Origin of the sequence: Xanthomarina spongicola (assembly GCF_003148645.1) — a bacterium.
Classification (GTDB): domain Bacteria; phylum Bacteroidota; class Bacteroidia; order Flavobacteriales; family Flavobacteriaceae; genus Xanthomarina; species Xanthomarina spongicola.
Genome location: NZ_QGGP01000003.1, coordinates 288,358 through 346,028, shown reverse-complemented (window position 1 = coordinate 346,028; position 57,671 = coordinate 288,358). Strand labels below are relative to the sequence as shown.

The window sequence follows — 57,671 nt, the reverse complement described above, 5'->3', positions numbered from 1 at the left end:
ATAGAAAGGGTTGTGTAAATACATGCCAAGCAAGAAGCTATTTTAGCGTTTTGGATGTGGTGTTTTAATTTACAGCCATGTTTTTTAACTTATAAAATTTCGTTCTTTAAGAATTTTAAGTTCTTTTAAAACAGGAAGCAAGTGATTGATTTTATTTATGGTTAAAAATTTAGAACCTGAACTCTGCTTATACACCCGAAATAACCCCGAAGGAAACCTACAAAATATACGTAGATTATATGATTTTTCTTAGAATTAGTTAAATTGCTTGATAAATATATGTTGTACTGTATGTCGTGTATTTGAATAAAAATAGCGAAATCCTTTAATAACATATTTAAATCATTTATACGGATTTATATGATTAGATTAGCTACCGTTAAAAACATATAAACAAACATTCGGCACATGTCAAAAAAAGAGATCTTATTAATAGCCATACTCATTTTCTTAATATTTATTTTTCTTTTTTGGGTGCTGACCAGTGGTTATGCTAAAAAAGAATATGGCACCAAGGTTTGGAAACATTGGCCAACGAGATTATCATATTGGCAAGCTGCTATATTATATAGCATGGGGTTGACAGCTATAACAATGTTTCTTTTAAAATGGGGAAATCTTTTAAATTTTTAGAAGTCTAAAACATATTCCTGCATTCGCAGAAATAAATTTATTGGTTGGTATTTCGCATACCATGGAATGCTCAAGTGGTATAATATTGTTGGAGATATTGTAAACCAAATATAATAAGGATTATGAAAATACTTCTTTTGCATCTGTATATGGAGATAATTTCCAAATACTATTAGCCATTGTATAAGATAAATTACAGAATCCATTGTAAAAGTGATAAAATTTCCTATCCTATAATTCTGTCTATTCAGAAATTAAGAGTTAAGAAGGTTCCATTTTAATAGATCAAACAGCTTTGTTTAATATGATATATTTGCATATAAAATAACTTTATCTAACTTTTAATGAGATTTCTACTAATTATTTTACGAGGCATTGGTCAAGTCATGTTTCAAAATAATATTTATTCTGGCGTTTTATTTTTAGTTGGTATTTTTTTCAATTCCTGGTTATTAGGATTGGCTGCGCTATCTGGCACATTAATAAGCACCTGTTCTGCTCTTATTTTAAGGTATCCAAAAGAGGATGTTAAAAACGGGCTTTATGGTTTTAATGGAGCATTAACAGGCATAGCCATATTTTGCTTTTTCGAGGTTAGTTTAACCACAATCTTAGCACTAATAATAGGTGCCGTTCTGTCTTCAATAATCATGTATTATTTAAAGAAAATTACCTTGCCATTTACAGCTCCATTTGTTATAGCAACTTGGATTCTGGCTTATTTGTTATTATTTGTTTTTAAGGTTCCGTTATTATCTACATCTGTATCAACATCAAACACATTAGATATTTTAGCCTCATTTAGTAATAGTTTTGGTCAGGTGATGTTTCAAGAAAACATGATAACTGGATTGTTTTTTCTATTGGCCATTTTAGTAAACAACAGACTTATGGCTATTTATGCTGTTTATGCTGCTATTTTGGGTTCTTTAACTGGATGGCTTTTTTTAGAATCCGTTTCTGAAGTTAATGCTGGACTTATGGGCTACAATGCTATTCTTTGCGCTATTGCGCTTACTGGAAAGAGCTGGAAGGATTTTCTATGGATTAGCATAGCAATAATCCTATCAACATTGCTAAATATTGGAATGGGACTGACAGGATTAATAACACTAACTGCTCCTTTTGTTTTAGCAGCTTGGGGAATTTTAATGTTGAAAAAAGTAAAAAACTCACTTTAAGAAAAGGTGGTTTGATTATTAACTATCTATAATTCTCATTTTAAAGAACGCATTTTCTCTTTTGTTCTTTTTTATTAATAGATTCTTGCCTTCGCTGGAATGACAGCTATTACTTAATCAACCCCTTAACCTCATCAAAGTCCAAGCCTCCATAATTCCCAGAACTCATTAATAACAAGGCTTTGTTATTAAAATCTTGAGAGAAGAGAAAGTTCTTAAAATCGTCTGGGTTGGTGTAAATAATTAAATCATCTCGTTCAAAAGCATTAGCAATTTGCTCGTGCGTCACTTCTTCTAACTTTTTAATTTCAACAGCATGTGGTGAGTAAAAAACAACAGCAACATCTGCTGCATCTAAAGCGCCTTTGTATTCTTTTAAAAATTCAGCATTTAAACTACTATAAGTATGCAATTCCAAACAAGCAAGCAAGGTTCTATTTTGATATTGTTCTTTTACTGCATTTGTAGTGGCTTCCACTTTAGAAGGTGAATGTGCGAAATCTTTATAAGCCACAGCATTCTTAGTTTCAGCTATTTTTTCCAGACGTTTGCTGGCTCCTTTAAAAGTTGCAATGGCTTCGTAGAAATCGTCTTCATCAATTCCCATATGCTGGCAAATCCATTTTGCACCTGCTAGATTGTTAAGATTGTGTTTTCCAAATACTTCAATTGGCAAAGGCCCTTCTAGAGTTACCAAAAGGGTTTGTCCGTTTTCAACGGTATATTCAGGAGTTTGGTAAGGGAGTTTTCTGATAGTGTTTAAGCTTGCTTCCACCACTTTTACAACTTCTGGGTCTTCTTCGTTATAGGAGATACTTCCTCCTCTTACAATGCTATCTACAAAGATGCTAAACTGCTCTAAATAGTTTTCATAAGTTGGAAACACGTTAATATGATCCCAAGCAATACCACTTAGCAACGCAATATTTGGTTTGTAGAGATGAAATTTTGGTCGTCTGTCTATTGGTGAACTTAAATACTCGTCGCCTTCCAGAACAATAAAGTCGTTGTCTTCAGTTAGTTTCACCATAACATCAAACCCTTCCAATTGTGCGCCAACCATATAATCGACATCGCGATTGTGATAATGCATGACGTGAAGAATCATAGACGTAATGGTTGTTTTACCATGACTTCCACCAATAACCACACGTGTTTTGTTTTTAGATTGTTCGTACAAAAACTCTGGATAACTATAAATCTTCAAGCCTAATTCTTGCGCTTTTAAAAGTTCCGGATTGTCTGCTTTGGCGTGCATTCCTAAAACTATAGCATCTAAATTGGTAGTGATTTTTTCAGGATACCAACCATAAGCTTCAGGTAATAGTCCTTTAGCTGCTAATCTGGATTTTGAAGGTTCGAAAATGGTGTCGTCGCTTCCTGTTACGTGAGATCCTTTATTATGTAAGGCTAAAGCCAGGTTGTGCATGGCAGAGCCTCCAATAGCTATAAAATGTACGTTCATTGTTGTTTTTTGTAGTGGCAACAAAGATACCTTTTTTGAGCTAAATTCACGAAATTAATTTGTTTGTTGCTTAGCTGTTTGTTGTGGAGTTATTGTGCTTTAAAATTAGTTTAAAGAGCCAATATGATTTTACGTTCTTCATTAAAAACTTCGATTTCTGGTAGTCCATCAATAGCGAGATTGATATAATGTAAGGCTTGTACTTTATTGTCTTTATGTCTATAAATTTGAGCCAGTCTATAATTAGCCCAAGCTACAGGAACACCATCTTCGGGAGAATAATTTTTAATATAACTTTTTAAGCAAGCTTCACCTTTAGAAAGTTGTACGTTGTATTCAGCAGACACCTTACCTAATTGATAATGCAATGCATTGCGTTGTAATTTTTCTTGAGCTTCTTCAATATTAGTAATAGCTTTTTCTGGCTGATCTTGTTTTTCGTAAAACTCGCTCAACTTGGTATAACAAGTTAAAGAACCTCCTACTAGAATGGCTTTCTTATAATATAATTCGGCAAGCTCTGGCTCGTTGTCATATTCGTAAATATAGCCTTTGGCTAGATATCCATCTACTTTAGAAAGCTGCTCTAATTCTTCAGCATATTTCAAGGATGTATTCATACTACCTCCAACAATAACAGGTAATTGCATATACAATTCCACTAAAGCCCAACGTGCTTCAATATGATTTGGATCCAGCCTTGCAGCTGTTAAAAAAGACTCTTTTAAATCGCTCAAATATACTAATGCAGAAAGTTTGTTTACAGAAAGTGCTTTCATACCTAAAGCGCCTCCATATTTATAATGGTAATTAGCGACATTGGGTTTTAGGCTCACTAACTTTTTATACTGCTCTATGGCTTCATCCCATTTTTCCTGATAACCATAAGTATCTCCTAATATTTCAATAGCTTTTAGGTCTGTTGGATTGTTAGCAACAAAAGGCGTAGCTAACTGCTCAGCTTTTACATAGTTTTTTTGTTCCAGAAATTGCTCAATTTCTTGATAGGACGTTTGCGAAAAACCCCAAATTGGAAACAATAGAAATATAAAATACTTATTCATAAAATAATCGTCGGAATAACAAAAGTAACCTTTCTAAGTCATTTAAAAAATGCCTATTTTCACACAACATAAAGTCATTTTTTATTCATTTGCTTTTTTTGGAACGTATTTTGAGTAAACATAATTACAAATTTATTTTAAATGAAGAATTACATAACCATTATAACTATCATTCTTTTCGCTCAGTTCTCTCAAGCTCAAAATAATTATTATGATAAGATGTGGAAACAAGTTGAAGCTTTTGAAAGTGAAGAATTACCAAAATCTGCTTTAGAAATTGTTGAACAAATTGAAATTTTTGCAAAAAAAGAGAACAACAAACCACAACTAATAAAAACGTTACTTTTTAAAAGCAAGTTTGCCTTAATTCTTGAAGATGAAGCGCAACTAAAAGTTGTAACTGATTTTAAATCTGAAATTTCTAAAAACAAAGCTCCAATTAAGAATGTGTTAGAAAATATGCTGGCAACTATTTACTGGCAATATTTTCAGCAGAACAGATACAAATTTTACAATAGAACTAAAGTAGATGACAAAACTATTGCAACAGACTTTAGAACCTGGGATTTAGAAACCCTTTTTAACGAAATTCAGCTACATTATAATAACTCTTTAAAAAATGGCTTGTTGCTTCAACAAGAAGATTTAAGTGCATATGCAAGCATTTTGCATGAACAAAAAGGTTCCAAAATCTACAGACCAACCTTATTCGATTTGTTAGCACATAATGCCTTAGAGTTTTATCAAACACCTGAAAACAGTATTACAAAACCTGCTTATAAATTTGAGATTGACAATGAAGCTTTTTTGAGCGATTCTAGAAGCTTTTCAAAGCTGAATATTAATTCTAAAGATTCTACTTCATTAGAACTACAAGCCCTAAAAGTGTATCAAGATCTAATTCAATTTCATTTAAATGATAACCAACCTGATGCTTTAGCAGATGTTAATATTTTACGTTACAATTTTGTAAAAGAACACGCCACCTTTAAAAACAAAGACAACTTATTAATTCAAGCATATACCACAGAAGCAGAACGTATAAAAACACATGAAGCTTCTGGTTTATATACTTTTGAGATTGCCAATATTTACTTTCAACAAGGACAAGATTATCTGCCAGTTACTAATGAAACCAATCGTTGGAAAATAAAAGATGCTGAGCTACTTTGTAATAGCTTAATTATAAAATTTCCTAAAAGTCGTGCTGCAGAAAAAAGCCAAATTCTTTTAAAGCAAATTCATCAAGAGTCTTTACATATTATTGCAGAAAACTATATACCTATTCAGCAAGATTCAAAGATTCTAGTTACTTATAAAAATTTGAAGCAACTTGATTTTAGCATCTATAAGTTATCAGAAAAACAATTCGAAACCTTTGGCAAAACTTATAAACAAGAAGAGCAACTTGATTTTATTAATAAACTAAAAGCAGAAAACACTTGGAAAAGCACCCTAAAAAACGAATTAGATTTTCAACAACACAACACAGAAATCTTGTTGCCAAAATTAGTTAATGGACGTTATTTAATTGTAGCAAAAACAAATAACAAAGACAATACATTTGCCTACAACACCTTTCAAGTCACCAACATTTCTGTTGTAGAAAAAACAGAACAAGACAAGCAAATCTATCCGTTTATTGATAGAAACAACGGAAAACCGTTAAGCAACCTACAGGTAAAAATCACCTATCGTAAAAATTACAGAGATAGCGAAAGCAGTAAAAATTACACCACCAATACTTTAGGAGAAATTGAACTACTTAAAGGAAACAAAACATGGTCTAACGTGATTATGGAAGCTACAAGCCATAACGACAAGGCCTTTTTTGGAGATTATTATCTAAATCGAAAATACGAACAGAGAGAATATAAAGAACAGTACAGAGGCTTTTTGTTTACAGATAGAAGCATATACAGACCTGGACAAACAGTCTATTTTAAAGGAATTGTTACACAAACTACTGATGATTTTACTGAAGTCCTTACAAAACACAAAGTTTCAGCAGTATTATTCAATGTGAATTATGAAGAGGTTAAAAAAATAGAATTAGTTACCAATGAGTTTGGTTCTGTTTCTGGAGAATTTATTCTTCCTAATTCAGGATTAAATGGACAATACCAAATTGAATTATCATCCAATTCTAATAATATTTCTTTAAATGCAAACACCTATTTTTCAGTTGAAGAATACAAACGCCCAAAGTTTGAAGCCCAATTCAAACCTGTTTCAGAAACTTACAAAGTCAACGATTCTATTACTGTAAAAGGAAACGCTCTGGCTTATGCAGGAAGCAATATAACCAATGCCAAAGTAGTTTATCGCGTGCATAGAAAAGTGCAATATCCTCGTTGGTATTATTGGTACAGACCAGCTTATATTAGTGAACCTCAGGAAATAACTCATGGCGAAAGTGCTACAAACGACAAAGGGGAATTTGAAATTACCTTCAAAGCCCTTCCAGATACTAGTGTCGACAAAAAAAACTTACCTGTTTTTAATTATGAAGTTACAGCAGATATTACAGATTTGAATGGTGAAACTCGTTCTACTACAACCATAGTAAATGTTGGATATCATGCTTTGCTTGCTACAGTTTCATTAAATGCTAATTTAAATAAAACAAACAAAGAACACCAACTTAACATTGACACTAAAAACCTTAATGGAGAGTTTGTTCCAGCACAAGGAACCGTTAAAATATATAAGCTTCAAGCACCAGATTTTGTATTACGTCCAAGACCTTGGAAGTATCCAGATTATCAAGTACTTTCTGAAATAGAATTTAAAAATAAGTTTCCTTATGAAGCTTATAAAGATGAAGACAACTCAAATAACTGGAAAAGAGGTGCGTTAGTTTTTGAAAAATCTTTCAATACTGAAAAATCTAAGGAGTTAGCATTAGGAAACATGAAGAAATGGGAATCTGGACAATACGTAATTGTGTTAGAAAGCAAAGACAAATTTGGTCAAGAAGTTAAAGATGAAGCAAGAACAACCTTGTTTAGTGCTTCAGATAAAACCATTGCAGACAAGCAACTTTTTAGTATTTCTACAAACAAAGAAACCTATAATGTTAATGATACTGTTGAACTGACTTTAGCTTCAGCTGCAGAAAACCTAACAGTTACTATAGAAGTTGAAAAGAACAAACAAACTGTAAATACCTATGTCATTCAATTAAACAATAACAAAAAAACCATATCTATTCCTGTTAATAATGAAGATTTGGGTGGTTTTGCTGTGCATTATAGTTTGGCGTATGCTAATAGTTTTGAGTCTGGCACGACATATATTTCTGTACCTTTTCCAAAAACCGATTTAGAGATTGAAACCACCACATTTAGAGATAAGCTTCAACCAGGACAAGACGAGACCTGGAGCTTTAAAATTAAAGGTCCAAAAGGAGAACAGGTATCTGCCGAAATATTAGCCAGCATGTACGATATGTCTTTAAACCAATTCAAGCCTCATGATTGGAGTTTTAATCCCATTCATCTTCCTACTTATCGTGCGTATAACCATAGAAATGCCAGAATTAGTTTTTCTACTGAAGGGTTTAGAGTTCAAAACATACAAAGATATCATGCTTATTATCCTCAGAATAACTACGACCAATTAGATTGGTTTGGGTTTAGTTTTACTAATATTTGGGTAAGACATCAATATCTAAGAAAAATAAGAAGCACAGCCTCTTATAATAGTGCTCTAGAAGAAGGAATTGTTGTAGGAACTATATATGATGAAAACGGATTGCCTTTACCAGGAGTCAATGTTATAATAAAAGGAAATAATTCTGGTACTCAAACTGATTTTGATGGAAATTTTTCAATAGCAGCAAAGACTGGTGATAAACTCCTTTTTAGTTTCGTTGGGTATAGTACTAAAGAGTATGTTATAAATGCAAATAACACTTTTAGTCTTTCAATGTCTCCTGATGTAAATTCTATTGATGAAGTAATTGTAACAGGTTTTGGAGTAAAAAAAGACAGAAAAGCCATAGGCTATTCAGTAGCTAAATCTGAAGGTGCAGAAATGGATGCCATGGAAAATGAAGATGAGCTAAACGAAGAAGTTTCAGAAGAAATACCTACAGATTCTAAAAAAGAAGATTTCTCTCAGGTTACAATTCGTAAAAACCTTCAGGAAACGGCTTTTTTCTTTCCACAGTTGCAAACAGACGACAAAGGCAATGTGAGTTTTAGCTTCACCACACCAGAAGCTTTAACCAAATGGAAATTACAATTAGTAGCACATACAAAAAATCTCGAATCTGCAACAACCAGTTTGGAAACAGTCACTCAAAAAGAACTAATGGTGCTTCCAAATGCACCACGTTTTTTACGTCAAGGAGACCAAATAACCATCAGTACTAAAATTGCAAACCTCACTAAGAAAGAATTGTCAGGACAAGCAATTTTGCAACTTTTTGATGCGACAAATGGTAAAGCCATTGATGCCGAACTTAATAATACATTAAACACAAAAGCTTTTACAGTAGATGAAAAAGGAAATACAGAAGTGTCCTGGAACTTGTCTATTCCAGATGATGCAGATGCTGTTCAATATAAAATAATTGCCAAAGCTGGAAACTATAGTGATGGTGAGCAAAATGCACTTCCTGTACTTTCTAACAGAATGTTAGTTACAGAAACGTTACCTATGTGGATACGCTCTAACGAAACAAGAACGTTTACTTTAGATAAACTAAAGACGAACACCTCAACGACCTTAAAACATCATAAGCTGACTTTAGAGATGACTTCTAATCCTGCTTGGTATGCTGTGCAAGCATTACCTTATTTAATGGAGTATCCGTATGAGTGTAATGAGCAAATTTTTAGTAGATATTATGCGAATTCATTGGCAAGCCATATAGCTAATTCAAATCCTAGAATTCAAGAAGTTTTTAATCAATGGCGAAATACAGATGCGCTACTTTCTAATTTAGAAAAGAACCAGGAACTGAAATCTATACTTATTGAAGAAACGCCTTGGTTACGTGATGCTGAAAGCGAAACGGAACAAAAGAAACGGATTGCTTTATTATTTGATTTAAATAAAATGACCAGCGAATTAGAAGCAAATATTCGAAAATTAAAACAAAACCAAAAGAGCAATGGTTCTTGGGCTTGGTTTCAAGGTGGCAGATCAAATAGGTATATCACACAACATATTATAACTGGTTTTGGTCATTTAGATAAGCTAGATGTCAATCAGAATGATAGTGAAGAATCTATGATCAAAAGAGCCATATCTTATCTAGACAAGGAGTTTATAGAAGAATACAAAGACATCACCAAATACAGCTCGAAAGTTGATTTAAGCTTAGACCATTTAAGTTATACCCAATTGCATTATTTATACATGCGAAGCTTTTTTCCTGAGATTAAAAAATCAAAAGAAGTTGAAAGTATTATAGAATATTATCAAACTCAAATTCAAAAATATTGGATAAGCCGTTCATTATATTCTAAAGGCTTAATGGCATTAGTGTCACATAGATTCGAAGATGAAGTAACCTCTACTAAAATCTTAAAATCATTAAAAGAAAACAGTATTACGAGTGATGAATTAGGCATGTACTGGAAAGCAAACACTAGCTCTTGGTATTGGTATCAAGCTCCAATAGAAACGCAAGCTTTGATGATTGAAGCTTTTTCTGAAATAGAAAATGATATTGAAACTATTGACAATCTAAAAATTTGGCTTCTAAAAAATAAGCAAACTAATCGTTGGAAAACCACTAAAGCTACAACCGAAGCTGTGTATGCTTTATTGCTTCAAGGTAGTGATTGGCTATCTGTAACTGAGATGGTTGATGTAGTTATTGGTGGCAAAACTATAGAACCTTCAAAACTGGAAGACGTTAAAGTAGAAGCTGGAACAGGTTATTATAAAACGTCTTGGACAGGTAGTGAGATCAAATCAGACATGGCAGAAGTGTCCTTAACTAAAAAAGGAGAAGGCATAGCTTGGGGAAGTTTATACTGGCAATATTTTGAAGATTTAGATAAGATTACTTCAGCAGAAACACCCTTAACTCTTAAGAAGAAACTCTTCTTAAAAACCAATACAGATTTTGGGGAAGAAATCTCTGAAATAACCTCTGAAACCCAATTAAAAATTGGTGATTTGGTTCGTGTACGAATTGAATTAACAAGTGATAGAGATATGGAATTCCTTCATATGAAAGATATGAGAGCAAGTGGCTTAGAACCCGTTAATGTGTTATCTCAATACAAATGGCAAGATGGTTTGGGTTATTATGAAAGTACTAAAGATGCTGCCACCAACTTCTTTTTCGATTATTTACCAAAAGGAGTTTATGTATTTGAATACGATTTACGTATAAGCAATGCTGGTAACATGAGTAATGGGATTACGACTATTCAAAGTATGTATGCTCCAGAGTTCAGTAGCCATAGTGAAGGTGTTAGGATTTCTGTTGATTAAGTTTATAATCTTCCAATAAATACTAATATTATAAAGATATGCTCCATTAATTAACGCATATTTATTAAATAAAAAAGAGGCTCTAGAGCCTCTTTTTTATTCTTCTGGAAATAGTTTTTGTCTGTTCTAGCCTTTCGACTACGCTCAAGATAAACTAAAGTTGAGAACTTCATGACTATTTATAAATGAGGTCTCAACTGTACTCGACCTGACAATTGGTTTTAATTTTCTGGAAGTCGTTTTTTAATTAATAATATCTGACCTAAATGACTAGATTGATGCTCCATAACATGAAACCAAGCCCAATGATTATTCATGCTATAACCTTTAGGAACACTAGCAAACCAAGCATCGTCTTTCTCCTTTAATAAAGCAATTGTTTTTTCTCGAACTGCTTTATAAATATCTAAATAATAATTAACATCTAACCCTTGATACTCTTCTCGAGCTTCATCACCAAGTCCCATAGCAACTTGCCATTGTTCTTTTTCTTCCTTATTAAATTCTCTGTTTTCAAACGTGTAAACCTGATAAAAAGCTTCAGTTGCTGCTAAGTGCATAATTAAAGAACCTATTCTATTGGCTTTATCGTCCATTAAAAAATCTAATTCTTCGGTATTTAAGTCTTTAACAGTGTATTCTACTCTGTTGCTCAAATCGTTTAGCATAGAAACCATAGTTCCAATTTGAGGTGTAAAGCCTTCTTGTGGACCAATCATATTTTGTGCATGAATAGTAATAGATACAATAAATAAGGCAAGTAATTTTCCTAGTGTTTTCATATTATTTGGTTTAGTTGGTACTAAAATAACACAAAACAAAGTGTATACTCTTTCTATTTAACAGAGAGTTAACGCAAAGATTAAGTTTAAAAGAGATATTTTATTTTTTTGGAGGAAATCCTTCTAAAACTTTAGCAACTACATTTTTGAACTTTTCTTCACGCTGTTCAGGATTGTCTGTTAGTACATCTGCTTCACTACTTATTGCTTGCCAAAATAGTTGATTGGTTTCTGCATCGACAAAATCGAATTTTATTTGTCTTGAAATACTACTTTGCCCTATTGGAATACCAACTGAAACTCCTCCACCTCCAGATCCTACACCAACTCCAACAGAAGAACTACTTTGTGTTTCCTGATAAATTGTACTTTCTATATTGATAATAAATTCTGAGTCTTCAGCAAGTGTAAATCCTTTTAATGCCATAGCATCATCTAATTCATTAAAAAAGCGTTTGGTATCCAATTCGCTCAAACCCGTATTCATATTAGCAAAATAACTATAGGATTTATATTTGGTGAAATCTGTACTTTTATCGTAATCGTAATTAACTGTTACACCACAGGAAATGAAGAATAACAAAAAAAATATTGAGGCTAATTTTTTCATTTTTATTTTAAAGATAAGAAATACACCTTAAAATAATGTCTAATTAATTGTCTGTTTCTTTATTATCAACAGATTTTGTTAGGGCCGAAGAGATAATTCCTGTGGGAATGGCAACAATACCTAACCCAATTAATAAGATAAAAAAAGTAAACACTTTTCCTCCAACAGTTATTGGATAAACATCACCATAACCTACAGTTGTAAGTGTTACAATTGCCCACCATAAGCTATCAAAAATGGATGAGAAATGTTCTGGTTGTGCCGCATTTTCGAAATAGTAAATTCCTACTGCAGCAAAATAAATTAAGATTAAAGTAATAAAAAGAAATAGGAGTATTTCTTCTTTAGCCGACTTAATAGCAGTTGTAAAATGATTCATCGCACGATTATAACGTACGAGCTTTAGAATTCTGAAAAGTCTTAAAAAGCGTAATGCTCTTAACGAGCGTAAATCCACTCCAAAACTTAGATAAAATGGTAAAATGGCTAGTAAATCTATAATGCCATAGAAACTAAATATAAATTTGAGCTTTCTTTCAGACACATAAATACGCAAAAGGTATTCTATAGTAAAAACAATCACGCTAAAAACTTCTATAACATATAAAATAGTTCTTGTTTGTGGCTTTAAATCAGGTATGGTTTCTAAAGTAAATGTTATTATAGAAACTAAAATCAATACTTGAATAAAAATAGCAAAAACTTTACTAGTCCTATTATCGTTAATTTCAACAATGTTTTTTATGCGTTGTTTCATAAGGAACTAATCGTTCAACATCTTCCAAAGTTTATCTTTTAACTCGGTAAGCCCTTGTTGAGCTACCGAAGAAACAAACATATAATCTACAGGAAGTGTTTTATCTAATTCTGCTTTCAGTTCTGCTTTTAATTCTTCGTCTAACATATCGCTTTTAGAGATAATAATAAAGCGTTCCTTATCAAGTATTTCAGGGTTGTAACGCTTTAGTTCATCTAAAAGAATATCGTACTGTTTTCTAATATCGTCGGCATCTGCAGGAATTAAAAACAACAAAACCGAATTACGCTCAATATGGCGTAAAAAGTAATGACCAAGACCTTTTCCTTCGGCAGCTCCTTCAATAATTCCAGGAATATCTGCCATGACAAAGGATTTAAAATCTCTATATTCTACAATTCCTAAATTAGGTTTTAAGGTTGTAAACTCGTAATCGGCTATTTTAGGCTTAGCCGAACTAACTACAGAAAGTAAAGTAGATTTCCCAGCATTTGGAAATCCAACCAGACCAACATCTGCTAGTACTTTCAGTTCTAAAATAATATCTATTTCTTCGCCAGGTGTTCCTGGTTGCGCATATCTAGGTGTTTGATTTGTTGGAGTTTTAAAGTGCCAGTTACCACGTCCTCCCATACCACCTTTAGCGATAATTCTTTCTTCACCATCCTCAGTAATTTCAAAGATAATTTCGTTAGTTTCTCTGTCTCTTACTATGGTTCCTAAAGGCACATCCATATACACATCTGCTCCATCTGCTCCAGTACTTCTACTTTTACTTCCATGTTCACCATGTCCAGCTCTAAAATGTCTTTTAAATTTATACGTATAGAGTGTCCATAAATTAGAGTTTCCTCTCATAATAACATGACCACCTCGTCCACCATCTCCTCCATCTGGACCTCCTTTTTCTATAAATTTCTCTCGATGTAAGTGCATAGAACCCTTACCTCCTTTTCCGGAAGACACATGCAATTTAACGTAATCAACAAAATTTCCTTCTGTCATGTTTGCTTCCCACGAAAGTGGGAATATTTTTAATTAAAATAATTTTTCGAAAACTTTTATAAGATTCCTGTTTACACAGAAATAATAAATTATAATTTATCTATTACTTCACTTAGTCTTTTAGTAATATCTTCGATGCTTCCAACACCATCCACTCCAAAATATTTATTCTGTGCAGAATAATAATCCTTTAATATAGCTGTTTTGTTGTAGTATTCTTTAATTCTATTTCTAATAATGTTTTCATCAGCATCATCAGCACGACCACTTGTCTTACCTCTCTCTAATAAACGTTGTACTAAAACTTCATCTGCAACTTCAAGGGCTACCATAGCATTAATTTGAGAATCTTTACTATCCATTAATTTATCTAAAGCATCAGCTTGTGCATTTGTTCTTGGAAAACCATCAAAGATAAAACCATTTGCATCCGAATTTTTTTCAACTTCAGCATTTAACATATCAATTGTAACCTGATCAGGAACTAGTTCACCTTTATCCATATAAGATTTAGCTAGCATACCAAGAGCTGTTTCATTTTTTATATTAAAACGAAATACATCTCCAGTTGAGATATGAATTAAATTGTATTTTTCTTTTAAAAAATTTGCCTGTGTTCCTTTACCTGCTCCAGGAGGTCCAAATAGCACTAAATTTGTCATGTGTTGTGTTGTTTTTAATTGATATACTGAAGGTAAATCTCTACCTAAACCATTGTAATCTAAACCATAGCCAACAATGAATTTATCTGGTATTTCTATACCTACATAATGTAATTTATAATCTTTTTTATAAGCTTCAGGTTTGTAAAATAACGTAGCAATAATGAGTTGTTTTACATTTGCATTTTTAAAAATTCTATGAACTTCCTCAAGAGTATTTCCAGAGTCTATAATATCTTCCAGTATAACTACTGTTCTTCCACTTAAATCTTGTGTCAATCCAATTAATCGCTGAATGTCTTCAGTAGATTTTACTCCTTCGTATGAAGCCAATTTTATAAAAGTTACTTCGCAAGGATTTGGATATTTTTTTACAAAATCGCTAACAAACATAAAAGACCCATTTAAGATTCCAATAAATACCGGAACTTCATCTTTTAGGTTGTTGGCAATCTCATTTGCCATTCGTTGAACAGTCTTCTGTATTTCTTCTTCAGAAATAAAAGGTTTGAATTGTAAATCGTGAAGCTTAACCACTTGTTTAATTTTTAGAAATGCAAAGATAATCATTTGATTAACGTTTTGCGAATTCTAATTTAGATTGTTTCGGTTTTAGTTTTTTTCAAAGGGTTTTGATTTGTACTTTTGTGGAAAATCGAATCAATGAATTTTTTCTCTTCAACTTTTAAACTTGGTATTCTTGGTGGTGGACAATTAGGTAAAATGTTACTTTACGATACCAGGAAATTTGATATTTATACGTCTGTTTTAGATGCTAGTATTGACGCTCCTTGTAAAGTTGCCTGCAACGAATTTCATTTAGGAGATTTAATGGATTATGATGCTGTTTATAATTTTGGGAAACATGTCGATGTCTTAACCTTTGAAATTGAAAATGTAAACACAGATGCTCTTGAAGCCTTAGAAAAGGAAGGTGTGAAAGTATATCCTTCTTCTAAAACCTTACGTGTAATTCAAAATAAAGCCAAGCAAAAATTGTTTTATAGAGATCACGACATTCCAACAGCCGATTTTTCAAGGTTTGCTTATTCTTCTGAAATTTTAGATGCTATACACAATGGAGGTTTAGAATTTCCTTTTGTATGGAAAAGTGCTCAATTTGGTTATGATGGAACAGGAGTGAAAATTATTAGAACGGAAGCCGATTTAGAAGGCTTACCAAATGTGGAATGTATTGCTGAAGATATGATTCCCTTTAAAAACGAATTAGCTGTTATAGTTGCAAGAAATAATCAAGGAGAAGTTTCAACTTATCCAGTTGTAGAGATGGAGTTTCATCCAGAAGCCAATCAAGTAGAATATGTAATTTGTCCTGCACGAATAGATGAAAAAGTAGCAAAAAAAGCTATAGATGTTGCTCTTAAAGTCTCCAAAGCGTTTAATCATGTAGGCTTGTTAGCTGTAGAAATGTTTCAAACTAAAGAAGATAATATTTTAGTTAATGAGGTAGCGCCAAGACCTCATAATTCTGGTCATCATACCATAGAATCAAGTTATACTTCACAATTTGAACAACACTTAAGAGCCATTTTAAATTTACCATTAGGAAAAACTGATAGTAAAGTTGGTGGAATTATGGTAAATTTGGTTGGTGCTGAAGGTTATACTGGAAATGTAATTTATCAAAATATTGAAGACATCATGAAAATGCCTGGTGTAACACCACACATTTATGGCAAAAAACAAACCAGACCATTTAGAAAAATGGGACATGTTACCATAGTGAATGAAGATTTAAATGAAGCAAGAAAGATTGCAGAAGAAGTAAAAAACACGATTAAAGTTATAAGTCAATAATGTCTCCTCGAGCGCAGTCGAGAGGTTATTATAAATAATTAAGTTGATAAAGGTTCGACTGCGCTCGACCTTACAAAAAGCATCTGTTTTATGAGCAAAGTAGGAATAATCATGGGAAGCAAAAGCGATCTTCCAGTAATGCAAGAAGCTATAGATATTTTAACTGGTTTTGATATCGAGATAGAAGTCGATATTGTTTCTGCACATAGAACACCAGAAAAGTTATTCGATTATGGTAAAAATGCACATACACGTGGATTTTCAGTCATTATTGCTGGAGCTGGTGGAGCAGCACATCTACCAGGAATGATAGCATCTTTATCTCCACTTCCTGTTATTGGAGTTCCTGTAAAAAGCAGTAATTCTATAGATGGCTGGGATTCTATCTTATCAATACTTCAAATGCCTGGTGGTGTTCCTGTAGCTACAGTAGCGCTAAATGGCGCAAAAAATGCAGGCATTTTAGCAGCACAAATAATTGGTAGTTCAGACACATGCGTTTTAGACAAAATTGTTCTTTATAAAGAAGGATTAAAAGCAAAAGTTATTGAATCTTCAAAAGATTTAAAATAAAAAACCTCGACCGAAGCCGAGGTTTTAAACGCTATTAATCAATTATTTAAAAGAGTCACTTATAAACTCTCATGAAAAATCTGATGCAAAAGTAGAATTTAAATTCAAATAAACTCTTAAAATAAAGTTAATAATCAGAAAATCAATCTCTTAGTAAGAAAAATAAGACATAGATTTATAGATACACTCATACAATAAATGAATATTCTTAACAAACCATTTGATACCCAGTTTCAAACTGCTCCTTTTTCAAAAATTAAAAACAATGACTTTCTACCAGCTTTTAAAAAAGCGATAGAAAAAGCAAAAAAAGAAATTGACACCATAACTTATAATTCTGAAAAACCAACTTTTAAAAATACAGTTGAAGCTCTTGACTTTTCAGGCGAAGAATTAGATAGAATTTCAAGTATTTTTTTCAATTTAAATTCGGCTGAAACTAACGAGGAAATTCAAAATATAGCACAAGAGGTCTCTCCATTATTAACTGAATTTAGTAACGACATCACTTTAAACGAATCTCTTTTTAAACGTATAAAAACGGTTTATGAAGAAAAAAACTCTTTAGACTTATCTACTGAACAAGAAACACTTTTAGATAAAAAATATAAAAGCTTCTCAAGAAATGGTGCCAATTTACAAGAAGATAAGAAACAACAGCTAAGAGAAATTGATAAAGAGTTAAGCAAATTAAAACTTAAGTTTGGCGAAAATGTTTTAGCAGAAACCAATAAGTTTGAGATGCTATTAACTAATAAAGACCATTTAGCTGGATTACCAGAAGGAGCTATAGAAGCTGCTAAACAATTAGCCGAAGCCAAAAATAAAGAAGGTTGGTTAATAACCTTAGATTATCCGAGTTATATTCCATTTATGACTTATGCTGACAATCGGGAATTACGAAAAAAACTAGCCATAGCTTCTGGAGCCAAAGCCTTTAAAAATGACACTTTAGACAATCAGGAAAATGTTCTACAAATTGCAAAATTACGTTACCAGAGAGCCAAATTATTAGGCTATAAAACGCATGCTCATTTTGTACTAGAAGAACGCATGGCAAAAACTCCTGAGAAAGTAGAGTCTTTTTTAAATGAGCTTTTAGAAAAAGCAAAACCAGCTGCTTTAAAAGAGTTTAAAGACCTTGAAACTTTTGCAAAAGAGCTTGACAATATAGATCAACTTCAAAAATGGGACGCGTCTTATTATGCCGAAAAATTAAAACAGAAGCTATTTAATTTAGACGATGAAAAACTAAAACCATATTTTAAACTAGAAAATGTAATTCAAGGTGTTTTTAATATTTCAGAAAAACTTTATGATTTACATTTTGAAGAAATTTCTACTATTGACAAATATCACGAAGATGTTTTAACTTATAAAGTTACTAACAATAAAGGCGAATTGGTTTCTGTTTTTTATGCAGATTTTTTTCCAAGACCTGGAAAACGAAATGGTGCCTGGATGACATCATACAAACCACAATACATTAAAAATGGTGAAAACTCACGTCCACATATTTCCATTGTTTGCAATTTTACTAAGCCTACAAAAAGCAAGCCTTCACTTTTAACTTTTAATGAAGTTACTACCTTATTTCATGAATTTGGCCATGCGCTTCATGGCATGCTAGCCAACACAACTTATCCAAGTATCTCAGGAACTAGTGTCTTTTGGGACTTTGTAGAATTACCAAGTCAAATACTAGAAAACTGGTGTTTCGAAAAAGAAGCCTTAGAGTTATTTGCCACACATTATGAAACTGGAGACGTGATTCCAATGGATTTAATCAAAAAAATCAAAGCGTCATCAACTTTCCATGAAGGCATGCAAACCTTACGTCAAATAAGTTTTGGTCTGTTAGATATGAGTTGGCATGCTGGCGAGTCGCCAGAGACCATAAAAGATGTAAAAAAACACGAAGAGAAAGCTTTTGAAAACACAAAACTATATCCAGATGTGGCTGAAAATTGTATGAGCACCTCATTTTCACATATATTTCAAGGTGGTTATAGTTCTGGCTATTACAGTTACAAATGGGCTGAAGTTTTAGATGCAGATGCTTTTGAATATTTTAAAGAAGAAGGCATCTTTAACAAAGAGGTTGCTACAAAATTCAAAGAACATGTATTATCTCAAGGTGGAACCGAAGATCCAATGATTCTCTACAAACGTTTTAGAGGTCAAGAACCAAAACCAGAAGCACTACTAAAACGTGCTGGTTTAATTAAAAAATAAAAGAATGAAATTAAACCACATACTACTTTCTCTCTTTTTTATACTTTTTACAAGCATCACTCATGCGCAAAATATTAAAATAAAAAAAGATGTAGTTTATGTCGATAGCAAAGAGTGCTTAACCATTGGAGGAGATGCAAACAATGTATCTTTTTACGATTTGAATGACAATGAAATTATTTTCCTAAAATATATTCACGATAGTAAATATGGTAGCCTTTATACTAAAATAACTTTCTTAGATAGCAAACTATCCTTCACGTCTAAATCTTACATTTTTACAAAAAAATTACTCATCAAAAAACTGATTCAAGATAAGACACTTAAAAACTGCCAACTTATTCCAGAGAAAGTGGAACGTTTTGTTCTAAAATATGATGAAAATGTGGAACAAGACAATATAAATGTGAATATTACTATTGACAGAAATTAATTAAACGTTCTTATTGCTTTATAAAAAATACCTTACTTTTGATAAAAAAGCTAGTTAAAGAATGTCCAAACACCAATTAGATCCGAATAAGTGGATTGACCGATATTCAGATTACTTATACAATTTCACCATTACGCGTGTAAACGATAGGGAAATTGCTAAGGATTTGGTTCAGGACACCTTTTTTGCTAGTTTAAAATCAATGAAAAATTTTAAAGGTGAAGCAAGCGAACGTACCTGGCTTATTTCAATTTTAAAACGAAAAATAATTGACCATTACAGAAAAATAAATTCAAAGAAAGGGAAAGCTGAAATTCGAATGGATTTTAAAACTGATGATGATTTAGATGGAAATTGGCTCGAAGAAAGAGTTTCTGACCCTAATTATAAAACAGCAGAAGATACTATTGTTAATGAAGAATTAGGTGAAGCTATATTTAATTGTTTGGCTAAATTATCTGAAAAACAAGCTACTGTTTTTAGAATGAAAACTATTGAAGGACTTGAAACTGAAACTATTTGTAATGATTTAAATATCACTGCGTCTAACCTTTGGGTAATTGTTCATAGAGCAAGAATAGCAATGGCAGAGTGTATGGAAAAAAACTGGTTTAAATAGTCATGAAAAATAAATCTTTTTTATTTATTTCATGTGATGAGGCAAAACATATTTGCGATAAAGCACAATATAATGAAGCCACAACTTGGGAGAAATTCAAACTGAATCTACGCTATCTCTGGTGTCATATTACCAGAGCTTATGTTAATAGAAATAAGAAGTTAACAAAAGCTGTAAAGTCTTCAAAAATTACCTGTTTAAAAAATTCTGAAAAACAGCAATTAAAAGAAGTTTTTCATGAAGAATTAGAAAAACAACATCATTAATATCAACCAAAATACTGGAATTCCTTCTACCCAAAAAGAACTATAATATCTTCCTTGGTTTTGTTTCGCAAACACTAAAAAAAGTAAACTTATAAAAGTTACTATTAGTAAAATTATTATATGGTAAGCATTTATTTCATCTTTAAAAAACTCTAAAAAGAAAAATACCATTAACAATAAAACGCTTATAATCTTTGTTCGTTTTACTCCAATCTGTTGTGGTATAGTTGCAAGTTTTAAACTGTCGTAATTTAAATCCCTAATTTCAAAAGGAATCATTAAAACAATTACAAAAACAAATCTTTGAATTACTGTAAGAATGACATCTGTATTAATTGGATGATTGTTGTTTAATAAAGGTAATAAAACGGTTACACCAGCCCAAACCAAAGCAATAATATACACTTTCAATCCACTAATATTTCTCAAGTTTTTATTGCTATCATATATCATTTTACTAGGTAAAAAGGGAATTGCATATAAAAAGGTTACAATTCCAAAAGCAACAATAAAAAGCAATGTTTTAGATTCTAATTGAAATGCATAATAACACATGAGAATAAAACAAATCAATGAAAATAGCTGAATAACCTTAAGCCAAGTGGCTAAACTTCTATAATGAAATTTAGTGAGTCCAAAATACTTCACAAAATTATAGCCAATAATGGAAGCATAAAAAATAAAATAAAGTATCACATTATCAAAAGGAACATTAAATTCAATTAGTGTAATCCAAGAAAAAGCAAACACAGCTAAAGCTACATGAATACTACTATCCAGATAAAAATCTAATATCTTCTTTAACAAACCCATAGAGCAAAAATACATAAAGTGTTAATAACCCTTTTAATTGGTTAAAAACTTTAGTTTTCATTAACAATTTAAAGTGAATTATTACGTAATTTTGCGCCTTAAAACACAACATACATTTAATGAACACAACTAATTTTGCACTTCGCCACATTGGTCCTAGAGAAGAAGACCAAAACCAAATGTTAAAAACTATTGGTGTTGACTCATTAGACCAACTAATCTATGAAACGCTTCCTGATGATATCAAGTTAAAAAAACCACTTGATTTGGACGAGCCAATGAGCGAACAAGAATATTTAACACATATTCATGAGCTTTCAAAGAAAAACAAAACTTTCAAAACATATATAGGTCTTGGGTATCATCCAACCATTTTACCTCCAGTTATTCAGCGTAATATATTAGAAAACCCAGGATGGTATACAGCTTACACACCTTATCAAGCTGAAATAGCTCAAGGACGTTTAGAGGCTTTATTAAACTTCCAAACTATGGTAACTGACTTAACAGGAATGGAGCTAGCAAATGCTTCTTTACTTGACGAAAGTACAGCTGCAGCAGAAGCTATGAGTTTATTATTTGCTGTTAGAGAACGTGACCAAAAGAAAGCAGATGTCAATAAGTTTTTTGTTTCAGAAAACATATTACCACAAACACTTTCTCTACTACAAACAAGATCAACTCCAATTGGAATAGAATTAGTTGTTGGAAAAGAAGAAGCATTCGATTTTTCTTCGGAATATTTTGGAGCAATCCTTCAATATCCAGGTAAAAACGGACAGGTTACAGATATTAAATCTTTTATTGAAAAAGCAAATAACGCTCAAATAAAAGTAGCAGTAGCTGCAGATATTTTAAGTCTTGTTATGCTTGAAGCTCCAGGTAAATTTGGTGCAGATGTTGTAGTTGGAACCACACAACGTTTTGGTGTACCAATGGGTTATGGTGGACCTCATGCTGCTTATTTTGCAACTAAAGAAGCTTATAAACGTGATATTCCTGGACGTATTATTGGAGTTACCAAAGACGTTAATGGAAACAGAGCTTTACGTATGGCTTTGCAAACACGAGAGCAACATATTAAACGTGACAAAGCTACTTCAAACATCTGTACAGCTCAAGTTTTATTAGCTGTTATGGCTGGAATGTATGCTGTATATCATGGTCCAAAAGGATTAGAGTTTATAGCTAACAAAGTTCACAATACTGCTTCAAATGTTTCAGATGCTTTATCTCAATTAGGATACAAACAAACAAACACGTCTTATTTTGACACTTTAAATATTCTAGCTGATGCTTCAAAAATAAAAACGATTGCTGAAAAACATGAAGTTAATTTCTTCTATCCAGATGCTAATACAGTAACCATTTCAATTAATGAAACAACTAATTTAAAAGATGCTAATGAAATTGTTTCCATTTTTGCTGAAGCAGCAGGAAAAGAAACTATTAAAATCACTTTGCTTTCTAAAGCAAATCATATCTCTGAAAGTCTTCAGAGAAAATCTGATTTCTTAAACTTAGACATCTTTAATTCTCATCATTCTGAAACTGAATTGATGCGATATATTAAAAAATTAGAACGTAAAGATTTATCCCTAAATCATTCCATGATTTCTTTAGGGTCTTGTACCATGAAATTAAATGCAGCTGCAGAAATGCTGCCATTAAGTTCACCTAATTGGGGAAGGATGCATCCTTTTGTCCCAATTGAGCAAGCTCAAGGTTATCAAACAGTTTTAAAAGAATTAGAAGATCAATTAACTGAAATTACTGGTTTTTCTGGCACGTCTCTACAGCCAAACTCTGGAGCCAATGGAGAATATGCTGGATTAATGGTAATTAAAGCTTATCACGAATCTCGTGGAGATCATCATAGAAATATTTGTTTAATTCCTTCTTCAGCTCATGGAACAAATCCTGCAAGTGCAGTTATGGCTGGGATGAAAGTGGTTGTTACAAAATCTACCGAAAAAGGAAATATAGACGTTGAAGATTTACGTGAAAAAGCCGAATTACATAAAGACAATTTGTCTTGTATAATGGTTACGTATCCTTCTACTCATGGTGTTTACGAATCTGCTATTAAAGAAATTACAAAGATAATTCATGATAATGGTGGACAAGTATATATGGATGGAGCAAACATGAATGCCCAAGTTGGCTTAACAAATCCTGGGAATATTGGTGCAGATGTTTGTCATTTAAACCTTCACAAAACCTTTGCTATTCCACATGGAGGTGGAGGACCAGGAGTTGGCCCAATTTGTGTTGCAAAACAATTAGTGCCTTTTTTACCAGGAAATCCTATTATAAAAACTGGTGGAGAAAAAGCGATTACTGCTATATCTGCTGCTCCTTATGGCTCAGCCTTAGTATGTTTAATTTCTTACGCATACATCAAAATGTTGGGCGCAGAAGGTTTAACACAATCAACTAAAATAGCTATTTTGAACGCCAACTATATCAAACATCGTTTACAAGGTCAGTTCGACACCTTATATTCTGGAGAATGTGGTCGTGCTGCTCACGAAATGATTGTTGATTGCAGACCTTTTAAAGCCAATGGTATTGAAGTTACAGATATAGCAAAACGTTTAATGGATTATGGTTTTCACGCACCAACAGTATCGTTTCCTGTTGCTGGAACTTTAATGATTGAACCAACTGAAAGTGAAAGTAAAGCAGAAATGGATCGTTTTTGTGACGCTATGATTTCTATTAAAAAAGAAATAGACAATTCATCTAAAGATGACGAAAATAATGTTTTGAAAAATGCGCCTCACACTCTAGAAATGCTAACATCTAGTGAATGGTTGATGCCTTATACTAGAGAAACAGCAGCATTTCCATTAGAATATGTGAAAGAGAATAAATTCTGGCCTAGTGTTAGACGTGTAGATGATGCCTTTGGAGATAGAAATTTAATTTGTACATGTGCTCCTATTGAAGAATATATGGATGCATAATTATATTTACACAAATTTTAAAACCCTCAAAATGAGGGTTTTTTTATTGCCAAATTATTAATATTTTAAATTTATAATACGAATTTGACAAATAATAGCTAATATTTTAAAAATGAATACGTAAACAATTTTATAATGATTAATTTAGCATAAGCCTAATATTTAATAGCAACCTAATGGCAATAAGAATTACAGGAACTGGCAGTTATATTCCAAGCAATATAGAAAAGAATGAAGATTTTAATCAACATGAATTTCTAAATGAAGATGGCTCAACAATAAATCATCATAATGAAGTTATTATTGAAAAATTTAAAGCTATTACAGGAATTGGCGAAAGACGTTACGTTGAAAATCACTTAAACACTTCAGATATTGCTTTTTTTGCAGCAAAAAACGCTATTGAAGATGCTCAAATTAATCAAGAAGAGATTGATTATATTATTGTTGGTCATAATTATGGCGATGTAAAACACAATACAGAACAAAGTGACACTGTTCCAAGTATTGGCTCTAGAGTCAAGCATCTTCTTGGGATTAAAAACCCTAAATGTGTTGCATACGATATACTTTTTGGTTGTCCAGGATGGATTGAAGGAGTCATTCAAGCAAACGCGTTTATTAAATCTGGTATTGCAAAAAAATGTTTGGTTATAGGAGCCGAAACCTTATCGCGTGTTGTTGATAAACATGATCGAGATTCCATGATATATAGTGATGGAGCTGGAGCAGTTATTGTTGAAGAAACTTCAAAAATAGGTGGCATCTTAACTCATGAAAGTGCTACGTATGCTTTAGACGAAGCTCACTTTATTTATTTTGGTAAAACAAACCATCCAGAGATTACAGATCAACGTCGATACATAAAAATGTATGGCAGAAAAATTTACGAATTTGCTTTAAACCATGTACCTGCTGCCATGAAGTCTTGTCTTGATAAAAGTGGTTACGAAATTGGTGATTTAAAGAAAATCCTAATCCATCAAGCCAACGAAAAAATGGACGAAGCCATTGTTCAACGTTTCTACAAACTGTATAAAATGGATATGCCAAAAGGCATCATGCCTATGACCATAAATAAATTAGGAAACTCTAGTGTAGCTACAGTTCCTACTTTATACGACTTGATTTTAAAAGGTAAGCTTGAAGGTCAAGAGATTAATGAAGGAGATCTAATAATGTTTGCAAGTGTTGGTGCAGGAATGAATATAAATGCTATTGTATACAAATTTTAGAATGACAAAAAAAATCACCATTATTGGAGGTGGAAATTTAGGCCAATCTATTGCTCATGGTCTTTTAAGTAAAAACTACAACCCTTCAAACATTACCATTACTCGTAATAAAATTGAACTGCTTTCTAATTTAAAATTAAAAGGACTAACTGTTACCAACAATAATGTAGAAGCTGTAAAAAACACACACATTATTATAATAGCAGTAAAACCATATAAAATTGAAAATGTACTACAACAAATAGATTCACATCTTAAAAAAAACGCCATTATAGTTTCTGTAGTTAGTGACTATTCTATTGAAAGCATTTCTAAAAACCTTAAAACAAAAGTTTCAATTATTAGAGCAATGCCTAATACTGCTGCTTCGGTAAATGAGTCTATTACTTGTTTGGCAACTCAAAATGCATCAAAAGAAGAACTAGAAGATGTAACTAAAATTTTTGACACGTTAGGAGACACTTTACTGATTAATGAACAACTTATGGATGCTGCAACAGTACTTGGTGCTTGTGGTATAGCTTATGTACTACGCTTTATTAGAGGAATGATTCAAGGTGGAATTGAAATTGGTTTTGATGCTCAAACTGCAACAAATATTGCTACACAAACAGTTAGAGGTGCAACCGAATTATTAATTAAAAACGGAAATCATCCTGAAGCAGAAATTGACAAAGTAACTACACCAAAAGGGTGTACAATTGCTGGGTTAAACCAAATGGAACATAGTGGATTTAGTTCTGCACTTATAAAAGGAATTAAAACATCTTTTGATAATATTTCTAAATAATGTACGAAAAAAGCTTTCCTAATAAACGCTTTAAATTAACTACTCTATTTTTAGAAAAGCATATTTCTACAGATTCTAACATTTTAGATTTAGGTGTTGAAAACCCATTTACCAACATAATGAAACAGCAAGGCTTTACTGTTGAAAACACACAAGGAGAAGATTTAGATATAGACACAACATCAATAGAAAATTCAGATGCTGATGTCGTAACTGCCTTCGAAATTTTTGAACACCTTCTCTCTCCTTTTACTGTTTTACAATCTATAAAAGCAGACAAACTCGTTGCAAGTGTACCATTAAAATTATGGTTTTCTTCTGCTTATAGAAGTAAAACAGATATGCGAGACAGACATTTTCATGAATTTGAAGATTGGCAATTTGATTGGCTTCTAGAAAAAGCTGGATGGAAAATTATAGACAGACAAAAATGGACTAATCCTACTAAAAAAATTGGAATCAGACCAATTTTACGTTGGTTTACACCAAGATATTACATTGTTTATGCTGAAAGGGTTTAAACAAATTCCAAAAAGCAAATTTCCAAATTCCAAAAAGACACAAATTAAGTTTAACTTTGAATTTCAAACTTTAAATCTTGAATTTCCAAATTATCATTCCAGCCCATAACGAAGAAGTTTTCATCAAGCAAACTTTAGACTCTCTGGTAAAACAAACGCTTTTACCAAAACATGTGGTTGTGGTTAATGACAATTCTACTGATGATACAAAACAGATTGTTGAAGAATTTACTTCAAAATACAACTGGATGTCTTTAGTAAATATAACATCTTCTAATAAACACTTGCCTGGAACTAAAATCATTCATGCGTTTTATAAAGGTTATGAATTACTTGATGACGATTACGATGTGATTTGTAAATTTGATGCAGATTTAATTTTTCCGAAGAATTATTTAGAGCAATTAGCCTTTCATTTTAATGAAAATAACAAACTTGGGATGGTTTCTGGATTTTGCTACATAGAAAAAAACAACCAATGGATTTTAGAAAACCTAACCCGAAAAGACCATATTAGAGGTGCTCTAAAAGCCTATAGAAAAGCTTGTTTCGAGCAAATAGGAAAACTAAAGCCATCTATGGGTTGGGACACCATTGATGAGTTATTAGCTAAATATTATGGTTGGGAATTACTAACGGATGAATCACTACAAGTAAAACATTTAAAACCTACAGGAATTAGTTATAATAAAGCGTCTAAGCACTTGCAAGGTGAAGCAATGTATAAAATGCGCTATGGATTTGTTATTACGCTTATTTCAGCATTAAAATTGGCTTATAAAAAAGGAAGCTTCAAGTTGTTTAAAGATTATATGACTGGGTTTTTTAAAGCTAGAAAAGAAAAACTTCCGTTTTTGGTTTCTGAAGATCAAGGAAAATTTATTAGAGATTTACGATGGAAGGGAATATTCGGTAAGTTTAAGTAATGTCATTCAAGATGAAATGAAGAATCTAATATCAATGAGATCCTGAAACTTGTTCAGGATTACAAAATGCTTTAATTAAAACTCCAATCTTTATAACTCGAAGAGGCTTCTAATTCATTTTCAAGAGAGTCTTCTAATTCTGGAAAGAAATCTATACCTGTTAATTCTTCAATAGAATCTACAGACACTACAAATTTATATAAAGGAAGGATTGAATTTTCATGAGGTATTAAAAAAGCAATCATTTTTGTTTCACCAGTATTATTATCTATCAATATTTTATAGAACTGGTTTGGAACTGCAACTTGCTCTTCGCCTATAGTTTCCATATTATCATTCAAAACGCCTCCAGATACCACAAACACACCATTGTATTTACTAGCCCAATACCTTACTTTCTGTTCTAGAGTATTCCATATCCCAGAATTAAAATCGTGTCTTTGCGGACTAATATTACTGGTTAAAAACGTTTCGTTATAAGCAACTTGATTATAAGCTCTATCTGCTGCTGGACATAAATGACCTCTATCGAAGCCAGATTTTTTATAATTTCGCCAATGTGCTGCACCAGTTTTTACAGCAGGATCAATTTCAAAATAAGGTCTTTTGTAATTGGAGTTTGATAAATGTTCTAGTTTCAGTTCGTAAGCAACCCATTCAGCTTGTTCATGAGGCTCACTATAAGATAAAGAATAGCCTTCATGATGCACTATTTGACCTGTTGTACTTGTTGGCAAAAAGAATTCGTTCGTATCGCTTTTTACAGTTTTACCAGTATCTACAATGTCTTGTTGTTCTTTTTCTTCAAGATAAAACTCATAAAAATATACACCTCCTATAAGCAAAACTGCCATTATTGCATATAAGGTCTTTCTTTTCATTTTACTTTAAGGATTCTAAACTAGCTTTTAACGTTTCTATCTTAGCTAAAGCATCTGCTTCTTTGTTACGCTCGTTAGCAATTACCTGTTCTGGAGCTCCAGCAACAAAACGCTCGTTAGATAATTTTTTTTGTACAGATTTCAAGAAACCTTCAGTATAATTTAACTCGTCTGATAATTTTTTAATCTCTTCTTCTATATTAATAGCTCCAGCAATTGGAATAAAATATTCGTTAGATTTTACTCTAAAAGTTAAGGCACCTTCAATAGCTTCAGAACTATATTCAATACTTTCTAAATTTCCAAGTTTTGCAATTACTTCATCGAATATGTTTGCTGTATTTTCATTATTAATCACAGAAAAACCTATGGCATCTTTAAACGCAATGTTCTTTTCTTTTCTAATGTTTCTAATACTAGAAACCACATCTTGAGCAAACTCAAATTCCAAAATTAAAGTCTCATTTATTGGCTTAGTCTCAGGCCATTTGGCAATTATTAACGCATCATCAGGTGTTCTCTCTGAAATATATTGCCAGATTTCTTCAGTAAGAAATGGCATAAATGGATGAAGTATTTTTAAAATATCTTCAAAAATCGCGATAATCGCGCTATAAGTATGTCTATCTATAGGCTTTCCAAAGGCTGGTTTAACAATTTCCAGTAACCAAGATGCATAATCGTCCCAAACTAATTTATAGGTCGACATTAAAGCATCAGACAATCTGTATTTACCATAATGGTCTTCAAGCTCTATTAATGTTTTTTGAAATTTAGATTCAAACCATTCTATAGCAATAGCACTAGATTTTGGTTGTGGTATATTTTCATCAATCTCCCAACCTTGAACTAGTCTAAAAGCATTCCATATTTTGTTTGCAAAGCCTTTTCCTTGTTGACAAAGAGCTTCATCGAACATCAAATCGTTTCCTGCTGCAGAACTTAATAGCAATCCAACACGAACACCATCTGCACCATAATCTTCAATTAGTTTTAAAGCATCTGGAGAATTCCCTAAAGACTTACTCATTTTTCGACGTTGCTTATCTCGAACTAGACCTGTTAAATACACATTATTAAATGGTCTTTCGTCTTTGTATTCGTAACCAGCAATAATCATACGAGCTACCCAAAAGAATAAAATATCTGGTCCTGTAACCAAATCGTTTGTTGGATAATAATAATTAATTTCTTCGTTTTCTGGATTTCTGATGCCATCAAACACACTTATAGGCCATAACCAAGAAGAAAACCAAGTGTCAAGCGCATCAGTATCCTGACGCAAATTGTTGCTTGTTAGTTGTTGGTTGTTGGTTTTTTCTTTTGCAAGTTTTAGAGCCTCTTCTTTAGTTTCAGCAACAACAAAATCTTCTTTTCCATCTCCATAGTAAAAAGCTGGAATTTGTTGTCCCCAACGTAATTGACGAGAAATATTCCAGTCGCGAATATTTTCCAACCAATGTCTGTAGGTGTTTTCGAACTTTTTAGGGAATAACTTAATTTCAGGATTTTCACCTAAAACTGCTTCAATGGCTGGTTTTACCAACTCCTCCATTTTCAAGAACCATTGGTCGCTTAATCGAGGTTCGATTACTGCTTTGGTACGTTCTGATGTACCAACTTTATTAATATGAGATTCGGTTTTAACTAAAAACCCTTTTTCTTCTAATTCTTTTGATATTTCTTTTCTAACAACAAACCTATCTTTTCCTTCGTAATGCAATCCGAAACTATTTAAAGTTGCGTCGTCATTAAAAATATCGATAACTTCTAAATTATGTTTATCTCCTAAACTCTTATCGTTTTCATCGTGAGCTGGAGTTACTTTTAAACAACCTGTTCCAAATTCAATATCAACATACTCATCTTCAATTATAGGAATCACACGATTACATAATGGTACAATAGCATTTTTACCTTTTAAATGAGAAAATCTGTCATCATTCGGATTGATACAAATGGCAGTATCTCCTAAAATAGTTTCTGGACGTGTAGTAGCAATAGTAACTTTCTCGTTACTTCCTTCTATGTTATATTGCAGGTAATATAAATTTCCTTGTCTTTCTTCGTATATAACTTCTTCGTCTGATAGTGTTGTTTTGGCCTCAGGATCCCAGTTAACCATTCTGTAACCACGATAAATTAGTCCCTTATTGTATAAATCGACAAACACTTTTATTACAGCTTCAGACATATCGTCGTCCATTGTAAATTTAGTGCGATCCCAATCGCAGGAACAACCTAATTTTTTAAGTTGTTCAAGAATAACACCACCATATTCATGAGTCCATTCCCAAGCGTGTTCTAAAAATTCTTCACGAGTTAAATCGTTTTTGTTTATTCCTTGCTCTTTTAGTTTAGCAACCACTTTAGCTTCAGTAGCAATGGAGGCATGGTCTGTTCCAGGAACCCAACAAGCATTTTTACCTTGCAGTCTAGCACGACGTATCAATACATCTTGAATGGTATTATTAAGCATGTGTCCCATGTGTAAGACACCAGTTACGTTAGGAGGAGGAATTACAATGGTATATGGTTCTCTTTCGTCTGGTGTTGAATGAAAATAATTATGTTTCATCCAGTAGTTGTACCATTTACTTTCTACTTGACTGGCATCATATTTTGATGGAATTTGCATACTTTGGAATAGTTTTTGAAATATAACATGCAAAAGTACTTATATTTCTTTTTTAAGTGAAATTATATGTATGTATATTATACTTTTATTTAAGTTATATGTTAGTTTAAGTGTGTATTACAACTAATAATTTTGCAAAATGAATAAAAAGTAAGTAAGTTTACAACCTTATTAAACAATAAAATTATGAAACATTTAATAGCAGTATTTTTTATCGGATTATTAAGCTTTTCCTTGAATGCTCAAGAAAAAGTAGCTAAAATAGAATTTAAAACAGATGTTATAGATTATGGCATTGTAGAAAAAGGAGCAGATGGCGTTCGTGTATTTGAATTTACAAACACAGGTAATGCACCTCTTATTATTTCTAAAGTAAATTCTAGTTGTGGTTGTACAGTCCCTAAGAAACCAGATGGACCAATTCAACCAGGCGAGACTGGAGAAATTCAAGTAAAATATGATACCAATAGAGTAAATCCAATTAGAAAGACAATTACAGTTATTTCTAATGCCGACACTCCTACTGTAGCTTTAAAAATTAAAGGTGAAGTAATTGATCCAAGTAAAACAAGTGTTCTTGAAAAAAAGAATGAAAGTGTTATGGAGCAATAATTATACTTTTCTAAAATAATATATAAGCCTTAAGAATTTTCTTAAGGCTTTTTTTATTGCTTAAAAACATCTTCTAAATAAAAAACAAAGGCTAATAATGCACCATCTCTTTCAACAACTAACTTAATACGTTCATCTTTTTCTTGGTAGAACATTTGCATGATTTCTTGAAGATTATATCTATCGGTAGATTTATTATTAATAGACATTAAAATATCTCCAACCATTAATCCTGCTTTTTCAGCTGGCGAATCTTTTCTTAGTTCTACAATTGAATATGCTGGTTTCAAGGCTAATTTATACTTAGTACCTAACATGACAGTAGTTTTAGAAGTATTGTGGTCACTTCCTAGAAAATCTCCTTCAGATACATAGTTGTAATCTTTTTGCTTAACAAGCTTAACTCCATCTTGTTCTAATTCAATGCCACTTTTATTATAAGCAAATGAATCATAAAAAAACCTATTCTTATCAAAAATTATAGTTTCATTTTGATAATTAATAACCAAATTAAAACGCTTTAACACATTACCAGCAATACTTCCATTTCTTTCTTTATGCAGTTTAACGTAAACTAAAGATGTTGGTTCTGGAAATGATACATTTACATTTTTTAAAGTAAATTTCTTAATTGAAAACTCTTCAATTCTAGAACGCTTTCCATAAACACTACCTGTTAATCCATGTCCTAAAAAATCTTCAAAATATTTATTATCTGTGTGAATACCTAGACTATCTTCTTCAAAAAGCCATAAGGCATCACTACCTCCAGAATCAATTAACATCTTAACTGGTATGCGTTTGTTGTTAATTTTAACGTTGGTATATATGTAAGGTTTGTTTTTATAAAACTGCATCTTTAAAGTTTCACAAGAATTACAATTGTCATATTCATACACATTAGGGTCTGTAAGCCTTATATATTTAGAAGTGTAATTTATTTCAACAACAAAATCCTTGAATAAATCGTAACCTATAATTCCATGTAAAGGAGCTCCTAATCTTGGAGCGAAATTAAGATTGGGATTAAATACGGCATATAATTCTTGATTGATATTAATGGCATCTCCAACCTTCAGAATGTTATTTTTAGATTTTAAAGCTTTAATAGCTTCTCCCTCTCCCAAACCTCTTAAAAAAATAGGTTCTGTGTCTTTAATTTGGAGTGAATCAGTAATATTTAAAAAATTAAAGATTATGGATTTATTAACTCCTGTATCTAACAAAAAAGAAAGTTCAACACCATTAATTTCTACTGGAATTATTATTAAGTTGTTTATAAGTTTAAAATGAATTTTATCTGATTTCTTCTTATTTTGAATAACAAACTTACCTTGTGAATATCCCAGATTATTTATACTAAATAAAAATATGCAAATCCAGATAATTTTTTTCATAAGTTTTTGAATAGACTTTCCAATTAAATTTACAAAACTTTAGGCTATCATTTATATTTAGTCCATTTATTTAAAAAAACTTTAAGATAATTTTCGGAACTTTGTTACTTAATTTATAGTGTTATGCCAAAAATATCAAAAAAGGGGCTTCAAATGCCTCAATCGCCTATTAGAAAGTTAGTACCTTTTGCTGAAGCAGCTTACAAACAAGGCAAAACAGTTTTCCATTTAAATATTGGACAACCAGATATAAAAACTCCTGAAATTGCTTTAGATGCTATTAAAGTACATTCATTAGACATTCTTGCTTATACAAGATCTGAAGGTTCAGACGAATACAGAGATAAAATTGCTAATTATTATAGCAAGCATGATATTGAGGTTACCAAAAATGACATCATTGTTACAACTGGTGGAAGCGAAGCCCTATTATTTGCTTTTGGAACTATTATGGATACAGATGATGAAATTATAATCCCAGAACCTTTTTATGCTAATTATAACGGTTTTTCTACGGCTTCTGGAGTAAATATTGTTCCTGTTATTTCTAAAATTGAAGATAATTTTGCGCTACCTCCAATCGAGGAATTTGAAAAATTAATCACTCCAAAAACAAAAGCTATATTAATTTGTAACCCTGGAAACCCAACTGGATATTTATACTCTAAAGAGGAAATTAAAAAATTAGCTAGCATAGTAAAAAAGCATAATTTGTTTTTAATCTCAGACGAAGTTTATAGAGAATTTGCTTACGATGGAGAAAAACACTACTCCATAATGCAAGAAAAAGATATTGCAGATCATGCCATAATGATAGACTCTGTTTCTAAACGCTATAGTATGTGTGGCGCAAGAATTGGATGCTTAGTATCAAAAAATAAAGAAGTTATTTCAACAGCTTTAAAATTTGCTCAAGCCAGATTAAGTCCTCCAACTTTAGCACAAATTGCTAGTGAAGCAGCATTAAACACACCACAAAGTTATTTTGACGATGTTATTTCAGAATATGTAGAAAGAAGGAACATCTTAATTTCTGAATTAGAAAAAATTGAAGGCATTAAAGTAGCTAAACCAAAAGGTGCTTTTTATTGTATTGTAGAGCTCCCAATTAAAAATGCTGATAATTTTGCGCAATGGCTATTAGAAAGCTTCGATGTAAATGGACAAACAGTTATGGTTGCTCCTGCTGCAGGTTTTTATTCTACTCCTGGAGTGGGTTTAAACCAAATTAGAATTGCTTATGTTCTTAACAAAGAGAGTCTTGTTAAAGCTGTAAATATTTTAAAAGAAGCACTTAAAGTGTATAAAGATTAGTGCATATTAAACACAACATATACTTAAAACCATTTAACACTTTTGGCATAGATGTACTAGCCAAACACTTTATCTCTATTGAAAATATTGAAGAACTTAAGCAAGTTCTTTTATTAGATAAATATCAAGATATATTTATTCTTGGAGGTGGAAGTAACATGCTACTCACAAAAGACATTGAAGCTCTTGTGGTGCATGTTAATCTTAAAGGGATTTCAATAATTTCTGAAGATGAAAACCATGTAATAGTTCAAGCAAATGCAGGAGAAAACTGGCATGAATTTGTATTATGGTGTCTAGAAAAAGATTTTGGCGGACTTGAAAATATGTCTTTAATTCCAGGAAATGTTGGCACTGCTCCAATTCAAAATATTGGTGCTTATGGTGTAGAGCTTAAAGATTCTTTTGTGTCTTGTAACGCATTAAATATTGCAACAAAAACAATAAAAACGTTTACTAAAGAAGATTGTAATTTCGATTATAGAAATTCGGTTTTTAAACAAGAAGAAAAAGGAAAGTATATTATATGTAATGTAACTTTTAAACTTTCTAAGAAAAATCATAATCTACATACCTCTTATGGTTCTATTTCAGATCAATTAGCTGAAATGAATATCACACAACCAACCATTCAAGATGTTTCAAACGCTGTTATTCAAATAAGACAAAGTAAACTACCAGACCCAAAAAAAATAGGGAATAGTGGTAGTTTTTTTAAAAATCCTGTAATTACTAAAGAAGCCTATCTAAAATTAAAAGAAAACTTTCAAGACGTTCCAGGATATTCTGTTTCTGAAACCGAAATTAAAGTACCAGCAGGTTGGTTAATTGAAAAAGCTGGGTTTAAAGGAAAACAATTTGGCAATTACGGCGTTCATAAAGCACAAGCTTTAGTTTTAGTTAATTATGGAAATGCAAAAGGCTCAGACATTTTAGAATTATCTAAATTAATCCAAAACACAGTTAAACATATCTTTAACATATCTATTGAAGCTGAAGTAAATATTCTTTAATTAAAAAGAAATCTCTAACTTTGATACTATAGACAATAACTAATCATTATTTTTAAATCTTGACTACACCAATAGAAAAGGAAATTGTTGGGCTACTTCAAAAAGGAGATAAAAAAGCCATCACTCTGTTATATGAAAACTATGCAGACACTCTATATGGTGTTATTTTAAAGGTCTTAAACAACGAAGAACTTGCTCAAGACGCCTTACAAGAAACCTTTATTAAAGTCTGGAAGAAAGCCAAATCTTATAATGCCGATAAAGCAAAACTCTTTACTTGGCTTTATAGAATTGCTTACAATACTGCTATAGATAAAGTAAGATCTCAAACAAATAAAGATAGTAAAGAAATCCAAATAGAAGCTTCAAACGTATATAAGTTAACATCTAAAGGTTTAAATGAAGATGTTATGGATATTAAAACCCATCTTAGATCTATAGATGAAAAATATCAAATTGTTATTAATGCTCTCTTTTTTGAAGGCATGACACAACAAGAAGCAAGTGAAGAATTAGATATTCCACTTGGAACTATAAAATCGAGATTAAAAATTGGATTACGTGAATTGAAAAAAATTTACAATCCTAATTAAAACAAGTCATGAATGATAAAATAACTACATTTTTAAATTCTGACCTATTAGAAAAATATCTTATAGGTGAAACTACTTCTGCTGAAACAGAAAAAGTTGAAACTTACATTTCAAAATATCCAGAAGTACAGAATGCATACAACACATTACAATCTAATTTAGAGATATTATCTAAAAGCAATGCTGTTGAAGCTCCTAAAGACATCTTAAACAATATTTTAGATGCGCTAGATGAAACTCCAGTAGTAACATTAAAGCCAACTACTAGACGATATAAAAAATGGTACCGTTTTAGTATTGCTGCAAGTATTACAGCTTTAATATTTGCTGGAAGTTCTTCATTATTTTTTATGCAAAACCAAAGCTTAAAAAATGAAAATCAGAAAATTGTAGATGAAATTTACGATTTAAGAAATGATATTTCTTCTAACAATAGTAAGTTAGATGATATTATGCAACAATTTAAACAACTCAATAATCCTGAAACTGAGAAGTACATTATTAAAGGGAACAATAGAGCAAAAAATTTGAAAACCGTTGCATATATAAATCCAAAAGAAAAAACATCTATGATTGATGTAGTATCACTACCTCAACTACCAGATGAGCAATGTTATCAAATTTGGGCAAATGTTCAAGACAGAATGGTTAGCTTAGGTATTTTAAGCGAAACAGATAGAGAGTTAAAACAAATTCCATACACTGAAAACGCTTTAGGTTTAAGTATTACCATAGAGCCTAAAGGTGGAAATAATATAGCCTCAAAGGAAAATTCTGTTGCAGAAGTATCTCTTCAAAAGCATAACTAATAATTAATTAATCTTATTGGTTTTAAAGCCTCTCTTTTAAATTTAGAAAGTGAGGCTTTATTATTTTAATTTCATTTAAAAACAGTAAATTTGCACAAATTATAGTTTGAGAGCATCTAGGTTCTAAACACCCTCAAAAAAAGATTTGACAACATGAAATTACTCTTAATCACATTAGTTTTATTAGGTTTGGCAATTGCTGGAATAGCTATTAAACTTTGGGCAAAAAAAGATGGTAAATTTGCTGGCACTTGTGCCAGTCAAAACCCAGCTCTTAACAAAGAAGGTGAATCTTGTGGTTTTTGTGGAAAAACTCCAGATCAATATAGCGACTGCAACGAACCTAAACATTCTTAATATTTCATGATTATACTTGATTTATTATTCTACACTTTTCTGGCTGTAGTAAGTGTTCAAGTGCTATATTTTACTCTAATTTTTGGGAAGTTTGCATTTTTAAAAGAAAAAGACGTTTCAAATAAAAATATTCCTGTTTCAGTAATAATCTGTGCAAAAAATGAAGCAGAAAATTTAAAAAAATTCTTGCCTTCAGTTATTAATCAAGAGTATCCCGATTTTCAAATAGTTTTAATAAACGATGCTTCTTATGATGACACTTTAGAAGTCATGGAAGACTTTGCCAACAAGTACAACCATATTAAAATTGTAAACGTAGTAAATAACGAAGCTTTTTGGGCTAACAAAAAATACGCTTTAACCTTAGGAATAAAAGCAGCTAAACACGAATATCTTCTCTTTACTGATGCAGATTGCCAACCTGTTTCTAAGCATTGGATTTCAAAAATGAGCGCCAATTTTAGCAATAGTAAATCCATTGTTTTGGGTTATGGAGCTTATTTTAAAATAAAGAATTCATTTCTAAATAAATTAATTCGTTTCGAAACACTTTTAACAGCTCTTCAATATTTTTCATTTGCAAAAAACGGCATGCCATATATGGGAGTTGGAAGAAATCTTGCATATAAAAAACAAGCGTTTTTTAACGCTAATGGGTTTATGGACCATATGTATATTCGTTCTGGTGATGACGATTTGTTTATTAATCAAATAGCAAATAAAAACAATACTGAAATATGTATTTCTCAAGATAGTTTTACAGAATCTATTCCAAAAACAACTTATAAAGATTGGATTAAACAAAAAAGAAGGCATATAACAACTGCTAGTTATTACAAAACAAAACACAAAAGCCTTTTAGCTATATTTTACATGTCTCAATTACTATTCTGGATTTTAGCTATAGTCTTATTATTCACATTATTTAAATGGCAATTTGTACTATCCTTGATTGTTTTAAGGTTTATTATCCAATTTATATTATATGGCAAGGCTTCAAAAAAACTCAACGAAAGAGATTTAGTTGCTTACATTCCAGTATTAGAACTTTTTTTAATTGGTATGCAATTAAGTATCTTTATCTCAAATCTAATCTCTAAACCAAAACATTGGAAATAGAAGAAGCTATAAAAAAAGCCAAACAGAACGACCAAAAAGCATTTAACTTTCTGCTAGACACCTATTGGGATTACGTTTATGGGTTTCAGTTAAAACGTATTGAGAACGAAAATGATGCCGAAGATATTACCATTCAAGCGTTTTCTAAAGCTTTTGATAAGATTAATACGTTCGACGAATCTTATACATTCAAAACTTGGTTAATTACTATCTCGAAAAACATTCATATAGATTTAATTAGAAAAGAAAAAAACAAAATATCTCAATCTTTCTCTAAAGATGACGACGATACTTTTCATCAAATACTAGACGAAAGCCCTTCAGTAGAAGACAAATTAATTACTGAACAAAATCTAGCAAAATTGCTTAGAGATATTAAAAAACTTAAACCACATTATCAAGAAGTTATTAATTTAAGATACTTTCAAGAATTAAGTTATAAAGATATTTCACTAGAATTAAATGAACCGATTAATAATGTGAAAGTTAAATTATTACGTGCTAAAAAACTGCTTGCAGAAATAATTAAAAATAAAACTACGTAATTTAAACTATCTTATCCTTTTTCATTTTTAACTCCCTAAAGCAATAGAAACATATTACTTTTGTATCTTTGTGCCACAAAATTAGAATGTAAATGAACACCAAAAATGTTTCAAATATTTTACCAGAAAGAGAGGCGAAACCTAAATGGTTACGTGTAAAATTACCTACTGGTAAAAAATACACAGAACTTCGTGGTCTTGTAGATAAATATAAACTTAATACTATTTGCACTTCAGGAAGTTGTCCAAATATGGGAGAGTGTTGGGGAGAAGGCACAGCTACCTTTATGATTCTTGGTAATATATGTACACGCTCTTGTGGTTTTTGTGGTGTAAAAACTGGAAGACCAGAAACAGTAGATTGGGATGAACCGGAGAAAGTTGCTCGTTCTATAAAAATCATGAACATTAAACATGCTGTTCTAACAAGTGTAGATAGAGACGATTTAAAAGATATGGGAAGCATTATGTGGGCAGAAACGGTTAAGGCTGTTCGTAGAATGAATCCAGAAACAACTCTTGAAACGTTAATTCCAGATTTTCAAGGAATAGAACAACATATAGATAGAATTATTGATGTAGCTCCAGAAGTTGTATCACATAACATAGAAACTGTTAGAAGATTAACTAGAGAAGTTAGAATTCAAGCCAAATACGACAGAAGCCTTGGAGTTTTAAAATATCTGAAAGAACAAGGACAACGAAGAACAAAATCTGGAATCATGCTTGGACTTGGAGAAACTCGTGAAGAAGTAATAGAGACCCTTCATGACCTGAAAGACAATGATGTGGATGTGGTAACCATTGGTCAGTACTTACAACCTAGTAAAAAACATCTTCCTGTAAAACGATTTATTTTACCAGACCAATTTGATGAATACAGACAAATTGGACTTGATTTAGGTTTTAGGCATGTGGAAAGTAGCGCATTAGTTAGATCTTCTTATAAAGCTCAAAAACACATCAATTAATGATTCATGTTGCTATAAATGGATTTGGACGAATTGGTAGACGCGTTTTTAGATTATTGCAAGACAACAAAAACATAAAAGTTGTTGCAGTTAATGATCTTGCCGATACAAAAACACTTAGTCATTTATTAAAATACGATAGTATTCATGGTATTTTTAACGGAACTGTATCTTTTGATGAGGATCATGTTATTGTAAATGAAAGAAAAATACCATTTTTAAAAGCAAATCATCCTAAAGATATTAACTGGAATCCTTACCATGTTGATATTGTAGTTGAATCTACAGGCAAATTTAAAACCACTAAAGATTTAGAATGTCACATAAAAAATGGAGCGAATAAAGTTATTTTAAGTGTACCTCCTTTAGAAGATGATATTAAAACTATTGTTTTAGGCGTAAACAACCATTCACTTTCTGGAGAAGAGACCATAGTGTCAAATGCATCATGTACAACTAATAATGCAGCTCCAATGATTGACATTATTAATAAACTTTGTGGTGTTAAACAAGCTTATATTACTACTATCCACTCTTATACATCAGATCAAAGCTTACACGACCAACCTCATAAAGATTTACGTCGAGCTAGAGCTGCTGGACAATCTATTGTACCCACAACTACTGGAGCTGCAAAAGCACTAACTAAAATATTTCCAGAATTATCTAATGTTATTGGTGGTTGTGGCATAAGAGTTCCTGTTGCCAATGGTTCTTTAACAGATATCACTTTTAATGTTAAAAAAACTGTTACAATTGATGAAATCAATGAAGCCTTCAAAAATGCTTCATTAAACAATTATAAAGGAATTTTAGAATATACCAAAGACCCAATTGTTTCTATTGATATTGTAGGAAATACCCACTCTTGTATCTTCGATTCTCAAATGACTTCTGTAATAGGAAACATGGTTAAAATAATTGGATGGTACGATAATGAAACAGGATATTCCAGTAGAATTATTGATTTAATTTGCAATTTATCGGTAAAAAAGTGACTTTTATCGAATAAATATTTATATTTGTCTATATTAGTGATATAAAAAAATGTCCCAAATCAACAATTACATATGTGCTATTATTCTGTTGTTGAGCTTAAATGCTTCATCGCAAACGTCTTTTGAAGAGGACGAAGAAACGATTCAAAACACCATTGATGTAAGAATTAATCAAGCACAAGCCGACATAGATAATAATGCTTATTATGAAGCTCAAGAGAAATACGATGAAGCTTTACAACTTGCTATTAAAATTGATAATAAGAAAAGCATAGGTATTATCTACTCCAAGATTGGTAAACTTAAATATATTATTGAAGAACCAGATGAAGCTATTAAATCTCTTATTAAAGCAAATGAAGTTCAACGTTTTGCTAAAGACGATGTTAATCTAGCCGAAACTTACAAAACATTAGGTAATGTTTATACAAGTAAAAAACAGTACCAACAAGCTTTGGATTATTACAAATCGTCTAAAACACTCTTCGAACAAGAAGATTTAAATAATTTTGTTGCAGAAGTATTACTTAATGAAGGTAAAACTTATAATTATTTAAAAGATTATGAAAACGCCAAATTACATTTATTAAAATCAATTGCAGTTGCAAAAAGATACGAATTAGATAAAATAATAAGTAGTGCCAAAATTAATTTAGGAATTGCTCTCTATCATTTAAATAATCCTACAGATGCTTTAGATCAGGCAAATGATGGTGTTAAAATAGCTAAAAAGAATAAATTTAATAATGTTCTTAATGATGGATATCTTGTACTAAGTAATTTAAATCAAGAAATAGGAAATTATAAAGTTGCTAACGACTATTTAAGAAAACATATAGCACTTTCAGACTCTCTTCTAGAGATAAAAAGGAGTAACCTTTCGCAAGATAAGAGAATACAACTTTTAATCGAAAATCAAACTATTTATCAAAAAAATCAATTAGCAGATTTAGAAGAACAAAAAGCAGCTAATAATTTAAATAAATTAACTACAATTTTAAGTATCGCTCTAATTACCATTTTATCTTTATTAACCTTGTCTTTATACAAAAACAATAATATTAGACTAAAGACAAATAATATGCTGCATAAAAAGAATGCAGAACTAATTGTTTCTAAAGAAAAAGCTGAGCTTGCTTCTAAAACTAAAGCAAATTTTTTATCTACAGTAACTCATGAATTAAGAACACCTCTTTATGCAGTAACTGGATTGACTAATATGCTTTTAGAAGAGAACCCAAAGCCAAATCAAATACAACACCTTAAATCTCTTAAATTTTCAGGAGATTATTTATTAACCTTTATTAACGACATTCTTCAAATAAATAAAATTGAAGCCAATAAAGTAGATATTGAGCCAGAGGCATTCAACTTAAAAAAGAAAATGACCAACATTATTGCAGCATTAAATAATTCTGCAACAGATAATAATGTTCAAATCCACTTGGAGTATGACTCTAAACTACCTGTAAATTACATTGCAGATCAAATTAAAATTTCTCAAATTTTAATCAATCTTATTGGTAACGCCATAAAATTCACAAAAGATGGAGACATCTGGGTAAGAGCAATACAAGTTGGCAAAAAAGATGATCAATATGAAGTTAAATTCGAAATTGAAGATAACGGAATTGGTATTAGTCAGGAAAAGCAAAATCAACTCTTTGAAAGCTTTTCTCAAGGCTCTATTCAAATTAACAGAAAATATGGTGGTACTGGGTTAGGACTTTCTATTGTAAAAGGACTTATTCAAATATTAAATGGTAAAATTTCTCTTGAAAGTGAACTTGGTAAAGGTTCTAAATTTACTTTCGAGCTACCTTTAAAATATGCTGAAAAAGTAGAAGAAGTAAAAGTTGTTAATTACTTTAAAGACATAAATGAAATAGACCTAAAAGACATTAATATTCTAGTAGTTGAGGATAACAAGATTAATCAAATGATTACAAAGAAAATTCTTAACAAAATGAAATTAAATTGTGATGTTGTTGATAATGGAGAAGATGCAGTTACCATGGTAAGAGACAAAAAATATCATGTTGTTTTAATGGATATTCATATGCCTGGAATTAGTGGACTCGAAGCTACAAGACTTATTAGAACCTTCAATAAAGAAATAACCATATTTGCCCTTACAGCTGTTACACTTGAAGATAAAATGCATGAATTTGATGAAGCTGGTTTCGACGATATTATTTCTAAACCATTCAAGCAAGAAGATTTCGAGAAAAAACTGTTTGATGCCTTAATTAAACAAGATTCAGAAACTGTTTAAAGTTTCACATATTCTAAAACTAAATTATTGAATGCATCTTTCTTATCTATTGAAATTTCAATTGGTAAATAAAATAATTTATCCTTTAATTTATTTTCAGATTTCAATCGCATATAATCCTTTTCGGTTGTAATAATACAATCTAGCTTAGACAAATTATCTATCTCTTTTACAGAGAATGTATGATGGTCTTTAAAATTTAAGTGATTAAATTCTAACCCTTTCGAGTTTAAAAAATCAATTAAAGGATTTGCATTGGCAATTCCAGTAACTAAAGTAAATGTTTTTAATTGAGATAACACTTTCTCGTTGGTTAAAGAATATACTTTATTAGAGTATTGAATTGAGCTAAAAAAAACATGTTGTTCTTTTGTAGGCTTTAATCTAGATTTTATATGCTCTCTATCTTTATTAGTAATGTTAGTAGGACATTTAGTAACCACTATAATATTGGCTCGTTTAGCACCACTTTTTGGCTCCCTTAAGTTTCCAGTTGGCAAAACAAAATCGTTTGCATACAAATCATTAAATGTGGTAAGCAGAATATTATAACCAGCCTTTACTTTTCTATGCTGAAATGCATCATCAAGCAAAATAACATCTGGTTTATTATTACTCTCAATTAAACTAGAAATACCATGTTGTCTATCTGCATCTACTGACACTAATATATCTTCACCAAATTTATTATAAAACTGAAAAGGTTCGTCTCCAAGAGTTTTAGCTGTATCTGAGTTTTCTGCTAATTTAAAACCAGAAGTTTCACGTTTGTATCCTCTACTTAATGTTGCAATCTTATAATCAGTTTTTAAAAGCCTGATTAAATATTCTATCATTGGCGATTTACCAGTTCCTCCTACACTTAAATTACCTACACAGATAATAGGAAAATTATAAGACTTACTTTTTTTCCAGCCTAAATCATAGAACTTATTTCTGGTCCAAGTCACTAAAAAGTAAATTGGAACTATGGGAAATAAGATGTAGCGCAATAATTTCATTAAAGCGAAATTAAAAATTTTATCTTTGTTTGAAACTTAATAACACAAAATTATGATAGTTCAAGATGTCATTAATCATATTGAAACTCTTTCTCCATTAGCTTATGCAGAAGATTTTGATAATGTTGGTCTTCTTGTTGGAGACAAAAACACCAAAATAACTGGAGTTTTGGTAACTTTAGATACTTTGGAAGCTGTGGTTGATGAAGCTATAGAATCAAACTGCAACCTAATTGTAAGTTTTCATCCAATTATTTTTAAAGGTTTAAAAAAACTTACTGGAAAAACATATGTAGAACGTGTTTTAATAAAAGCTTTAAAAAACAACATTGCCATTTATGCTATGCATACAGCTTTAGATAATTCTATGTTAGGCGTTAATAATATGATTTGTGAAAAATTAGGATTAAAAAATCGTAAAATCTTAATTCCACAAGCTCAAACCATAAAAAAACTTATCACTTTTGTGCCAAAAAATGAAGCTGAAAACCTTAGGAACTCACTATTTGAAGCAGGTGCAGGAAGCATAGGTAATTACAACCATTGTAGTTTTAATACTGAAGGTGTTGGCACTTATAAAGGAAATGAAAATTCTAATCCTACAAAAGGCAAGAATGAAGAAGTACATAAAGAAAATGAAACTCAAATTTCTGTAACATTCCCTAAACATTTAGAATCAACAATTGTAAAAACACTTTTCAAAAACCATTCTTACGAGGAAGTGGCATATGAAATAACTACGCTTGAAAACAAAAATCAGCATATTGGAATGGGCATGATTGGAGATTTAGAAAACGAAATGTCTGAATCAGAATTTCTAAAACTTCTAAAAAATAACATGAAAACAGATTGTATTAGACACTCTATTCTACTTCAAAAAAATATTAAAAAAATAGCTGTTTTAGGTGGTTCTGGAAGTTTTGCTATTGCAGCAGCAAAGGCAGCTCAAGCAGACATATTTGTTACAGCAGATTTAAAGTATCACGACTTTTTTATGGCTGAAAATCAGATTGTTTTAGCAGATATAGGTCATTATGAAAGCGAACAATTCACAAAAAACCTTTTAGTTGCATATCTTACAAAAAAAATTAGTAATTTTGCAATCGTTTTATCAAGGACAAACACCAATCCTGTTAAGTATTTTTAAACTATGGCAAAAAAGAAAGAAGCAACTGTAGAAGATCGTTTAAGAGATTTGTACGACTTGCAACTAGTCGATTCACGTATCGATGAAATTAGAAATGTTCGAGGAGAACTTCCATTAGAAGTTCGCGATTTAGAAGATGAAGTTACTGGATTAAATACTAGATTAGAAAAATTAGAATCAAGTTTAGAGTCTATAGACAATCAAATTAGCGACAAGAAGAATCTTATTGAAGAATCTAAAGCGTTAATTAAAAAATACAGCGAACAACAAAAAAATGTTAGAAATAACAGAGAATACAACTCTATTACTAAAGAAATTGAATTTCAAGAATTAGAGATAGAATTAGCTGAAAAGCACATTAAAGAATTTAAAGTTCAAATAGAACAGAAAAAAGAAGTTATTTCTGAAACAAAAGAACGTTTAAAAGCTCGTCAAACTCACTTAAAGCACAAAAAGAGTGAATTGGATGCTATTCTTGCTGAAACTGAAAAAGAAGAAGCTGCTTTAATTAAAAAATCTGAAGATTATAAAACTAAAATCGAAGAGAGATTAATAAAAGCTTATACTAGGATTAGAACTAATGTAAAAAACGGACTTGCAGTAGTAGCTATTGAAAGAGGTGCTTCAGGTGGATCTTTCTTTACAATACCACCTCAAGTACAAATGGAGATTGCTTCTCGTAAAAAAATTATTACAGATGAGCATAGTGGACGAATTTTGGTTGATGCTGCTTTAGCTGAAGAACAAAAAGCAAAAATGGAAAAAATGTTTGCAAAACTTTAATTCATTTTAAATTATATATTTTAAAAGCCTTCATCCAAATGAAGGCTTTTTTTATTGCTATTTTTGATAGGATTTCTTTTTCATTACGACAGAAAACAAAACTTAAAAACATGGCTACTCAATTTAAATCTATACTCTCTACACTATTAATTGTATTATTCTTCAGTTGTAATAATATGGCACAACAAAATCCAGAACAACAAGCAGTAATTGATGCAAAACCCATAGAAGTCCCAATCCAAAACGGATTAGTAAAAGCTTATTTTGCTAGTGGCTGTTTCTGGTGTGTTGAAGCTGTATATGAAAGTGTTTTTGGCGTTGACGAAGTAATTTCTGGTTATGCTGGTGGACACACTCAAAACTCAACTTATGAAGCAAGTAATACTGGAAGAACAGGACATGCTGAAGCTGTTGAAGTTATTTACAATCCAGATATTATTAGCTTTTCTACTTTAGTTGACGTCTATTTTGGATCTCAAAATCCAACTCAAGTAAATGGCCAAGGTCCAGATACAGGTTCGCAATATCGCTCTATTATTTTTTATCAGAATGAGGAACAAAAACAAATTATTGAATCTAAAAAAGAAGCCTTAACAAAAAAGTTGAATGCTACTATTGCTGCAGAAGTCTATCCGTTTCAAAAATTTTGGATAGCAGAAGATTATCATCAAAACTACGAAAAACTACATCCAGAAGATCCATATGTCCAAAATGTGTCTATCCCAAGATTGAACAAATTTAAAGCGAAATTCCCTGAATTATTGAAAGAGAATAAACATTAAACATTATTGCGTTTCTTAATGTAAACAATAATCTTAATCAAAATGCTTCGACAAGCTCAGCGTGACAAGTAGGTTAAACTTTAGTCGCTTTTATCTCAAATATTAAAGGATATAATTTGTCTTTTGTAGTAAACATGCCTTGTTTATTTTCAACCAAATCTGGCAAGACATTATATGGACTTTCATCATATTCATTTAAAAAGTCAATATGCAAGCCTGCTTCAGTTAAAGCATTAATAACTTCGCTTAATCCATGATTCCAACCATATTCTTTACTTATCATTTTTGAATCCGTATTTGCATAAGTGCCTTCGTATTCTTCATAAATAGCTTCGTCTTGCATATAACCGTATTTCATAATAGGTTTTCCTTCTAAATAATCGAACATCCAAACTATTGGATGAAACTCTACCATATAAAACGTGCCTCCTTTTTTCAAACGTTCAGCAATCATTTTTCCCCAAGGTTTTAAATCTGGCAACCAACCAATCACACCATAACTGGTAAAAACAATATCGAATTCTTTTTCAACATATTTTGAAGTATCCAACACATTACAACAAACAAATTGCGCATCTAATTTCAGCTCTTCATTGAGTGATTTTGCTAATTTAATGCCTTCATCACTTAAATCTATACCAACACAATTTGCTCCCATTCTACTCCAACTTAAGGTGTCTTGACCGAAATGACATTGCAAATGCAACAGATTTTTTCCTTCAACATTCCCAAGAGCTTTTAGTTCATAAGGCATCAAAGAAGATTTACCATTCTTAAAATCCTCAAGTTGATACATGTCACTTTTGGAGTGAATTTTAACTTTCTCATTCCAAGTGGCTTTGTTGGTATTAAAATAGGAATCGTACTTATTCATGTGTATTTTTTTATTTAAACGAAGGTATCAAATCTAATTAAGATTCTATATATTTAAGGTTTTATGAATCTAAACCAAGTACTTTGAAAAAACACCTGCTCTCTTTCTTTTTCTTTCTAATCGTTTCCTTTTCGTTCTCTCAAACCTACTTTAAAATTGGAGATAAACTAATGACTGAAGATAAGTACCTTTCAGATTTAGAAATCGTAAAAAAAGAAAATGAACCAAACTATATAAGTATTGAAATTTTTGAAGAAGTAAATAGAAATGATTCTATTATAAAAAATTTTAGATCAGTTGTTAATAACAAAAATAGAGCATCTTCTTCAAATCTTTATATAATGTTACTTAACAAACCGTTTCCTGATTTTAAATTTCAAGATTTAAACAATAATTGGTACGCTAAATCTCGTTTCTTAGGGAAACCAACGGTTGTTTGTTTTATACATCCAAAGCTTCAACCTACCAGAAAAGAGATTAAAAAACTAAATGCTTTAAACAAAAACGAGAAATACCAAGTAGTTGCTTTTTTAGCAGATACGAATGCATACAAATCTTCATTTAGCAACATGGAATTTCCTATTTTAAAAGATAGTTCTAATTGGCTAAACTCAAACATCGTTGGACATCATTTTGCTCAATATCTACTAATTGATGAAAATGGTATAATTACTTACTTTTTTCCTGAATTCCCAAACTCTAAAACAACCTTTACACCAATTAGAGAACAAACTAAAGAGATTTTCAATTTTTTAGCAAACTAAGATAAAAACATCCAAAACACATTAATTAGACGTATATATTATATAAGTTTTCCGCTATATGCGTCTATATATATTCAAAGTGCTTCATCTAACAAGTTGAAGCACTTTTTCTTTATCCAATAAAATCATCTTTCACGTGTGTGCCATCGCAAAAAGGTTTGTTAGCTGAAGCACCACACCTACAAAAAGCCGTTGTTTTATTTTTTACTTCTTGGCTTCCATCTTTATGAGTTACATGCAATGTGCCATAAACCAATAAAGGTCCATTTTCCAAAACCTCAACTTTTGTTTCTAAAGTTTCCGTAGTTTTATCTCCTTCAGAATTCATAAAATAACTCAAAGCACCAGAAGGACAAGCTTTTACTTGCTTAACCAAATCTTTAGTAGAAGCAGCATCAATTTTAATCCAAGGTTTTTCTTTAGGTTTAAAAACATCACCCAATCCTCTCACACAAATTCCAGAATGAATGCATTTTTCTGGTTCCCAAACAATGGTAACTTCATTGTTTGTGTAATTTTTAGTTTTACTCATAACCTGATATTTTAATAAATATACAAAAATTACCAATTAAAATTATCTGTTACTTAAGGCTTCCTTCCTAAAATTATAATTCTTATTTTTGTTGGAAACCGAAAAAACACACACTTTGTCCAACTATAAATTAGGTCTTGATTACGCAAAAGAACAAGACAAAAACGATAGCTTATCGCATTATAGAAATCAGTTCCACATTCCAAAAGACAAACAAGGAAACGACTGGTTGTATTTTACTGGAAACTCTCTTGGACTACAACCAAAAAGTACACAAAAATATATTCAACAAGAACTAGACGATTGGGCTAATTTTGGTGTAGAAGGTCATTTTGAAGCTAAAAACCCTTGGATGCCGTACCACGAATTCTTAACCGAATCCATGGCAAAAATAGTTGGTGCAAAACCTATTGAAGTGGTTACCATGAACACCTTAACAACCAATTTACATTTGTTAATGGTGTCGTTTTACCAACCTACAAAAACTAAATATAAAATAGTTATAGAAAGTGATGCTTTTCCGTCTGATAGATATGCTGTACAAACCCAATTAGAATTTCATGGATTTGATGCTAATGAAGGTTTGATTGAATGGAAACCTAGAAAAGGCGAAGAACATTTAAACATGGACGATTTAGAAACCATCCTAAAAGAACAAGGAGATGAAATTGCTTTGCTTCTAATTGGTGGTGTTAATTATTACACAGGACAATATCTAGATATAAAAAAAATAGCCGAATTAGGCCATGCCAAAAACTGTATGGTTGGAATAGATTTAGCTCATGGTGCAGGAAATATCAAACCAGAGCTTCATAATTCTGGAGTTGATTTTGCAGCTTGGTGTACGTACAAATATTTAAATTCTGGACCTGGAAGTTTGGGAGGTTTATTTGTTCATGAAAAACATGCGTATAACAAAAAACTAAAACGTTTTGCAGGTTGGTGGAGTCATAATAAATCCACGCGTTTTAATATGCGTCAACCATTAGATGTGATTCCTGGAGCAGAAGGTTGGCAACTAAGTAATCCGCCAATTTTATCCATGGCTGCAATAAAAGCGTCTTTAGATATGTTTAATGAAGTTGGCATGGACGCTCTTAGAGAAAAATCTGAAAAACTAACAGGCTATTTCGAGTTTCTACTGAATGAATTAAATAATGATAAAATTAAAATCATCACTCCATCTAATCCTAAGGAAAGAGGCTGTCAACTTTCCATTCAGGTAAAAGATGCTGATAAAAATTTACACACAAAATTAACCGAAGCTCACATTATTACAGATTGGAGAGAACCAGATGTGATTCGTTGTGCACCAGTTCCTTTATATAACACGTTTGAAGATGTGTATAGAATGGTTGACAAATTGAAGCAAATATTAAATACATAATAATGTCTCCTCGAGCAGTCGAGAGGTTAATTAGGTCTCGACAGCGCTCGACCAGACAAAAACAAAAATGAATAAACAACAAAACATACTCATCATTGGCGCTGGACTTTGTGGAAGCTTATTAGCTTTACGCTTAGGACAACGTGGTTATAATGTAACCGTTATGGAAATGCGTCCAGATTTACGAAAAGTAGATATTTCTGCTGGTCGTTCTATTAATTTAGCTTTTTCAGATCGCGGTATCAAAGCCATGAAATTGGTTGGACTCGAAGAAAAAGTGAAGTCGTTATGTGTTCCGATGAATGGACGCATGCTACACGACCTTGAAGGCAATACCGTTTTAGCACCTTACAGTGGTCGTGAGCACGAATATATTAACTCAATTTCTCGTGGGCAATTAAATGGGTTGTTGCTAGATGAAGCTGAAAAACACGAAAACGTCACCATTCATTTTAATAAAAAATGCAAATCGGTTGATTTCGAAAATACCACAGCTCTATTTAAAGATTACGACACAAATACCGAGTTCGTAGAAGATGCTGATGCTATAATTGCAACAGATGGGGCTGGTTCTGCCATGCGACAAAGTTATTATTTAGGTAAAAAATTCTTGTTTAGTTTTTCACAGGATTATTTATCTCATGGTTATAAAGAATTAAGCATTCTTCCAGGTGAAAATGGAAGCTATAAAACTTATAAAAATGCACTGCATATCTGGGGACGTGAAGCCTTTATGCTTATTGCTTTACCAAATTTAGATGGCAGTTTTACCGTAACTCTATTTTTAAGTTTTGATGAAGGTGAATATAATTTCAACAACCTAACAACTAAAGAGCGTGTTTTAGAATTCTTTTCAAAATACTTTAAAGATGCTTTAGAATTAATGCCTAATCTGGTTGATGATTTTTTTGAAAATCCATCCTCACCACTTGGAACTGTTAAATGTTCTCCATGGCATTACAAAGGAAACACACTTTTAATGGGAGATGCTGCACATGCCATTGTTCCTTTTTACGGACAAGGTATGAATGCGTCCTTTGAAGATGTTACTGAATTTGATAAGGTGTTAGATGAAGGGCATCCAGAATGGGAAACTGTTTTCAAAGTATATGAAAAATCCCGTAAAGAAAACACAGATGCCATAGCAGATTTAGCTATCGACAACTTCTATGAAATGAAAGGACATGTCAATCATGCTAATTTCAGAGAAAAGCGTAACTTGGAAATGGCTTTTGAGAAATCGTTCCCAGATGACTATTCCTCGAAATATTCCTTAGTTACTTTTAATGAAGACATAAGTTACAGAGAAGCCATGTTACGTGGACGTGCTCAAGACAAAGCTATTTTAAACATGTTAGCAGATGGTGAATACTCGACTGCAATCGACCTGACAGATAAAGAAGCTTTGAAAACAATTTTAGAAAAAGTAAAAACAGCAACAGAAGCTATTTTAGAAGACGATAGAATTGCAGGACTTTATTCTTAAGTGATAAGTGATAAGTGATAAGTGATAAGTGATAAACATAACAACAGAAGAAATTAGAACAAAATATAATAAAGGAGAATGTCCTTAATCAATTCAAAGAATTGAACATCAAAATTCAGAAATAATGAGTGAAGGAGTGAAGATGCGAAGCGTAGCTTCAAGCACGTAATTCCGAAAACGAATGATGCTTTAGCAATTTCCTAATTTTGATTGTGATTTTTTGGTTCGTTTTGCATCAAGGCAAAATGAACAAGAAAAAAGAAAAATTATGAGTAACAAAAAAAATGAGATTCCTGCTTCTGCAGGAACTAATGTAACACCAAGAGGAGCCTATCCACATACCAAGCGAGTTGGCGATTTTATTTTTGTATCAGGCACCAGTTCCAGAAGAGCAGACAATACCATTGCTGGTGTTGATATTATTGACGAAATGGGAACCAAACATCTAAACATTGAAGTCCAAACTCGTGAGGTTTTATTAAACATAGAAAAGAATCTAGCTAAAGAAGGAGCTACATTAAAAGATGTAGTAGATGTCACTACCTTTTTAGTTAATATGAATGATTTTGCAGGTTATAACAAAGCCTATGCTGAGTTTTTTGATAAAGAAACTGGACCAACCAGAACCACAGTAGCTGTACATCAATTACCACATCCAGAATTGGTAGTAGAAATTAAAGTGATGGCTTATAAGAAAAAAGACTAAAAGAATCAGGACAAGAGAACAAAGACCCAAGACGTCTCTTATCTTTTGTCTATTATCTGTAAATAAAATGAACATCAAAAACTACATAAACGGTAATTTTCATAATCCAATTCAAGATAATTGGTTAGACAATTATTGTCCTGCAAATGGTGAGATATATGGACAAATCCCAAACTCATCAAAAGAAGATGTTGAAAATGCCTATATCGCTGCCAAATCTGCTTTTCCAAGTTGGTCTCAAACCACATTGGAAGAACGTAGCAGGATTCTAATCAAAATTTCAGAATTACTTGAATTAAATCTTCAACGTTTTGCTGAAGCAGAAAGTAAAGACAATGGCAAGCCTATATCTTTAGCTAAAGCTGTAGATATTCCTAGAGCAGCAAGCAATTTTAGATTCTTTGGAAATGCTATCACACAATTCTCTAGCGAAAGTCATGAAAGTGTAGGTCAGGATGCCATAAATTACACCTTACGTCAACCTATAGGTGTTGTAGGCTGTATTTCGCCTTGGAACCTACCACTCTATTTATTTACTTGGAAAATTGCTCCAGCTCTTGCTGCAGGCAATTGCGTGGTTGCCAAACCTAGTGAAGTCACACCTATGACTGCCTTTTTGTTAGGCGAAATTTGTAATGAAGCTGGTCTCCCAAAAGGTGTTTTAAATATTGTTCATGGACTTGGTGGCTCAACAGGTCAAGCCATAATAGAACATCCAGATATTAAAGCTATTTCCTTTACTGGAGGAACAGCCACTGGAGCACATATTGCTAAAGTAGCTGCGCCAATGTTAAAAAAACTATCATTGGAGTTAGGTGGAAAAAACCCAAACATCATTTTCGCAGATTGTGATTATGATGACATGCTAGAAACAACCGTTCGATCATCTTTTGCGAATCAGGGACAGATTTGTTTATGTGGTAGTCGTATCTTTGTGGAAGCTTCTATCTATGAAAAATTCAAAACGGATTTTGTTAAAAAAATAAAAGCCCTTAAAGTTGGGCATCCTTCAGAAGCAACAACAAATATTGGTGCTTTGGTTTCTAAACCACATCTAGAAAAAGTAATGGATTACATCCATATTGCTAAAGAAGAAAATGGCAAAATTCTTTGTGGTGGTAATAAAGTCACAGTAAAAGGTTTCGAAAATGGTTATTATTTAGAGCCAACAGTTATTGAAGTACCTAATGATGAATGCCGAGTGAATCAAGAAGAAATTTTTGGGCCTGTGGTTACTATCATGCCTTTCAATACTGAAGATGACGTTTTACAAATGGCAAACAAAGTAAAATATGGCTTATCAGCCACACTTTGGACTAACAATTTAAAACGAACCATGAGAATGAGCCACCAATTACAATCTGGAATTGTTTGGGTGAACACTTGGATGATGCGTGACTTAAGAACTCCTTTTGGAGGTGTAAAAGCTTCAGGCGTTGGTCGAGAAGGTGGTTTTGAAGCTTTACGCTTTTTTACAGAAGCGAAAAATGTATGTATAAAATATTAATCGTCACATTGAGTGATTTTCAAAGAAAATAGTATCGAGATGTCATTTGTTCTCGATACAAAAATTTAAAAATAAATTTTTACTCGAACTAACGCAAAAAAAAATATTAATCAAACGTCATTCTGAACTTGTTTCAGAATCACATTAAAAAGATTCCTGCTTTCGCAGGAAATATTATGAATCTAAACTTAAACAACAAATACGCCTTAGTCTGTGGTAGCACAGCAGGAATAGGAAAAGCAACAGCTATGTCTTTAGTTGCTGAAGGTGCAACTGTGACACTAATTGCAAGAAACGAAGACAAATTAAAAGCTGTTTTAGCCGAATTACCTCAACAAAGAAATCACGATTATATTGTAGCAGATTTTTCAAATCCTGAAGAATTAAAAGCAAAAGTATCAGAGTATGTTTCTAAAAATCATGGTTTTCATATTTTAGTTAATAATACTGGTGGACCAAAAGGTGGACCAGTTTTTTCAGCAGAATTGGATGAATTTGAAAATGCGTTTACCCAGCATTTAAAATGTAATCATGTGTTAGCTCAAGCTGTTGTTCCTTTTATGAAAGATGTAGGTTATGGTCGTATAATAAATATTATTTCAACGTCTGTAAAACAACCATTGGATGGTTTAGGTGTAAGCAATACCATTCGTGGCGCAGTTGCCAATTGGAGTAAGACATTAGCTAACGAACTTGGTTCCTTCGGAATTACTGTAAACAACGTTCTTCCTGGAGCAACAGGAACCGAACGTTTAACAGAAATTATAAAAAATAAATCTGCTAAAACAGGTAATACTGAAGAAGAGGCTGCCAATGCCATGAAAAATGCAGTACCTGCTAAACGTTTTGCCAAACCTGAAGAATTGGCATATGCTGTTACTTTTTTAGCGAGCGAATGCGCAAGCTACATTAACGGAATAAACCTTCCTGTTGATGGTGGAAGAACAAAATCTTTGTAACTTTATAGAACAATTTAAAAAATCTGTCATTAAGAGGAACAAAATGACGTGGTAATCTCATTAAAAGATACAGATTGCCACAGCAAATAAAAATTTGCTTCGCAATGACATCATAAAAATAGAATCATGAGCAAACTAGTAACTCCTTTAAATTTCAAAGCTTGGATTGAAGAAAATAGACACCTTTTAAAACCACCTGTTGGCAATAAAGTTGTTTGGAAAGATGGCGATTTTATCGTGATGGTTGTTGGTGGACCGAATAGTAGAAAAGATTATCATTACAACGAAACTCCTGAGTTTTTCTATCAGATTGAAGGTGATATGGTTTTAAAAGTAATTGATGAAGGCAAACCCAAAGACATTCACATTAAAGAAGGTGACATCTTTATATTACCTCCAAAAGTACCACACTCTCCGCAACGTGGAGCCAATACTGTTGGACTAGTTATAGAATATCCTAGAGATAAAGGTGTTCAAGATGCTTTGTTATGGTTTTGTGAAAATTGCACTACCAAATTATATGAAGAAGATTTTACACTAGACAATATTGAAACTGATATGCCTGGAATTTTCGACAAATATTATGGCGATAAAAATAAGCGAACTTGTCCAAATTGTGGCGAAGTCATGCAACCTCCAAAAAAAGTACAAATAGAAGAATAAAAATTGTCGTCATTACGAGGAAGTATGACGAAGTAATCTCTTTATAAAAAGATTGCCACGCCAAAAGGCTCGCAATGACAGTAAATATGGAAAAACGTAAATTAAGAATAAACGGTCACTCTCACCTACTTCCTTATCCTGAGGAAATACCTCAGTTTATGAAAGACAAAGGGATTTTTTGGGTGGATAAAGACAGGAAATTCATGCTTCAAAAAGATTGGAATCGTCCAATAACTGATTCTAGTTTCTTTTTAGATGAAAAATTAGCTTGGATGGAACGCTTTAAGATTGATCATGCTGTGGTTTTGAATCTATCTCAATTATATGGAAACGGTTTGCGTGTGGAAGAAATGAAACAAGCCTTGCGTTTTCAAAACGATTTTAATGCTAAAATCCAACGTGAAAATCCAAGTAAATTTACCTGTGGTTTTGTAGTACATCCTGGATTTGTTCGAGGAGCATGTTGGGAAATTGAGCGTTGCGTTGAAGAATTAGGTATGCAATTACTTTGTTTACCAACACATTATATGGATACCATTGGGACTTGGCGTTGTATTTTTGATGAAGAAAACGAGCCTATTTTTGAATTGGCAAATAAGTATAATCTGGCAGTAGAAATCCATCCATACGATGGCGAAAAATTCATTAAGTTAGAAAATACCTCTTGGCGTTTTCATTTAATTTGGATGCTAGCGCAATGTGCAGATGCCTACCATTTCTTAACTTTAAATGGCTATCAAGATAAATTCCCTAATATGAGAACCTGCTTTGCTCATGGAGGACAGTTGGCTCAAATTAATTTAGGACGTCGTATCCAAGGATTTGATGGAAGACCAGATTTATTTGAAGGAAAGAGTCATCCAAGAAAAGCTGTTGGACATAAAAACATCTTTTTCGACACCTTAGTTCATGATACAGGAGGCTTACAATTATTGATTAAAAATCAAGGTTCTAAACAAGTTCTTATGGGATTAGATGATCCGTATCCTTTAGGTGAAATGGAAAGTGAAAAGCAATCTTCTTATCCTGGAAAAATATTAGATTTAGCCGTAGAACGCAACATAATTAACGAAACTGAACGTGATGCTATTTGGGAAGACAACGTGATTCAGTGGTTGTGTGGTGATGATAATGAAGCTAAACAAAAATTAGTAAACAGAATTTTAGGGTAACATGTCTCCTCGAGCATTACTGAGTGCAAAATATATTTTGAGCGAAAGTAGCTTGTGAAACAAGTCGAGAGGTTTTAATAGGATCTCGACTGCGCTCGACCAGACACTATATAATAAACACCATGCACTTTTTACCAGAAAAAATAAACGAATACGTAGTTTCTCATTCTGAAGATGAACCAGAATTATTACAGCAGCTAACTCGTGAAACTTACCAAAAAATCTTACAACCTCGTATGTTAAGTGGTCATTATCAAGGTCGCGTATTGAGTATGATTTCCAAATTGATTAACCCAAAATGTATTCTAGAAATTGGAACGTATACAGGCTATTCGGCTCTTTGTTTAGCAGAAGGCATGCAACCTAATGGTGAACTACACACTATTGATGTTAATGAAGAATTGGTAGATTTTCAACGTAAATATTTTGACAAATCTGAATATGGGAAACAAATTCACCAGCATTTAGGAAACGCCTTAGAAATTATACCAGATTTAAATAAAACCTTCGATTTAGTTTTTATTGATGCTGACAAAGAAAACTACTCTAATTATTTCAATTTAATTATTG

The 57,671-nt window shown here is 31.8% G+C and carries 51 protein-coding genes (1 of these 51 running past the window's edge); 37 read left to right on the top strand and 14 right to left on the bottom strand.

The window, feature by feature from the left end:
* The first annotated feature begins 408 nt into the window (after window positions 1-408).
* Complete coding sequence (locus LX78_RS08515) at window positions 409-633, top strand: hypothetical protein (protein ID WP_109682229.1); 225 nt, start codon at window positions 409-411, stop codon at window positions 631-633.
* A gap of 344 nt (window positions 634-977) precedes the next feature.
* A complete protein-coding gene (locus LX78_RS08505; protein WP_109682227.1) occupies window positions 978-1,814 on the top strand; it encodes an urea transporter in 837 nt (278 codons plus the stop codon).
* Window positions 1,815-1,923: 109 nt separating this feature from the next.
* On the opposite strand, the gene LX78_RS08500 is transcribed toward LX78_RS08505, so the two are convergent.
* Both LX78_RS08500 and LX78_RS08495 read right to left on the bottom strand, forming a co-directional pair.
* Complete coding sequence (locus tag LX78_RS08500) at window positions 1,924-3,279, bottom strand: UDP-N-acetylmuramate--L-alanine ligase (protein ID WP_109682226.1); 1,356 nt, start codon at window positions 3,277-3,279, stop codon at window positions 1,924-1,926.
* 110 nt (window positions 3,280-3,389) lie between these two features.
* Window positions 3,390-4,343, bottom strand: coding sequence for a tetratricopeptide repeat protein (locus LX78_RS08495; protein ID WP_109682225.1), 954 nt, complete (start codon window positions 4,341-4,343; stop codon window positions 3,390-3,392).
* A 141-nt stretch (window positions 4,344-4,484) separates the two neighbouring features.
* Here LX78_RS08495 and LX78_RS08490 point away from each other — a divergent pair, with 141 nt between their 5' ends.
* The gene (locus tag LX78_RS08490; protein ID WP_109682224.1) at window positions 4,485-10,802 is read left to right on the top strand and encodes an alpha-2-macroglobulin family protein; all 6,318 of its coding nucleotides are present in this window, start codon (window positions 4,485-4,487) and stop codon (window positions 10,800-10,802) included.
* A 221-nt stretch (window positions 10,803-11,023) separates the two neighbouring features.
* On the opposite strand, the gene LX78_RS08485 is transcribed toward LX78_RS08490, so the two are convergent.
* The 5 genes from LX78_RS08485 to LX78_RS08465 all read right to left on the bottom strand — a co-directional run bounded on the left by LX78_RS08485 (window position 11,024) and on the right by LX78_RS08465 (window position 15,188).
* Window positions 11,024-11,584, bottom strand: coding sequence for a DinB family protein (locus LX78_RS08485; RefSeq protein ID WP_109682305.1), 561 nt, complete (start codon window positions 11,582-11,584; stop codon window positions 11,024-11,026).
* Between the two features lie 100 nt (window positions 11,585-11,684).
* Window positions 11,685-12,194: a DUF4136 domain-containing protein gene (locus tag LX78_RS08480; protein WP_109682223.1), complete on the bottom strand. Its 510-nt coding sequence runs from the start codon at window positions 12,192-12,194 to the stop codon at window positions 11,685-11,687.
* A 43-nt stretch (window positions 12,195-12,237) separates the two neighbouring features.
* Window positions 12,238-12,951, bottom strand: coding sequence for an ion transporter (locus tag LX78_RS08475; protein ID WP_109682222.1), 714 nt, complete (start codon window positions 12,949-12,951; stop codon window positions 12,238-12,240).
* Window positions 12,952-12,957: 6 nt separating this feature from the next.
* The gene (obgE, locus tag LX78_RS08470) at window positions 12,958-13,956 is read right to left on the bottom strand and encodes a GTPase ObgE (protein ID WP_109682221.1); all 999 of its coding nucleotides are present in this window, start codon (window positions 13,954-13,956) and stop codon (window positions 12,958-12,960) included.
* Between the two features lie 89 nt (window positions 13,957-14,045).
* The gene (locus LX78_RS08465) at window positions 14,046-15,188 is read right to left on the bottom strand and encodes an adenylate kinase (RefSeq protein ID WP_245881505.1); all 1,143 of its coding nucleotides are present in this window, start codon (window positions 15,186-15,188) and stop codon (window positions 14,046-14,048) included.
* Between the two features lie 93 nt (window positions 15,189-15,281).
* On the opposite strand from LX78_RS08465, the gene LX78_RS08460 reads away from it, so the two are divergent.
* The 6 genes from LX78_RS08460 to LX78_RS08435 all read left to right on the top strand — a co-directional run bounded on the left by LX78_RS08460 (window position 15,282) and on the right by LX78_RS08435 (window position 20,562).
* Window positions 15,282-16,436, top strand: coding sequence for a 5-(carboxyamino)imidazole ribonucleotide synthase (locus LX78_RS08460; protein ID WP_109682220.1), 1,155 nt, complete (start codon window positions 15,282-15,284; stop codon window positions 16,434-16,436).
* Between the two features lie 90 nt (window positions 16,437-16,526).
* On the top strand, window positions 16,527-17,009 hold the full coding sequence (gene purE, locus LX78_RS08455) for a 5-(carboxyamino)imidazole ribonucleotide mutase (protein WP_109682219.1): 483 nt from the start codon (window positions 16,527-16,529) through the stop codon (window positions 17,007-17,009).
* 198 nt (window positions 17,010-17,207) lie between these two features.
* Window positions 17,208-19,244, top strand: a complete 2,037-nt coding sequence (locus LX78_RS08450; protein WP_109682218.1) for a M3 family metallopeptidase — start codon at window positions 17,208-17,210, stop codon at window positions 19,242-19,244.
* Window positions 19,245-19,248: 4 nt separating this feature from the next.
* Window positions 19,249-19,677, top strand: coding sequence for a hypothetical protein (locus tag LX78_RS08445; protein WP_109682217.1), 429 nt, complete (start codon window positions 19,249-19,251; stop codon window positions 19,675-19,677).
* A gap of 61 nt (window positions 19,678-19,738) precedes the next feature.
* Window positions 19,739-20,296, top strand: coding sequence for a sigma-70 family RNA polymerase sigma factor (locus tag LX78_RS08440; protein WP_109682216.1), 558 nt, complete (start codon window positions 19,739-19,741; stop codon window positions 20,294-20,296).
* Window positions 20,297-20,298: 2 nt separating this feature from the next.
* Window positions 20,299-20,562 carry a hypothetical protein gene (locus tag LX78_RS08435; protein ID WP_109682215.1) on the top strand — a complete coding sequence of 88 codons (264 nt, stop codon included), beginning with the start codon at window positions 20,299-20,301 and terminating at the stop codon, window positions 20,560-20,562.
* On the opposite strand, the gene LX78_RS08430 is transcribed toward LX78_RS08435, so the two are convergent.
* Window positions 20,542-21,390 (bottom strand): UbiA prenyltransferase family protein, encoded by an 849-nt coding sequence (locus LX78_RS08430; RefSeq protein WP_245881504.1) that lies wholly within the window; start codon window positions 21,388-21,390, stop codon window positions 20,542-20,544. The genes LX78_RS08435 and LX78_RS08430 overlap by 21 nt on opposite strands.
* A 104-nt stretch (window positions 21,391-21,494) precedes the next feature.
* Between LX78_RS08430 and gcvP the strand changes: the two genes are divergently transcribed.
* The 5 genes from gcvP (at window position 21,495) to LX78_RS08405 (ending at window position 27,816) form a co-directional block, all read left to right on the top strand.
* Window positions 21,495-24,344: an aminomethyl-transferring glycine dehydrogenase gene (gene gcvP, locus LX78_RS08425; protein WP_109682213.1), complete on the top strand. Its 2,850-nt coding sequence runs from the start codon at window positions 21,495-21,497 to the stop codon at window positions 24,342-24,344.
* A gap of 176 nt (window positions 24,345-24,520) precedes the next feature.
* Complete coding sequence (locus LX78_RS08420; protein WP_109682212.1) at window positions 24,521-25,579, top strand: 3-oxoacyl-ACP synthase III family protein; 1,059 nt, start codon at window positions 24,521-24,523, stop codon at window positions 25,577-25,579.
* 1 nt (window position 25,580) lies between these two features.
* The gene (proC, locus tag LX78_RS08415; RefSeq protein WP_170109826.1) at window positions 25,581-26,369 is read left to right on the top strand and encodes a pyrroline-5-carboxylate reductase; all 789 of its coding nucleotides are present in this window, start codon (window positions 25,581-25,583) and stop codon (window positions 26,367-26,369) included.
* Entirely contained in the window at window positions 26,369-26,890 is a 522-nt protein-coding gene (locus LX78_RS08410) for a methyltransferase domain-containing protein (RefSeq protein ID WP_109682210.1), read from the top strand. Before proC ends, LX78_RS08410 begins: the two co-directional genes overlap by 1 nt.
* A 77-nt stretch (window positions 26,891-26,967) precedes the next feature.
* Complete coding sequence (locus tag LX78_RS08405) at window positions 26,968-27,816, top strand: glycosyltransferase family 2 protein (RefSeq protein WP_109682209.1); 849 nt, start codon at window positions 26,968-26,970, stop codon at window positions 27,814-27,816.
* 71 nt (window positions 27,817-27,887) lie between these two features.
* Here LX78_RS08405 and LX78_RS08400 read toward each other — a convergent pair whose 3' ends face one another.
* A complete protein-coding gene (locus LX78_RS08400; RefSeq protein WP_109682208.1) occupies window positions 27,888-28,697 on the bottom strand; it encodes a DNA/RNA non-specific endonuclease in 810 nt (269 codons plus the stop codon).
* 1 nt (window position 28,698) lies between these two features.
* Complete coding sequence (locus tag LX78_RS08395) at window positions 28,699-31,335, bottom strand: valine--tRNA ligase (RefSeq protein WP_109682207.1); 2,637 nt, start codon at window positions 31,333-31,335, stop codon at window positions 28,699-28,701.
* A 186-nt stretch (window positions 31,336-31,521) separates the two neighbouring features.
* On the opposite strand from LX78_RS08395, the gene LX78_RS08390 reads away from it, so the two are divergent.
* Entirely contained in the window at window positions 31,522-31,947 is a 426-nt protein-coding gene (locus LX78_RS08390; RefSeq protein ID WP_109682206.1) for a DUF1573 domain-containing protein, read from the top strand.
* A 53-nt stretch (window positions 31,948-32,000) separates the two neighbouring features.
* On the opposite strand, the gene LX78_RS08385 is transcribed toward LX78_RS08390, so the two are convergent.
* On the bottom strand, window positions 32,001-33,344 hold the full coding sequence (locus LX78_RS08385) for a retropepsin-like aspartic protease (RefSeq protein WP_245881503.1): 1,344 nt from the start codon (window positions 33,342-33,344) through the stop codon (window positions 32,001-32,003).
* A gap of 123 nt (window positions 33,345-33,467) precedes the next feature.
* On the opposite strand from LX78_RS08385, the gene LX78_RS08380 reads away from it, so the two are divergent.
* The 10 genes from LX78_RS08380 to LX78_RS08335 all read left to right on the top strand — a co-directional run bounded on the left by LX78_RS08380 (window position 33,468) and on the right by LX78_RS08335 (window position 43,338).
* Complete coding sequence (locus LX78_RS08380; protein WP_109682205.1) at window positions 33,468-34,658, top strand: pyridoxal phosphate-dependent aminotransferase; 1,191 nt, start codon at window positions 33,468-33,470, stop codon at window positions 34,656-34,658.
* The gene (gene murB, locus LX78_RS08375; RefSeq protein ID WP_109682204.1) at window positions 34,658-35,671 is read left to right on the top strand and encodes a UDP-N-acetylmuramate dehydrogenase; all 1,014 of its coding nucleotides are present in this window, start codon (window positions 34,658-34,660) and stop codon (window positions 35,669-35,671) included. The genes LX78_RS08380 and murB overlap by 1 nt, the downstream gene beginning before the upstream one ends.
* 59 nt (window positions 35,672-35,730) lie before the next feature.
* Entirely contained in the window at window positions 35,731-36,264 is a 534-nt protein-coding gene (locus LX78_RS08370; protein WP_109682203.1) for an RNA polymerase sigma factor, read from the top strand.
* Window positions 36,265-36,272: 8 nt separating this feature from the next.
* Window positions 36,273-37,073: an anti-sigma factor gene (locus tag LX78_RS08365; RefSeq protein WP_109682202.1), complete on the top strand. Its 801-nt coding sequence runs from the start codon at window positions 36,273-36,275 to the stop codon at window positions 37,071-37,073.
* A gap of 153 nt (window positions 37,074-37,226) precedes the next feature.
* On the top strand, window positions 37,227-37,430 hold the full coding sequence (locus LX78_RS08360) for a membrane or secreted protein (RefSeq protein ID WP_109682201.1): 204 nt from the start codon (window positions 37,227-37,229) through the stop codon (window positions 37,428-37,430).
* A 6-nt stretch (window positions 37,431-37,436) separates the two neighbouring features.
* A complete protein-coding gene (locus LX78_RS08355) occupies window positions 37,437-38,549 on the top strand; it encodes a glycosyltransferase (protein ID WP_185117707.1) in 1,113 nt (370 codons plus the stop codon).
* Window positions 38,540-39,094, top strand: coding sequence for an RNA polymerase sigma factor (locus tag LX78_RS08350; protein ID WP_109682200.1), 555 nt, complete (start codon window positions 38,540-38,542; stop codon window positions 39,092-39,094). The genes LX78_RS08355 and LX78_RS08350 overlap by 10 nt, the downstream gene beginning before the upstream one ends.
* A gap of 92 nt (window positions 39,095-39,186) precedes the next feature.
* Entirely contained in the window at window positions 39,187-40,065 is an 879-nt protein-coding gene (gene lipA, locus LX78_RS08345; protein WP_109682199.1) for a lipoyl synthase, read from the top strand.
* Window positions 40,065-41,063, top strand: a complete 999-nt coding sequence (gene gap / locus LX78_RS08340; RefSeq protein WP_109682198.1) for a type I glyceraldehyde-3-phosphate dehydrogenase — start codon at window positions 40,065-40,067, stop codon at window positions 41,061-41,063. Before lipA ends, gap begins: the two co-directional genes overlap by 1 nt.
* A 49-nt stretch (window positions 41,064-41,112) precedes the next feature.
* A complete protein-coding gene (locus LX78_RS08335) occupies window positions 41,113-43,338 on the top strand; it encodes an ATP-binding protein (protein WP_170109825.1) in 2,226 nt (741 codons plus the stop codon).
* On the opposite strand, the gene lpxK is transcribed toward LX78_RS08335, so the two are convergent.
* Entirely contained in the window at window positions 43,335-44,339 is a 1,005-nt protein-coding gene (gene lpxK, locus LX78_RS08330) for a tetraacyldisaccharide 4'-kinase (protein ID WP_109682197.1), read from the bottom strand. The two genes, LX78_RS08335 and lpxK, sit on opposite strands and share 4 nt — an antisense overlap.
* Window positions 44,340-44,391: 52 nt before the next feature.
* On the opposite strand from lpxK, the gene LX78_RS08325 reads away from it, so the two are divergent.
* The 3 genes from LX78_RS08325 to msrA all read left to right on the top strand — a co-directional run bounded on the left by LX78_RS08325 (window position 44,392) and on the right by msrA (window position 47,051).
* Entirely contained in the window at window positions 44,392-45,486 is a 1,095-nt protein-coding gene (locus LX78_RS08325) for a Nif3-like dinuclear metal center hexameric protein (protein ID WP_109682196.1), read from the top strand.
* Between the two features lie 3 nt (window positions 45,487-45,489).
* Complete coding sequence (locus LX78_RS08320) at window positions 45,490-46,269, top strand: zinc ribbon domain-containing protein (RefSeq protein WP_109682195.1); 780 nt, start codon at window positions 45,490-45,492, stop codon at window positions 46,267-46,269.
* A 110-nt stretch (window positions 46,270-46,379) separates the two neighbouring features.
* Window positions 46,380-47,051, top strand: coding sequence for a peptide-methionine (S)-S-oxide reductase MsrA (gene msrA / locus LX78_RS08315; RefSeq protein ID WP_109682300.1), 672 nt, complete (start codon window positions 46,380-46,382; stop codon window positions 47,049-47,051).
* Between the two features lie 73 nt (window positions 47,052-47,124).
* Here the strand turns inward: msrA and LX78_RS08310 are convergent, their stop codons facing one another.
* A complete protein-coding gene (locus LX78_RS08310) occupies window positions 47,125-47,925 on the bottom strand; it encodes a class I SAM-dependent methyltransferase (RefSeq protein WP_109682194.1) in 801 nt (266 codons plus the stop codon).
* An 83-nt stretch (window positions 47,926-48,008) separates the two neighbouring features.
* Here LX78_RS08310 and LX78_RS08305 point away from each other — a divergent pair, with 83 nt between their 5' ends.
* Window positions 48,009-48,689: a redoxin domain-containing protein gene (locus LX78_RS08305; protein WP_146192554.1), complete on the top strand. Its 681-nt coding sequence runs from the start codon at window positions 48,009-48,011 to the stop codon at window positions 48,687-48,689.
* Between the two features lie 112 nt (window positions 48,690-48,801).
* Here LX78_RS08305 and LX78_RS08300 read toward each other — a convergent pair whose 3' ends face one another.
* Window positions 48,802-49,221, bottom strand: a complete 420-nt coding sequence (locus tag LX78_RS08300) for a (4Fe-4S)-binding protein (RefSeq protein WP_109682192.1) — start codon at window positions 49,219-49,221, stop codon at window positions 48,802-48,804.
* Window positions 49,222-49,336: 115 nt separating this feature from the next.
* On the opposite strand from LX78_RS08300, the gene kynU reads away from it, so the two are divergent.
* From kynU to LX78_RS08260, 8 genes are all read left to right on the top strand, one after another.
* A complete protein-coding gene (gene kynU, locus LX78_RS08295) occupies window positions 49,337-50,608 on the top strand; it encodes a kynureninase (RefSeq protein WP_109682191.1) in 1,272 nt (423 codons plus the stop codon).
* A gap of 67 nt (window positions 50,609-50,675) precedes the next feature.
* Window positions 50,676-52,094 carry an FAD-dependent oxidoreductase gene (locus LX78_RS08290; protein WP_109682190.1) on the top strand — a complete coding sequence of 473 codons (1,419 nt, stop codon included), beginning with the start codon at window positions 50,676-50,678 and terminating at the stop codon, window positions 52,092-52,094.
* A 268-nt stretch (window positions 52,095-52,362) separates the two neighbouring features.
* Window positions 52,363-52,800, top strand: a complete 438-nt coding sequence (locus LX78_RS08285) for a RidA family protein (protein WP_109682299.1) — start codon at window positions 52,363-52,365, stop codon at window positions 52,798-52,800.
* Window positions 52,801-52,867: 67 nt separating this feature from the next.
* Window positions 52,868-54,307, top strand: coding sequence for an aldehyde dehydrogenase (locus LX78_RS08280; protein WP_109682189.1), 1,440 nt, complete (start codon window positions 52,868-52,870; stop codon window positions 54,305-54,307).
* A gap of 176 nt (window positions 54,308-54,483) precedes the next feature.
* Window positions 54,484-55,266 carry an SDR family oxidoreductase gene (locus LX78_RS08275; RefSeq protein ID WP_109682188.1) on the top strand — a complete coding sequence of 261 codons (783 nt, stop codon included), beginning with the start codon at window positions 54,484-54,486 and terminating at the stop codon, window positions 55,264-55,266.
* 126 nt (window positions 55,267-55,392) lie between these two features.
* Complete coding sequence (locus LX78_RS08270; protein WP_109682187.1) at window positions 55,393-55,929, top strand: 3-hydroxyanthranilate 3,4-dioxygenase; 537 nt, start codon at window positions 55,393-55,395, stop codon at window positions 55,927-55,929.
* A gap of 86 nt (window positions 55,930-56,015) precedes the next feature.
* Window positions 56,016-57,101: an amidohydrolase family protein gene (locus LX78_RS08265; RefSeq protein ID WP_109682298.1), complete on the top strand. Its 1,086-nt coding sequence runs from the start codon at window positions 56,016-56,018 to the stop codon at window positions 57,099-57,101.
* Between the two features lie 122 nt (window positions 57,102-57,223).
* A protein-coding gene (locus LX78_RS08260; RefSeq protein ID WP_109682186.1) for an O-methyltransferase crosses the window boundary here: on the top strand, window positions 57,224-57,671 show its 5' portion. It continues 197 nt past the right edge of the window; 448 of the gene's 645 nt are visible here — the first part of the coding sequence; the start codon lies at window positions 57,224-57,226; the stop codon falls past the right edge of the window.

Excerpts from the sequence above, each read along its gene's own strand:
- LX78_RS08515 (WP_109682229.1), top strand. The coding sequence starts at position 409 with ATGTCAAAAAAAGAGATCTTATTAATAGCCATACTCATTTTCTTAATA.
- LX78_RS08505 (WP_109682227.1), top strand. The coding sequence starts at position 978 with ATGAGATTTCTACTAATTATTTTACGAGGCATTGGTCAAGTCATGTTT.
- LX78_RS08500 (WP_109682226.1), bottom strand. The coding sequence starts at position 3,279 with ATGAACGTACATTTTATAGCTATTGGAGGCTCTGCCATGCACAACCTG.
- LX78_RS08495 (WP_109682225.1), bottom strand. The coding sequence starts at position 4,343 with ATGAATAAGTATTTTATATTTCTATTGTTTCCAATTTGGGGTTTTTCG.
- LX78_RS08490 (WP_109682224.1), top strand. The coding sequence starts at position 4,485 with ATGAAGAATTACATAACCATTATAACTATCATTCTTTTCGCTCAGTTC.
- LX78_RS08485 (WP_109682305.1), bottom strand. The coding sequence starts at position 11,584 with ATGAAAACACTAGGAAAATTACTTGCCTTATTTATTGTATCTATTACT.
- LX78_RS08480 (WP_109682223.1), bottom strand. The coding sequence starts at position 12,194 with ATGAAAAAATTAGCCTCAATATTTTTTTTGTTATTCTTCATTTCCTGT.
- LX78_RS08475 (WP_109682222.1), bottom strand. The coding sequence starts at position 12,951 with ATGAAACAACGCATAAAAAACATTGTTGAAATTAACGATAATAGGACT.
- obgE (WP_109682221.1), bottom strand. The coding sequence starts at position 13,956 with ATGACAGAAGGAAATTTTGTTGATTACGTTAAATTGCATGTGTCTTCC.
- LX78_RS08465 (WP_245881505.1), bottom strand. The coding sequence starts at position 15,188 with ATGATTATCTTTGCATTTCTAAAAATTAAACAAGTGGTTAAGCTTCAC.
- LX78_RS08460 (WP_109682220.1), top strand. The coding sequence starts at position 15,282 with ATGAATTTTTTCTCTTCAACTTTTAAACTTGGTATTCTTGGTGGTGGA.
- purE (WP_109682219.1), top strand. The coding sequence starts at position 16,527 with ATGAGCAAAGTAGGAATAATCATGGGAAGCAAAAGCGATCTTCCAGTA.
- LX78_RS08450 (WP_109682218.1), top strand. The coding sequence starts at position 17,208 with ATGAATATTCTTAACAAACCATTTGATACCCAGTTTCAAACTGCTCCT.
- LX78_RS08445 (WP_109682217.1), top strand. The coding sequence starts at position 19,249 with ATGAAATTAAACCACATACTACTTTCTCTCTTTTTTATACTTTTTACA.
- LX78_RS08440 (WP_109682216.1), top strand. The coding sequence starts at position 19,739 with ATGTCCAAACACCAATTAGATCCGAATAAGTGGATTGACCGATATTCA.
- LX78_RS08435 (WP_109682215.1), top strand. The coding sequence starts at position 20,299 with ATGAAAAATAAATCTTTTTTATTTATTTCATGTGATGAGGCAAAACAT.
- LX78_RS08430 (WP_245881504.1), bottom strand. The coding sequence starts at position 21,390 with ATGTATTTTTGCTCTATGGGTTTGTTAAAGAAGATATTAGATTTTTAT.
- gcvP (WP_109682213.1), top strand. The coding sequence starts at position 21,495 with ATGAACACAACTAATTTTGCACTTCGCCACATTGGTCCTAGAGAAGAA.
- LX78_RS08420 (WP_109682212.1), top strand. The coding sequence starts at position 24,521 with ATGGCAATAAGAATTACAGGAACTGGCAGTTATATTCCAAGCAATATA.
- proC (WP_170109826.1), top strand. The coding sequence starts at position 25,581 with ATGACAAAAAAAATCACCATTATTGGAGGTGGAAATTTAGGCCAATCT.
- LX78_RS08410 (WP_109682210.1), top strand. The coding sequence starts at position 26,369 with ATGTACGAAAAAAGCTTTCCTAATAAACGCTTTAAATTAACTACTCTA.
- LX78_RS08400 (WP_109682208.1), bottom strand. The coding sequence starts at position 28,697 with ATGAAAAGAAAGACCTTATATGCAATAATGGCAGTTTTGCTTATAGGA.
- LX78_RS08395 (WP_109682207.1), bottom strand. The coding sequence starts at position 31,335 with ATGCAAATTCCATCAAAATATGATGCCAGTCAAGTAGAAAGTAAATGG.
- LX78_RS08390 (WP_109682206.1), top strand. The coding sequence starts at position 31,522 with ATGAAACATTTAATAGCAGTATTTTTTATCGGATTATTAAGCTTTTCC.
- LX78_RS08385 (WP_245881503.1), bottom strand. The coding sequence starts at position 33,344 with ATGAAAAAAATTATCTGGATTTGCATATTTTTATTTAGTATAAATAAT.
- LX78_RS08380 (WP_109682205.1), top strand. The coding sequence starts at position 33,468 with ATGCCAAAAATATCAAAAAAGGGGCTTCAAATGCCTCAATCGCCTATT.
- LX78_RS08365 (WP_109682202.1), top strand. The coding sequence starts at position 36,273 with ATGAATGATAAAATAACTACATTTTTAAATTCTGACCTATTAGAAAAA.
- LX78_RS08360 (WP_109682201.1), top strand. The coding sequence starts at position 37,227 with ATGAAATTACTCTTAATCACATTAGTTTTATTAGGTTTGGCAATTGCT.
- LX78_RS08355 (WP_185117707.1), top strand. The coding sequence starts at position 37,437 with ATGATTATACTTGATTTATTATTCTACACTTTTCTGGCTGTAGTAAGT.
- lipA (WP_109682199.1), top strand. The coding sequence starts at position 39,187 with ATGAACACCAAAAATGTTTCAAATATTTTACCAGAAAGAGAGGCGAAA.
- gap (WP_109682198.1), top strand. The coding sequence starts at position 40,065 with ATGATTCATGTTGCTATAAATGGATTTGGACGAATTGGTAGACGCGTT.
- LX78_RS08335 (WP_170109825.1), top strand. The coding sequence starts at position 41,113 with ATGTCCCAAATCAACAATTACATATGTGCTATTATTCTGTTGTTGAGC.
- lpxK (WP_109682197.1), bottom strand. The coding sequence starts at position 44,339 with ATGAAATTATTGCGCTACATCTTATTTCCCATAGTTCCAATTTACTTT.
- LX78_RS08325 (WP_109682196.1), top strand. The coding sequence starts at position 44,392 with ATGATAGTTCAAGATGTCATTAATCATATTGAAACTCTTTCTCCATTA.
- LX78_RS08320 (WP_109682195.1), top strand. The coding sequence starts at position 45,490 with ATGGCAAAAAAGAAAGAAGCAACTGTAGAAGATCGTTTAAGAGATTTG.
- msrA (WP_109682300.1), top strand. The coding sequence starts at position 46,380 with ATGGCTACTCAATTTAAATCTATACTCTCTACACTATTAATTGTATTA.
- LX78_RS08310 (WP_109682194.1), bottom strand. The coding sequence starts at position 47,925 with ATGAATAAGTACGATTCCTATTTTAATACCAACAAAGCCACTTGGAAT.
- LX78_RS08300 (WP_109682192.1), bottom strand. The coding sequence starts at position 49,221 with ATGAGTAAAACTAAAAATTACACAAACAATGAAGTTACCATTGTTTGG.
- LX78_RS08290 (WP_109682190.1), top strand. The coding sequence starts at position 50,676 with ATGAATAAACAACAAAACATACTCATCATTGGCGCTGGACTTTGTGGA.
- LX78_RS08285 (WP_109682299.1), top strand. The coding sequence starts at position 52,363 with ATGAGTAACAAAAAAAATGAGATTCCTGCTTCTGCAGGAACTAATGTA.
- LX78_RS08280 (WP_109682189.1), top strand. The coding sequence starts at position 52,868 with ATGAACATCAAAAACTACATAAACGGTAATTTTCATAATCCAATTCAA.
- LX78_RS08275 (WP_109682188.1), top strand. The coding sequence starts at position 54,484 with ATGAATCTAAACTTAAACAACAAATACGCCTTAGTCTGTGGTAGCACA.
- LX78_RS08270 (WP_109682187.1), top strand. The coding sequence starts at position 55,393 with ATGAGCAAACTAGTAACTCCTTTAAATTTCAAAGCTTGGATTGAAGAA.
- LX78_RS08265 (WP_109682298.1), top strand. The coding sequence starts at position 56,016 with ATGGAAAAACGTAAATTAAGAATAAACGGTCACTCTCACCTACTTCCT.